The sequence below is a fragment of the Streptomyces justiciae genome, from assembly GCF_015163075.1.
GTDB lineage: Bacteria > Actinomycetota > Actinomycetes > Streptomycetales > Streptomycetaceae > Streptomyces > Streptomyces justiciae.
Window position 1 is genome coordinate 1 of sequence record NZ_JADDXU010000025.1, and the last position, 54,759, is coordinate 54,759.

Here is a 54,759-nt window from a genome sequence, read left to right on the forward strand (position 1 = left end):
GTAGGTTGAATGCGGCCGGCCGTATCGAACGAGCCTCTGCCCCGTAGGCCGCTCGGGCTGCTCGACCTCGTCATCGTGTCTCCTTCGGCGTCGGCGGAATCGTGGCTCGCACCTGCCATCCACCCGCGGCGACGGGTCCGGCGTCGAGCGTGCCGCCGACGCCGACGACTCGCTCGCGCATCCCCGCAAGACCCCGCCGCCCGCCCGGCGAACTCGCCGCCGGGCCCTGGCCGTCGTCGGTGACGACGATCTCCACACCGCGGTCGGTGACCTGGATCGCGACGACCACGTGAGCGGGCCGGGCATGACGGACGACGTTGGTGAGCGACTCCTGCACCACGCGGCCGGCCGTCTCGGCGACCTCAGGGGGCAGTACCGTCAGCAAGTCCGGGCTCGGAAGCCGGAGTTCGGCCGTCACGTCGGCCGGAAGCCGGGCGACGAGGCCGCTCAGGGTGGCTTGGAGGTCGTACGAGTCGGTCAGCAGCCCCAGCACCCGGTCCAGGTCGGACATGGCGCCCCGACCCACCTCCTCGATCCGGCCGAGAGCCTCCCGGACCGGCGGCGCGTCACCGCCCAGGGCCAGCCGGGCCGCTCCCGCGTGGGTCACCATCACCGTCACCGCGTGCCCGACCGCGTCGTGCAACTCCCGTGCCATCCGGGCGCGTTCGGCGGCAACCGCCTGGCGGCTCGCGTGCGCGCGCAGCGCCTCGCCCGTCTCGTACCGGGCTCGCTGCGCCCGCCCCGCCAGCCAGGCCACGGCATGCGCCGCGACCGCCGGCACGAACGCGTCCGAGTCGCCCGCGAGAACGACGCCGACCGCCACGACCGGCAACACGGCCACTTCCGCGGCGGTACGGCCCGGACGGGACTGGACGACGAGGGTGAGCGCGAGGGCACTCGCCAGCGACACGTTGGTGATCTCGACACCGGCCGCCGAGGCCGCCACCGTCGCCGTCGCCCCGGCCCACAGCGCACACGCCGGCGCGAAGCGACGCCCCACGATCGCCGCGAACCACACCACCGCACAGCAGCGTTCGACCACCGGCCCCGCGAACACCGAGGCGGTGTGGCCCGACGGCCCGATCGCGATCACCGCCGACAGATAGGCGACCACCACGTCGAGCAGCACCCACCACGGTCCCCGCTCCACCCGGTGGTCGGACGCCCAACGCTTCCCCAACTCCCCCACAGCCAAAGGCTAGACGCCGCACGAGGAGCGGGCGTCCTCCTGAGAGGTGCATCCCCGTGCGTCCCCGATCCGTCCTGGATGACGGCCCGCCCGCGCCCTTGAACGGAAGACCCCTCAACCGGGTGTCCCCTTGCAGGCGGACCCCGCGTCCCCCCGGGCGCGGACCCGGTCGGTCCGACCGGCGGACGCCACCGGCCGCCCGCCCGGCCGAGCATCACGGCATGACACTGATTCAACCCCTTTCGCACAGCCGCGTTCCCTCGCCGCCGCGCCACAGGGCGGCCCGTCTCCTCGGTCGCGGCCTTCTCGTCGCGTGCGGCGTGCTCCTCGCGCCGATCGCCGCCGTCGCCGCCCTGTGGGCGACCGCCACCGTCACCGCCCACCTCACCCTGATCCTCGGCGCGGGCACGGCCGCGCTCATCACGGTCTGCGCGGCCGGGGTGTACGGCGGTGTGCGCCGGCGGGGCGTCACCGCGCTGGTGACGGCGGCCGTGCTGCTGCTCACCTCGACAGCGGCCGCCCTGACCGTGTTCCGCCCGCTGGACGTGACACCGCCGACCCCGCGCTCACAGCCCACCGGCTACTGGACCCTGCCGACCGGCTCCCGTCTCGCCTACACCCTGCAGCGGGCCCAGGGACAGCCCCGGCCGACCCCGGTGATCGTCGTGCACGGCGGTCCCGGCACCCCCGGCGACGGCCCCAGCCCGGTGGAGACCCTCCTGACCGGCAAGGGCTACGACGTCTACTCCTACGACCAACTGGGCTCCGGCCGCTCCGGACGCCTGGCCGACCCCACCGGCTACACCGTCGCCCGCCAGGTCGCCGACCTCGAAGCCGTCCGCGCCCGCATCGGTGCCGACCGCGTCGTCCTGCTGGGCGCCTCCTGGGGCGCCACGCTGGCCGCCGAGTACCTCGCTGCCCACCCCGACCGGGTCGCCCGCATGGTGCTGACCTCGCCAGGCGTGCTGTGGGCGCCGGCCTGGAAGGACCGCGCCGAGGGCGACATCTGGGACCGGCTCACTCCCTCCCAGCAACGCCGTATCGACGAGTTGGAGGCGAACCCGCGTCTGCTGGCCTGGTCCCTGCTGGCGGAGGCCAACCCGCGGGCCGCCCACGCACTGGTCCCGGACAGCGAACTCGACCCGCTCTTCGCCAAGTTGCTCGACATCGCCGCCCCGGCAGCCACCTGCCACCCCGACCACCCCCTGACCGACCTCCCCGCCTCCGTCCCCGGCTTCTACGCCAACCAACTCACCACCGCCGACCAACTGCACGTCCCCGATCCCCGCCCCGCGCTGCGCCGCGTCCACGTCCCGGTCCTGGTGCTGCGCGGCAGCTGCGACTACAAGAACCCCGGGATCGCCCGCGAGTACGCCGACGTCCTGCCCGAGGCCGACCTGGTCACGGTCTCCGGCGCCGGCCACCTCATCGACGCCGAACAGCCGACGCTCTACCGGCGAGCCGTCACCCGCTTCCTCAACTGACCGACGCCGGGCGGCGTCAGCTGGGCCGAAGCCCGACCGCCAGCGTCAGTTCGAGGACCCGCTGGGGTGATGCGAGATCCGGGAACAGTTCCCGCAGTTGCGACATGCGGTAGCGGACGGTCTGGGGGTGGACGAACAACGCCGCCGCCACCTCCTCCCGTCTGCCCTGGTGCAACAGCCATTCGCGCAACGTCTCCTCCAGCCGCCGTGCGGTCGCGACGGGCAAGGTCCGCAAGGGCGCGAGGGCTCGGGCGCGCAGGTCCGCGTACGCGTCGGCGTCGGCGCTCAGGACCAGCTCGGGCAGGTGGTCCTCGGTGTCGTGGATGTCGGCGGAGAGGGTGCGCGCGCGTACGGCTCGTGCGTACGAGGCGGACGCACGGGTCCATGGTCGGGCCGGGCCGACCACGGCGGTGCGGTCGGTCAGCTGCCGCAGGAGACGTGATCGGTCGGCGTCGGGGACGAGCAGCACACCGGTGGCGTCCGGGAGATCGTCGAGAACCAGGGTGCTCGGGTCGAGCGCGCGGTAGGCGGGCCGGGCCTGGGCGGCGGGCACCAGGACCGCGGTCAGGGAAACCGGTGGCTGCCACCCGGCCCGTTGAGCGGAGACCAGCAGCACGTCCGGGCTCGCGCCGGCGAGGAGCTCGCGGGCCAGGTGCTCCAGGTGGCGTTCGTGGGCGCGGCCCCGGGCGGCCAGTTCGTCGGCGTGGCCCGCGGCGCTCGCGGCGGAGAGCTCGTCGATGTAGGCGAAGGTCAGCTCGGCGAACTTGGCGACCTCGGCGGCAGGCAGACCCGCGGGTACCGCGCCCGCTGCCAGGCATCGCCAGGCCACGCGGGCGCCGACGCGGTAGGCGCTGAGCAGGGCGTCCATCGAACGGCCGTCGCGCACCTCGCCACGGCCCAGCTCGTAGGCCGCGTCACTGGCGTCACCGCCGGTGGCGTTGCCGCTCGCGAGGTCCAGGTAGTGCCCCAGGGCGGTGCGGACGGCCCGGCGGATGGTGCCGCCCATGCTGCCCGACAGGGCGTTGGCGTACGGAGGGACCTCGTCGATGATCGCCTGGACGACCTCGTCGGCGGTGGTCTTCAGCTCGGCCCGAAGCGCGGTGACGGTCTTCTCATCCAGGGCCAGTTCGCTGGCCCTCCGGACTGCATGACTCACGTTTTATTCCCTGCGAACAATTCAACCGGCCAGATTCACATCCTGCGGTCAGGACTTTACGCCTTGAGGCACAGCAAGCTGGAGTCATGACGAGTGCAGCCCTCCGCAGCAGGGCGTGGAAACTGCTGGAGATGGTCACGACGCCGCTGCTGCCGTCGGACTACCTCGACCTGGTCAGCCCGCTGCGTGCGGGCGCTGACCTGCGGGGCCGCATCGAGGCCGTGCACCCCGAGACGGGTGACGCCGCGACCATCGTGATCAGACCGGGACGGGGCTGGCGTGGCCACACGGCCGGCCAGTACGTGCGGATCGGGGTCGACGTCGACGGCGTACGTCTGTGGCGTGCCTACTCCCTCACCTCGCCGACCAACCGCCCGGACGGCCGCGTCACGATCACCGTGAAGGCGATCCCGGACGGCAAGGTCAGCAACCACCTGGTCCGCAGGGCGAAACCGGGCACCCTGATCCACCTCGACCAGGCGACCGGCGACTTCGTGCTGCCGCAGGCGAAGCCCGCCAAGGTGCTCTACCTGACGGCCGGCAGCGGCATCACGCCCGTGATGGGCATGCTGCGCAACAACGACTTCGACGACGTCGTCATGGTCCACAGCGCGCCACAGCCGCAGGACGTGATCTTCCGCGGCGAACTGCACGACCTGGTCGCGGCCGAGAAGCTGCGGCTCACCGAGGTGCACACCGACACACACGGCATGCTCGACATCACCCGTCTCGACGAACTCGTGCCCGACTGGGCCGAGCGCGAGACCTGGGCGTGCGGGCCCGCGGGCCTGCTCGACGCCGCCGAGAAGCACTGGAGCGAGCACGGCGTACCGGAGCGCCTGCACACCGAACGCTTCCGCCCCACCATCGTCGCCGCCGGTGACGGCGGCGAGGTCACGTTCAGCACCACCGGCAAGACCGTCGACGCGGACGGCGCCACACCGTTGCTGGACGTCGGCGAGGAGGCGGGCGTGCTCATGCCCTCCGGGTGCCGCATGGGCATCTGCTTCGGCTGCGTCTCACCGCTCAAGGCGGGCGCCGTCCGCGACCTGCGCACCGGCGAGATCACCGAGGCCGAGCCGGGCGTCCTCATCCAGACCTGCGTGTCCGCCGCCGCGGGCCCCTGCGACATCGAGCGTTAGGAACACCTTGACCGCCATCGACCCCACCGCCCATCTGACCGCGGAGCAGATCGAGGAGCTCGGCCGCGAGCTGGACGCGATCCGCGACGAGGTGATCGCCAGCCGCGGGGAGAAGGACGCCGCCTACATCCGTAAGGTCATCGCGGCGCAGCGCAAGCTCGAGCTGGTCAGCCGGGGCGTACTGCTGTTCTCGATGTTCCCGCCCGCGTGGGTGCTCGGCACCGCCGGTCTGTCCGTGGCGAAGATCATGGACAACATGGAGATCGGGCACAACATCCTGCACGGCCAGTGGGACTGGATGCGCGACCCGAAGATCCACTCCACCACGTGGGAGTGGGATCACGTCTCGCCGTCCGACCAGTGGAAGCACTCGCACAACGAGCTGCACCACACGTACACCAACGTGATCGGCAAGGACAACGACCTCGGCTACGGCATCATGCGCGTCGACGAGGACCAGAAGTGGCACCCCTTCCACCTCGGCCAGCCGCTGTGGAACTTCATCAACGCCTGCTTCTTCGAGTACGGCATCGCCGCGTACGACCTGGAGCTCGGCAAGAACCTGCACAAGCGGCGCCGCAAGAACCCGGAGTTCCGTGAGCGGGCCAAGGCCGTGGGCCGCAAGATCCGCAAGCAGGTGCTCAAGGACTACGTGATCCACCCGCTGCTGTCGGGCCCGTCGTTCCTCCCCACGCTCGCCGCCACGTTCACCGCGAACGTGGTCCGCAACCTCTGGTCCCACTCGGTGATCATGTGCGGGCACTTCCCCGAGGGCGTCCAGGTCTTCGAGCGCCGGTCGATCAACGGCGAGACGCGCGGCCAGTGGTACCTGCGCCAGATGATGGGCTCGGCAAACATCAGCGGCAGCAAGGCGATGCACTTCATGACCGGCAACCTCTCGCACCAGATCGAGCACCACCTGTTCCCGGACCTGCCGAGCAACCGGTACGCCGAGGTCGCGGTGAAGGTCCGCGCGCTCTTCGAGAAGTACGAGCTGGAGTACGTCACCGGCCCGCTGCCCAAGCAGGTGTTCTCGGCCTGGCGCAAGGTCGTCCGCCTCTCACTGCCGAACAAGAAGGCGCCCGTGGTGAAGACGCCGGAACCCGAGAAGGAACTCGTCGCGGCCTGACCGACCTCGGTGGGGGAACCGGGTCGGCCGTTCACCACGTTCCGGGTGTCACCCGATGTCGAAACGGGCCGCGGCGCGCAGCAGGGCCGGGGACACGCGGCCCAGGAAGCGGGCGGCCCTCGCCTCGGGGGTGACCGGGACAACGGCCTTGTCCTTGCGGACGGCGCGCAGGATCTGGCGGGCGACCTTGTCCGGGGTGAAGTTGCGCTTGGCGTAGAGGCCGGAGACGCGGTCGCGGGTCGTGGCGAGCTGATCGGCGCTCTGGCCGGAGAACGTGGTGGTGCGGGTGATGTTGGTGTTGACGATGCCGGGGCAGATGGTGCTGACGCCGATGCCGGCGGGGGCGAGTTCGGCGCGCAGGCAGTCGGAGAGCATGAAGACGGCGGCCTTGCTGGTGGCGTAGGCGGCGAGGATCTTGCTGGGCAGATACGCGGCGGCCGAGGCGAGGTTCACGATGTGGCCGCCCTCGCCGCGGTCCGCCATGAGGGTGCCGAAGGCACGGCAGCCGTGGATGACGCCCCAGAGGTTGACGTCCAGGACGCGGCGCCATTCCTTCTCGGTGGTCTGCAGGAAGGTGCCGCTGTGGCCGACGCCCGCGTTGTTGACCACGATGTCCGGGACGCCGTGAGCGGCGGCCACCTCGGCGGCGAAGGCGTCGACGGCCGCTCCGTCGGCGACGTCGACGCGGTAGGCGTGGGCCTTGGCGCCGAGAAAGCGGGCGAGTTCGGCGGTGCGTTCGGCGGCGTCGAGGTCGAGATCGCAGACCACGATGTCGGCACCCTGTTCGGCGAAGGCCAGGGCGGTGGCCCGGCCGATGCCGCTGCCGCCACCGGTGACGACGGACAGCTTTCCGGCGAAGGTGCCCCGCCGCGCTCGGGCCGCCCTCTCCTGTGCCTGGGTGGCCGGCACGCCATCCGCGTGTGCGGCAAGGTCCTTGATCATTTGTGCCACGGTGGGGCCTTTCTCCAAGAGCGCGGACCAGTGTCCGGCGGTGAGGGTGCGCCGCCACAGGCGCGGTGCCCAGCGGTCGAGGTCGTCGCTCAGGGCGGGGCTGACGTAGTGGTCCTCGGTGAGGGTGACCAGTTGCACCGGTACGGTGGTCGGCCGCTGCCGTGGGCGAAGCAGGCGGGGCAGCATGTTGGCGCGGTACAGGGCGATGCCGCGTACGGCGTCCGCGGTGAGGGTCGGCTGCGGGTGCCCGGCCCGTGGGGTGACCCCTTCGACGTACGACAGTACGCGGCCCCACTGCCCTGCCAGGCCCAGTCGCCAGGCGGCCGGGGCGAGCACGGGGGCGTGGAAGAGGACGATGTACCAGGAGTGCGCGGCCTGGCCGAGGAGCTGGCCGAGGTGACGGGGGCTGGGGCGGGCGAGGCGGCGGCGGGCCCAGTGGCCGACGTGGTCCAGACAGGGGCCGGACAGGGTGGTGTAGGAGGCGATGCGGGCCGCCGCCTGGGGTGAGGTGACGGCTTCCCAGGACTGGATGGAGCCCCAGTCGTGCGCGGCGAGGTGCACCGGCTTGTCGGGGCTGACCGCGTCGGCCACCGCGAACAGGTCGTCCGCGAGCTGCCGCAGCCGGTAGCCGCGCAGGCCCGAGGGTGTTCCGGAGGCTCCGGCGCCGCGCACGTCGTACCGGACGACGTGGTAGCCGTCGGTGGTGAGGGCGGCGGCGACGTCGTCCCAGACGTGGTGCGTGTCGGGGTAGCCGTGCACGAGCACGACGGTGGGGCCGGTGGGGTCGCCCTGTTCGTACACGGCCAGGGGTACGCCACCGGAGACGACCGTGCGGCGGTTCATCGGGCGCTCGCCTCGGCCCAGCGGCGGACGTGGGGCAGGTCGTCGTCGAGCCAGTAGGCGTCGTCCTCGGTGACCACCAGCAGTTCCTCGAACTTCAGGCCCACGTTGTGGAATCCGATGTGCGGCTCGACCGCCCACAGTCCCGGTGTGGGCGCGTGCCGCGAGGACCGGCCGTCCGCCCACAGCGGCGAACGGCCGTGCAGGCGCTCGCTGATGAGTTCGCGGCCCAGGGTCTGCAGGGTGCGGACGCCGAAACCGAAGACGTTCACTCCGGCGGGCCCGCGGGCGGTCATGCGGGTGACCTGGTGGCCGATGACCCGGCCCGGGTAGACCTTGTGCCGGTTGTCGTAGCCGTGGTGGGCGATGAGTGCGTCCACGGCGGTGTAGATCTCGTTGAGCGGCTTGCGCTGCCGCACCTCGCGGACGATCAGCTCGCGGTATTCACGCAGGTCGGCGGCGATCTTGTCCCACAGCGGGTTGTCGCCGATCTTGCCGGCGTAGCCGATGTCGGCGGTGTAGCCGTCGACGACGGGGGCGCAGTCGAGGATGTACGGCATGCCCTCCTCCAGCTTCCGGCGGCCCGCGAAGAACTGCAGCGGTGTCTTGAAGTGCCGGAAGGCGGTGCGGTCGCCGAACCAGGCGAAGGGCACGTGGAAGAAGTCCTCCACGCCCTCGGCGACCAGCTCCCGGCGGAGCCGGGCGGCGGCCTGACGCTCCGTCACCCCTGGTTCGAGCCAGGCGGCGACGCGCTCGGCGCAGCGGTAGGCGAGCTGTTGCAGTTCGCGGAAGCGGTCGATGTCGGTCGCGTCGTAGGGGAAGGCAGGGGCGAGTCGGGCCTGTGTGGTCATGGGTGGGGCCTTCTGTTCATGGGTGCGGGGGCGGGTCACAGATCCAGGACGAGGCGTTCGCCCTCCGGGGCGCGGGAGACGCAGACGAGCATCTCGCCGGCCGTGCGCTCCGCGTCGGTGAGCCGGCGGTCGCGGTGTTCGACCGGTCCGGCGAGGACCCGCTGGCGGCAGACCCCGCAGAAGCCCTGCCGGCAGGAGTACGCGGCGGCGGGGACGGCCTCGCTCAGCACGTCGAGCGCCGAGCGGTCGGCGGGGACGGTCAACGTCCGGCCGCTGCGGGCCAGTTGGAGTTCGAAGGGGCGGCCGTCGCGGATCGGGGCCGGGGCGAAGCGCTCGAAGTGCAGGCCTGCGGCGGGGCTGTCGTCGAAGGCCGCCCGGACGCCGTCGAGCATGGGCCCGGGGCCGCAGGCGTAGACGGCGGCCCCGGCCTGGGCGCGGCTGAGCAGGTCGCTGGCGTCGGGGATGCCGTGTTCGTCGTCGGCCAGGATCTCGACCGGGCCGCGCAGTTGCCGCAGTTCGTCGGTGAACGGCAGGGTGGCGCGGCTGCGGCCGGTGTGCACGAGCCGCCAGTCCAGGCCGAGCCGGGCGGCCTCGCGGGCCATCGGCAGGAGGGGCGTGATGCCGATGCCGCCGGCGATGAGCAGCACGCGGGGCTCGGCGGCGAACGGGAAGGCGTTGCGGGGCCCCTTCACGGTGAGCCGGGTGCCTTCGGGCAGGTCGTCGTGCACCTCCACCGAGCCGCCACCGCCTGTCTCGATGCGGCGGACGGCGATCCGGTAGGCCGTGCGGTCGGCGGGGTCGCCGCACAGGGAGTACTGGCGTCGGCGGCCGGAGGGCAGCTGGAGGTCTAGGTGGGCGCCGGGCTGCCAGGCGGGCAGGCGCGTACCGTCCGGTGCGGCGAGGCGCAGGGAGACGACGCCGTCGGCTTCTGTGCGGCGGGCGGCGACCACCAGGTTCAGCGGGGGTGTGGTCCGGGCGGCGGGGGTGCGGCGGCGGCACGGCCGGGTGGAGAAGGGGATGTAGGTGTCGCCGAAGGCAGTCAGTGCCCGCATGAAGCGGTCGGCGCGGGGTCTGCCGTACAGGTCGAGCGGCGGCGAGCTCATGAGCGGGGGTCCTGTTCGTTCGGTCAGTGGGCGGCGCGGGCGGCCGGGGACGTGGCGAGGTAGGCGATCGCCTGCCGGGTCGAGCCCTCCTGGGTGGGGTGGTAGCCGCGCTTGAGGTACCGCGTCGCGGAGCGCAGGCCGGTACCCAGTCCCGGCACGAGCCCGCGCCGGGACGCCGCGAGGTATCCACGCCAGGTCGCCTTGCGCTGCCGCCCGGCGGGCTGCGGGTCGGCGCCCATCAGGAAACGCGCGCCGCGGACCCACAGCCCGAGCAGGACGGGGAGGGCGATGCCCAGGGCGCGGATCCGCCGTACATAGCCCGGGTCGAGATGGGTCAGCAGGTCGTACGCCACGCTGCGGTGCTCGACCTCTTCCGCGCCGTGCCAGCGCAGCAGATCCAGCATCACCGGGTCGCTGCCGGCCTCGTCCAGGGCGTGGGCGTTGAGCACCCAGTCACCGAGGAAGGCGGTGAAGTGCTCGATCGCCGCGATGACCGCCACGCGTTCGACGACGTGCTGCCGGGCCCGCTCCTCGGAGAACTCCGGGCGGTCCCCCAGCACCCGGTGGAACAGCCACTCGACCTGTCGGAGGTACGGCCCCGGGTCCAGCCCCTTGGCCAGCAGGTGATCGACCACGCCTTGGTGGGCCTCGGCGTGGATGGCCTCCTGACCGATGAACCCGAGGACGTCCTCCCGCAGCCGGTAGTCGGTGATCAGCGGGAGGGCCTGCTTGAAGACGCGGACGAACCAGCGTTCGCCCTCGGGCAGCAGCAGGTGCAGGACGTTGATGGTGTGGGTGGCCATGGGCTCGCCCGGTATCCAGTGCATCGGAAGCCGCGACCAGTCGAACTGGACGTCGCGCGGCTCCAGGACGAGGTTGTCGTGCTCGCGATCCGGGAACCCGGCGGCGGGCTGGGCAGGGGACATGGAAGCGCTCCTCCGTCACGTAGAGGGGGCTGGAGGGGGTGAGGGCACGCGCCGGATCCGGCTCAGGACGGCGAGCCCTTATTGAGGATTACTCAACAGTACGCACTATTGAGTTTCCGTCAATAGGATGGGCGCATGGCTCCTTCCTCCACGCCCCGCGGCTCCCGGCTGCTTCCTTCCGAGCGGCGCGACCAGATCCTGGCCGTCGCCCGTCAGACCCTGGAGAAGCAGACGATCGACGACATCACGGTCGAGTCCGTGGCCGGCGAAGCGGGAGTCTCGCCCGGGCTGCTCTTCCACTACTTCGGATCACAGCGCAAGTTCCGGCACGCCATCCTCCAGGCCGCCTCGGACGAACTCCTCACCCATCTGCGCCCCGACCCGTCCCTCAGCCCCGTCGAGCAGCTGCGCACCGGCATCGAGACCTTCGTCGCGTACGTGGCCCGGCACCCCGCGGTCTACCGCGCCGTGACCCGGCTCAACACCGGCGGCACCGTGCGCACGCTGCACAGCTCGGTCCGGGCCACGCTCGCGGGGTGGATCACCGAGGCCTTCGTCGCGGCCGATGCGCCCGCCAGCCCCGCTCTCGGTATGTCCGTGGCCGGCTGGCTGGCGTACATGGAGGAGGTCGTCCTGGCCTGGCTCGACAAGCCGGACATCGAGCAGGACGAGCTCATCGACCTGTGCGAGCGCGTGTTCTATCAGATCGTCATGGTCACGCTGGACGACACGGAGCAGTACGAGCAGCTGCTGAGCCGTATGCAGGAGCGTGCCTGACGGGCGTGCGGTGATCGCAGCCCGCTCACCCGGACTGCGGCTTCGCGCCTGTCACAGTGACGCCCCGGCGCACTGGACGATCTGCTGGCCGGTGATCGCGCCGCCCTCCGGTCCGAGGAGGAAGGCCGTGAGGCCCGCGACCTCGTCGGGCGAGACGAGCCGGCCGAGCGGTGGGAGAACCGGGGGCGTGCCGGCGCGGCCGGGGTCGGACAGCATCGGGGTGTCGGTCGGGCCGGGGGCGATGACGTTGACGGTGATGGCCCGGTCGGCCAGTTCGGCGGCCCACGCGCGGGCGAGTGCGGGCAGCGCCGCCTTGGTCGCGGCGTACTGGCTCTTGCCGGGCACGCCGGTCGCGGTGCGGCTGCCGAGGAGGATCACGCGGGCCCCGTCGGGCAGCCGGGCGGCGAGGGTGTCGAGGAGGACCGTGGCGGCCTGGACGTGGACGCGCCACATCAGTTCGCCGTCCTCGGCGGAGAGCGCACCCAGCCGCGCGGAGCGCTGAATTCCGGCCGCGTGCACGACCGCGTCGGGAGCCGACACTCCCTCAAGGGCCCGGACCAGCGCCGCGGATTCGGTCACGTCCGCCTCGAGCCAGGTCAGCCCGTCCGCGGGCGTCGGGGGACGGCGGCTGATGCCGGTGACCCGCCATCCGTCCCGCAGCAGGCGGTGGCTGATCGCCGCTCCGATCCCCGAACTGACCCCGGTGACCAGGGCATGCCGTGTACCTTCCTGGACGGCCATCAGGCGGGCTCCTGGTGTTCCGGCTCCGCGGGCGGGGGCACCTCCGCCAGGACCACCTCGACCTCGCGCCCGCGCAGTTCGGCCACGATCGCCGGGTCCGCGCCGTCGTCGGTGATCAGGGTCCAGCCTGCGGGCAGGGCCGCCCAGGCGTGGAAGGGGCGACGGCCGAGCTTGGCCGCGTGGGCGAGCACGTACACGTGGTCGGCGCGGCGGGCCATCAGTTCCTTCAGCCGGGTCTGGCGCAGGTCGGCCTCGCAGATGCCGTGCTCGGGCGAGATGCCGTCGGTGCCGAGGAAGACGCGGTCGAAGGTCAGACGTTCCAGCGCGGCCTCGGTCAGCGGGCCGACGAAACCCTGGCTGAGCGGCCGTAGCGTGCCGCCGAGGCATTCGACGTGCACCGTCTCGACATCGGCGAGTTCCTGAAGGGCCGTCAATCCCGTGGTGGCGACCGTGAGTTCCTTCGCCGAGCGCAGCTCGTGGGCGAGGGCGCCCACGGTCGATCCGGCGTCCAGGAGGACCGTCTCCCCCGCGCGCACCTCCGCTGCGGCCCGGCGCGCGATGGCCCGCTTCGCCTCGAACGCCTCGCCGGTACGCTGCCGCAGCGATGCCTCGGGATGCGCGGTCAGCGCCATGGCGCCGCCGTAGGTGCGGGCGAGCCGGCCGTCGGCGGTCAGCTTGGCGAGGTCGCGGCGGATCGTGGACGCGGTGACGCCGAAGCGCTGGGACAGTTCCTCGACGCTGGTCAGGCCGGTCGTGGTGGCCAGGTGCAGGATCCGGTCGCGCCGGGCCTGGGAGCCGTTGGGAGACATCTGTCGTGAGGTCCTTCGCTGCGTGGGCTGCTGGGCGGCGGTCTCAGGGGCCGGTCGCCGGCCCGGTCACCGCGCCGGTCAGGGGGCCGGTACGGACGACATCTCGGCTGCCTGGCGCAGAGCCTCGACCATGCTACCGGCCTCGGCGACGCCCTTCCCGGCGATGTCGAAGGCCGTTCCGTGGTCGACGGAGGTGCGGATGACGGGCAGGCCCACGGTCATGTTGACGCCCGCCTCGATGCCCAACACCTTGACCGGGCCGTGCCCTTGGTCGTGGTACATGGCGACGATCAGGTCGTAGTCGCCGCGCCCGGCGAGGAAGAAGGCAGTGTCGGCGGGGAGCGGGCCGCGCGCGTCGATGCCGTCCGCGCGCAGCACCTCTAGGGCGGGGACGATCTTCTCCTCCTCCTCGCCGTAGCCGAAGAGGCCGTTCTCACCGGCGTGCGGGTTGATGCCGCACACTCCGATGACCGGCTTCGCGACGCCCGCCCGGACCATCGCCTCGTGACCGCGGCGTACGGTGCGTTCGACGAGGCCGGGCTCGATGCGGTTCACGGCGTCGATCAGGCCGATGTGGGTGGTGACGTGAATGACCTTCACCTTGGGCGTCGACAGCATCATCGACACCTCGTCCACGCCTGTGAGGTGGGCCAGCAGCTCGGTGTGGCCGGGGTAGACGTGTCCGGCGGCGTGCAGGGCCTCCTTGTTGAGGGGGGCGGTGCAGATGCCGTGGACGGCGCCCTTCATCGCGAGGTCGGCGGCCACCCGCACGTACTGGTAGGCGCCCTCGCCGGCGACCGGGGACAGTTCGCCCCAGGGCAGGTCGGCGGGCAGCAGGCCGAGGTCGACGACGTTGATGCGGCCCGGCGTGAACTCGGCCTCGTCCGGGCTCTCCACGGGCACGATGTCGCAGTCGACGCCCAGGATCGCGGCGGCCTGCCGCAGCCGTTCGGCGTCGCCGATGACGACGGGACGGCAGCGGGCGAGGGTGTCTGGGTGCAGCAGCGCCGGGACGATCACCTCGGGGCCGATGCCCGCGCCGTCTCCCATGGTTACCGCGATGAGGGGCAGTGTGCTGCGGTCGTCGGCGGTGGGGGTGGCGTTCACCAGGGGGTCTCCTTGCGGTGAGGGGTGGAGCGGTGAGCGGTGGGAGAAATCCAGGTCGTGCGGTGCTCGGTGGAAGAGGTCCAGGTCGTGCGGTGCTCGGTGGAAGGGGTCCGGGTCGTGCGGTGCGACGTGGAAGAGGTCCGGCTTGAGCGCCGCGGCGATGCGCAGCAGCGAGTCGGTGTCGCCGAAGCTGCCGGGCCGGGTGACGACATGGCGGCCGTCCGGTGTTTCGGCGCGGACGGCGCCGTGGTGGATCTGGCCGAGGGCTGTCAGGTGCCGTACGTCCAGGGCGTCGAGCACCCGGCGGGCTGTCTCGCCGCCGGTCAGGACGAGGTCGGCGTCGCGCGCGTGGTCGGCTGCGAGGCGCGCGAGTGTGAGCACCGCTCGCAGGGCCGAACCGGGCTGGATGCCCCGGGTGTTGTCGATGCTGAGGACGGTCACGTCCGACGTGCCGTCGAGGGAAGGTCGTACGTCCGACAGCGGCTGGTCGAGCGGTACGGCGATGTGTCGCGCACCGCGCGCGGTGAGTTGCGCGATCTGCGCAACCGCGGTGGGTTCGGCGGTGCCCACGACGACCAGCAGGGGCCGCCGCCCGCGTCGTACCGATGGCGCAGCGGTCGCCGGTGCGGGTGCCGTCAGGCGCCCGACGGCCGCGGCGAGCCCGCCCGTGCCCATCAGCCGGACACCGGGCCCGCAGGCGAGGGCCGTCTCGGCGATCAGGTCCAGGTCGGCGTCGGTCTCGGCGTCGCAGAGCGGAAGGCGTCCGGTGGCGATCGTCTCCCGCAGCGCACGGGGCAACGAGCCGCCCCGTACCGCGTCCAGCGAGATGACCGTCGTACGGCTGTCCCCGAGCGCCTCGGCGACCGACCTCGGCGGTGCGGCGGCCTCCGCTCTCCAGGCGCCCGTGGTGTGCAGGGGAAAGCCGTCCAGGTGGACCACGCCCCCGCGGACCGTGCGGCCCAGGGCCGGCAGGGCGGTGGCGACGACGACGGCCTCGGCGCCGGTCGCGAAGGCGGACGTCTCGGCGGCGAGGTTGCCCCGCAGCAGGGAGTCGACCTTCTTCAGGACCAGGGTGTCCGTGGGTACGTCGGTCAGGGCCTCGCGCACGCGCCGGGCCGCGTCGGCCGCGGGCAGGCTGCGGGTGTCGAGGTCGACCACGACGGGCTCGCCGTTGCCCGGCGCGGACCACGGCGCGGGGCCGAGCACGATGCGGCCGCCGGGGACACCGAGCGCGACGGCGGTCTCCGCCGCCCCGGACAGGTCGTCGGCGAGGGCGAGGAGGTGGCGAGGCGCCGGGGTGCCGTGCAGCGGGATGGGCATGTCCGCCTCCTGGGTCCTCGGTCGAAGGGAGGCGCACGGGGCGCCTCGGCGGCTCGATGATGACACATGCTGCGCGATCTGCGCGAGACCTCTTGCGCGATCCGCGCAAGCATGGAACGGTTTTCGCCGCGACAGAAACCGGTGGCGTCCCGAGGAACCTGGCCGCCGCCCCGAGCCGGTCGCCGCACCAGAACCCCCGAGAGGTCGACGATGACCCGAACTCCCCCGAGTGAGACGCTGAGCCGTCGCACCCTGCTGCGCTGGGGCGCCGCGGGCGGCACCGGCCTTGCCCTCTCCCCGCTGGCCGCCTGCGCCGGACCGACCGGCGCCCCCGGCCCCGGCACGCTCACCCTCGGGCTGAACCGCTCGCTGGTCAGCCTGGACAACAAGCTCAACCAGTTCGACGCCGCGGTGACCGTGCAGCGGGCCGTGCGCCAGGCCCTCACCGCGATCGGGCCGGGCATGAAGCCCACGCCGGTCCTCGCCGACCGGTTCGAGATGACCGCGCCGACCACCTGGAGCGTCCGGCTGCGCGAAGGCATCCGCTACTCCGACGGCCGTCCGGTGACCGTCGAGGACGTGGCGACCGCCGTGCGGATGTACGGCGAGGTCGCCGGCTCCTTCATCCTCGGTCTGTTCCCCGAACTGCCCAGCGTCGAGGCAACCGGTGAGCGCACGTTCCGGCTCCACACGCGTAAGCCGGTGCCCGTCCTGGACCGGCTGATGGCCAACATCCTCATCACCCCGGCCAAGGACAACCGGCCCGAGGAGCTGCGCTCCGGTGTCGGCACCGGCCCCTACCGCGTCGTCAGCGCCAACAGCGGGGCCGGCGAGTACACCCTGGCCCGCGTCCCCGACTACTGGGGCAGGCGGCCGCCTGTCGAGCGGGTCCGCGTGCGTTTCGTGCCGGAGGAGTCGAGCCGGGTCGTCGCCCTGCGCAGTGGCGAACTCGACGTCATCGACACCATCACCCCCGACTCGGCGGAACAGCTCACCGGCCTGCCCGGCGTGCACCTGGAGAAGACGTCCGGGGTGCGGATATGCCAGCTCTTCTACAACTTCCGCAAGCCGAAGAGCCATCCGCTGTCCGACCCCCGGGTGCGCCAGGCGCTGACGTACGCCATCGACGGCGAGTCCCTCGTACGGGACGTGCTCACCGACTCGGCGGAGCAGGCCGAGGGCGTCGTCCCGCTCTCCCTCCAGGGCGCCGAACGCACCGGCCGCTTCGTCCACGACCCCGGCCGCGCACGGCAGTTGCTCAAGTCGCTGGGCGCCGACGACCTGAAGATCCGGATCATGTGGGAGTCGGGCGAGTTCGCCGCGGACACCTCCGTCATGGAGGCGGTCGCCGAGATGCTCAAGGACGTCGGCGTGCGCACTTCCCTGCTCCAGTTCGAGCCCGGCGGCGACATTCTCAAGTGGCGCCAGGGCAAGGGCGGCGACTGGGACGTCATCGGCAACGGTTTCCCGGGCCCCACCGGCCAGGCGGTCACCATGCTCCAGGCGATGTACGCGGGGACCGCCGAGGACGAGCGCACCGGCGACGCGTTCATGGGCTACGTCAACCCGGCCATCGCCCGGCAGATCTCCGACGCCGCCACCGAGACCGACACCACCACCCGGGACCGCAAGCTCGCCGCCGCCCAGCACGCCGTGTGGGACACCTGGCCCTGCATGTGGGCGTTCGTCCCCAAGACCCTGCTCGCCCGCCGCACCCGCGTCGAGGGCATCGGGCTGCTGCCGGTCAACTCCTACGACCTGACCGCCGTACGGCTGGAGGGCTGAGCCGTGTCGAAATACCTCGCCCGCCGCCTGGGCCAGAGTCTGCTCACCGTCTTCCTGACCATCTCCACCGTGTTCGTGCTGGTCCGGCTCGCCCCCGGCGACCCTGCCTCCGCGTACGCGGGCCCGACCGCCACCAGCGACGACCTGGCCCGCATCCGCGAGCAGTTCGGCCTCGACCAGCCCCTGATCACCCAGTACGGCATCTTCCTGCGCGACCTGCTGACCGGCGATCTCGGCACCAGCTACTCCTTCCACTCCTCCGCGCTCGACGTCGTCCTCGACCGCATGCCGTACACGATCACGCTGTCCATCGCGGCGATCGCCGTCACCGTGGCCGTCGCCGTCCCGCTGGGCGTGTGGATGGCGCGCCGCGCGGACACCTCGCGCGAACTCGGCGCCAACGTGCTCACCATCGCCGGACAGTCCATGCCGGACTTCTGGACCGGCGTGATGCTGCTGACCGTCTTCGCCGTGCTGCTGCCGGTGCTGCCCGCGTCCGGGTTCACGTCCTGGAGCGGCCTGATCCTGCCCACGGTCACCATCGCGATCCTCCAACTCGCCCTGATCTCACGGCTGGTACGGCGCGAGATGACCACCGCGCTCGCCTCGCCGTACATCACCGTGGCCCGCTCGCGCGGTGTCTCCGAGCGGGCCCTGACCTGGCGCTACGCCCTCGCCAACTCCGCTGTCCCGCTGGTCACCGCGGTCGGCACCCGCTTCGCGGCGCTGCTCAACGGCGTGGTCGTGGTCGAGGTCGTCTTCGGCTGGCCCGGCGTCGGCTCCCTCGTCGTACGGGCGTTGGAGACCCGCGACTACCCGCTCATCCAGGCGACCGTCCTGGTCACGGCGACCCTCGCCATCCTCGTCCAACTCCTCGTCGACCTCGCCTACCCGCTGCTCGACCCGCGGGTACGACTCGGAAAGGCGGCCTGAGCCATGACCACCACCGTGGCCACTGCGGAGCGGCCCAGCGCCGTCACCGACCGGCATCTCGCCGGCTCCACCGCCGCCCGCCAACAGCGCAGCGCCCGCATCAAGTTGTGGGCCGGCGCCGTCTGCACCGCCCTGGTCGCCCTGCCGGTGGCCCTGGCGAGCATGCTGCCGCTGCCCGACCCGAACGCCCAGGACCTCTCGCGGCGCCGGCTGGCCCCGTTCACCGACGGGCATCTGTTCGGCACCGACCAGCTCGGCCGCGATCTGCTGTCCCGGCTGCTGCACGGCGGTCAGGTGTCGCTGACGGTGGGCGTTCTCGCGGTCCTCGTCTCCGGGCTCATCGGGATCGCGGCGGGCTCGGCGGCCGGCTACTTCGGCGGCTGGGTCGACGCGGTCGTCAGCCGCTTCCTCGAGGCCCAACTGGCGCTGCCCCTGCTGATGATGCTGCTGCTCGTGGTCGCGCTCTTCGGATCGTCGGTCACCGTCATCACCTGCGTGATCGCCATCGCCCAGTGGCCCGAGGTGGCCCGCCTGACGCGCTCCCTGGTCCTCGTCGAACGCGAGAAGCCGTACGTGGCCGCCGCCCGGCTGCTCGGCATGCGCAGCTGGTCCGTGCTGGCCCGGCACATCGTCCCCAACATCGTGCGCCCCGCCAGCCTGGTGGTCCTGCTGCTGCTCGCCCAGGCGGTGCTCCTGGAGAGCGCGCTGAGCTTCCTGGGCGCCGGACCGCAGCGGCCGTTCGCCACCTGGGGGCGCATCATCTCCGACGGCCAGGACTACATCACCACCTCCTGGTGGCTGGTCACCCTCCCCGGCCTGGTCATCGCCCTCCTCGTGGTCGGCGTCAACCTGCTCGGCGACGGCCTGCGCGACCGGGTCCGTACGAAGAAGGGAGCCTGAGCCATGGCCTCTCCGGCTCACGACCCGCTGCTGGAGGTCGAGGACCTCCAGATCGAACTGGTCACCCAGCGCGGTGTGGTCCGCGCCGTCGACGGCGTGAGCTTCACCGTCGGGCACGGCGAGACCGTCACGCTCATCGGCGAGTCCGGTTCCGGCAAGTCCACCACCGCTATGGGCGTGCTGCGGCTGCTGCCCGAGGGGCTCGCCGTGCTGTCGGGCGCCGCCCGCATCGGCGGCGAGGACGTCGTCGCCGACCCCGACGCGGCCCGGCGGGCGCGCGGCCGCACCGTGTCCCTGATCCCCCAGGACCCGATGACGGCGCTCAGCCCCGTCCACACCGTGGGGCGGCAGCTCGGCGACGCCCTGCGGCTGCGCCACCCCGGCCTGTCCCGCGCCGAGGCCCGCGAACGCGGCACCGACCTGATGGACCAGGTACGGATCAGCAAGCCCGAGACGCGCTGGAAGGCGTACCCGCACCAGTTCTCCGGCGGCATGCTGCAACGCATCCTCATCGCCATCGCGCTGGCCGCCGAACCGCAGCTGCTGGTCGCCGACGAACCGACCTCCGCCCTCGACGCCACCGTCCAGGCAGGCGTCCTCGACCTGCTCATGGACCTCCAGGAACGCACCGGCGTCGGCATGCTGATGATCACGCACGACCTCGGTGTCGCACGTCTGGTGTCCGACCGCATCCATGTCATGCAGGAGGGCAGGTTCGTCGAATCGGGGCCGGCCGAGCAGATCGTCGAACGGCCCGAGCACGCGTACACCCGCAGGCTGCTCGCGGCCGTTCCCGGCCTCGGGCCGTGGGACGAGGACGGGCTCGCCGACGACAACACCCCACTGGGAGCCGCACGATGAGCCAGCCGACCGCAGCGCACCAGGACGCGTTCCTCACCGTCGAGGGCCTCGTCGTCGACTACCCCACCCCGGCCGGCCCGGTGCGCGCCGTCGACCACGTCGCCTTCAGCGTGCCGCGCGGCGGCTCGCTCGCCGTCGTCGGCGAGTCGGGCTGCGGCAAGTCGACCCTCGCCCGCGCGATCGTACGGCTGCTCAAGCCCGCCTCCGGACGGATCGTGCTGGACGGCACCGACCTCGCCACGCTGACCGAGCGGCGGCTGCGGCCGCTGCGGCGCCGCGTGCAGATGGTCTTCCAGGACCCCTACGGTTCCCTCGACCCCCATCTGACCGCCGAGGAGATCGTGGCCGAACCGCTGCGCCTCGCGGGGGTGAAGGACAAGGCCGAGCGGCACCGCCGGGCCGGCGAACTCCTCGACCGGGTAGGACTGCCGAGCTCGGCACTGCACCGGCGGCCGGCCGAGTTCTCCGGCGGACAGCGCCAGCGCATCGGCATCGCGCGCGCCCTGGCCTCGGAACCGGACCTGCTGGTGTGCGACGAGGCCACCTCCGCCCTCGACGTGTCCGTGCAGGCCCAAGTACTCGACCTGCTCCGGGAGTTGCAGACGGAGACCGGCATCACCTACATCGTCATCGCCCACCATCTCGGCGTGGTGCGCGAGATCAGCACCGACATCGTCGTCCTCAAGGCCGGACGCGTCGTCGAGAGCGGTCCCACCGCGGCCGTACTCGCCTCGCCCACCGATCCCTACACCCGCGCGCTGCGGCGCGCCGCCCTGGACCCCACGGCGATCCGGGGCCTCAAACCCCGCGCGGCGGCGGCCCCGACCGCGGCGGCCCTCTCATCGGAAGGAACCGGCACGTGACCACCGGCATCGAACTGCCGAACGCACCCCTGCCCCTGTCCCGTCTCGTCCTGGGCACCATGACGTTCGGCGACACCGTCGACCGGGCGGGCGCCGCCGACATGCTCGCGGCGGCGCTGGACGCCGGCATCACCGGGGTGGACACCGCCAACGGCTACGCGGGCGGGGAGAGCGAACGCATCCTCGCCGAGCTGCTGCCCGCCCACCGCGACCGGATCGTGCTGGCCACCAAGGCCGGCATCCCGCACCCCGACCAGGGCGACCACGCTCCCCTGTCCGCCGCGGGACTGCGGGCCGCCCTGGAGGGCAGCCTCAAGCGCCTGGGCACCGACCACGTCGACCTGTTCTATCTGCACCAGCCCGACCGGGCCACGCCCCTCGCCGAAACCCTCGCCACGGTCGCCGAGTTCGTCGCCGAGGGCAAGATCCGCGCCCTCGGCGTCTCCAACTTCGCCGCCTGGCAGATCGCCGAACTCGTGCGCGTCGCCGACGAGGTGGGCGCCCCGCGTCCGGTCGTCGCCCAGCAGCTGCACAACCTGCTCGCGCGCCGGATCGAGGAGGAATACGTCGAGTACGCCGCCGTCACCGGGCTGCGCACCATGGTCTACAACCCGCTCGGCGGCGGCCTCCTCACCGGCCGCCACCACTACGAACAGGCCCCCGACTCCGGGCGGTTCGCCGACTCCCGGCTCGCGGAGATGTACCGGGCCCGCTACTGGGACCCGCGCCTGTTCGAAGCGGTCGCCGAACTCACCCGTATCGCCGCGGAAGCCGGTGTCCCGCTCACCGAACTGGCCCTGCGCTGGCTGCTGGACCGGGACTCGACCGACGCCCTGCTGCTCGGCGGTTCCCGCACCGAGCACCTGCGCGCCAACATCGCCGCCGCCCAGGCCGGTCCCCTGCCGGCCGACGTGACCGCCGCCTGCGACGCGGTCGGCGCCGCGCTGCGCGGCCCCATGCCCGCCTACAACCGCTGAGCCCTCGACGCGAAGGAATCCCCATGACCCCGGCAGAGTTCACCGCCGCCCTCCGCGCCCGCGAGCAACTCCTCGGCTACTGGTGCCTGTTGGACGCGCCCGTGGCCACCGAACGCATCGCCCGGCTCGGTTACGACTACGTCGCCCTGGACGCCCAGCACGGCCTGTTCGGCTACTCCGGCATGCTCAACAACCTCCTCGCCGTCGACTGCCAGGGCTCGACCGCGGTCGGCATGGTCCGGGTGGAGGCCAACGACCCCGCGCCGATCGGCCGGGCCCTGGACGCCGGGGCGACCGGGGTGATCGTGCCCCTGGTCGACACGGCCGCGCAGGCCGCCGACGCCGTCGCCGCCGTCCGCTACCCGCCGCACGGACGCCGCTCCTACGGCCCGATGCGCTCGGCGCTGCGGATCGGCCCCAACCCTGCCGACACCCACGACGCCACCGTCGTCCTCGCCATGATCGAGACGGCGGAAGGGCTCGCCAACGTCGCGGAGATCTGCGCCACCCCGGGCCTCGACGGCATCTACGTCGGCCCCTCCGACCTGCGGATCGCCCTCGGCGGTGCCACCTCCACCGACCCCGCCCTGGCCGACACCTTCGAGGCCGCGCTCGTCACCGTCCGCGAGGCGGCCGCCGCCGCGGGCGTCGCTGCCGGCATCCACAACCCCGACGGCTCCAGCGCCGCCAAACGCCTCGCCGAGGGCTTCACCTTCGCGACCGTCGCCTGCGACCTGGTCCACCTCGAACAGACCGCACGCCAACACCTGACCTCGGCCCGCACCCCTGGAGCCACGCTGTGACGACCGCACTCCTCGACGCCTACACCCGTACCGACACCACCCTGCCCGCGCCGACCGTGCAGAGCCACGCCGCGAACCTCACGGTGCTGCCCGGCGGGGACCTCGGCTGCGTCTGGTTCGGCGGCACGCAGGAAGGCATGGCCGACATCGCCGTATGGTTCGCACGCCTCGCCCCCGGCAGCACAGTCTGGACCGAGCCGGTCCGGCTCTCGGAAGACCCGACCCGTTCCGAGCAGAACCCCATCCTCTTCCCCGCGCCGTCCGGTGCCTTGTGGCTGCTGCACACCGCCCAGCGCGGTGGCGACCAGGACACCGCGGAGGTACGGCTGCGCGTCAGCCATGACGGCGGTGCCACGTGGGACGCGACCCGAACTCTCTTCCCCGCCACGCCCGGTGAGGGCGGGGTCTTCGTCCGCCAGCCACCGGTCGTCCTGCCCACCGGCCGACTGCTGCTGCCGATCTTCCGCTGTGTGGTCATCCCCGGCGAGAAGTGGTCCGGCGATCTCGACACCAGCGCCGTGATGGTCAGCGACGACGAGGGCCGCAGCTGGCGCGAACAGCCCGTGCCCGGCTCGACGGGCCTGGTCCACATGAACGTCCACCGCCTGCACGACGGCACGCTGCTCGCCCTCTACCGCAGCCGCCGCGCCGACCACGTCCACCGCTCCTTGTCGTCGGACGACGGCGACACCTGGAGCGAGCCCGAGCCGCTCGAGGTGCCGAACAACAACTCGTCGATCCAGTACGTCCCGCTGTCCGACGGCCGCCTGGCCCTCGTCTACAACCACAGCAGCGCCGCCGACGCCACGGACCGCCGGGTCTCCCTCTACGACGAGATCGACGACGCGGGCGGACTCACCGACGGCGCCTCGACGACCACCGCGGTGCGCCAGGCCCCCTCGGCCGCGTTCTGGGGCGCGCCGCGCGCTCCGCTCAGCCTCGCGGTGTCTTCCGACGGCGGGCACACGTGGCCCCTGCGCGCCGACCTCGTGACCGGCGACGGTTACTGCCTGACCAACAACTCCCGGGACGGCCTCAACCGCGAGCTGTCGTATCCGTCCGTGACGCAGGCCCCGAACGGTGACCTGCACATCGCGTACACCCACCACCGCAAAGAAATCCGCCACATACAGCTCACGCCGCGGGTCCGGTGACGAACGGCGCCCTGACTACGGATGCAGCTTCTCGCCCTGCGCCAGCATCGCTACGAACTTCTCGATCCGGCGCGCCCGGGTCTCGGCCCTCTTGGCGTCCTGGACGCGGTACAGGATCGCGTAGCGGTTCTGCCCGTCCAGCGTCTCGAAGAACTTCGCCGCGGCTGGGTTCGCGGCCAGGGCTGCCGCGAGATCCTCCGGCACGGTGGCGGTCTTCGCGCCGTCGTAGGCAGCCTCCCAGCGGCCGTCCGCCTTGGCGCGGTCGATCTCGGCCTGTCCCGGCGGCCGCATCCGCCCCTGCTCGATGAGGGCGGTCACCTTGTCCCGGTTGTTCTTGGACCACTTGCTGTTCGGCTTGCGCGGGGTGAACCGCTGCAGCCACCACTGGTCGTCGAACCCGGCCTTCTGGCCGTCGATCCAGCCATAGCAGAGAGCCACGTCGAGCGCCTGGGCGTAATCCAGCGCGACGATCCCCGGGGCCTTCTTGCGCAGCTTGAGCCAGACGCCGGGCGAGACGGCGTGGTTCTCACCGAGCCACGCTTCGAATGCCTCGGCGGATTCGAACGCGACGATCTCCAAGTCCTGAGCCACCCCAGCAGCCAACCACACCCGGCGCGTGGTCCCACCCCCATCGTCAACCGGATAAGTCATCCGCTTATGCTGCATTCAAATGGATACGTTATCCGCTTCAGTGTGACGCCGTACCGCTTCAGCACGCCTCTGCCCGCCACCCGTGCGTCACCAGGAAAGGCCCCGCCATGTCCTTCACCGTCACCGAGGTCCCCGGTCTGCCCGCCGGGTTCACCGACACCTTCACCAGCCGCACCGTCACCACCGACGACGGCCTGACCCTGCACGCCGTCGTCGGCGGCAGCGGCCCCGCCCTGCTGCTCCTGCCCGCCTGGCCCCAGTTCTGGTACAACTGGCGCCTCGTCATGCCCGCCCTGGCCGAGCACTTCACCGTCGTCGCCGCCGACGTCCGCGGCACCGGCGCCAGCGACAAGCCCGCCACCGGCTACGACGGCGCCACCGCCGCCGACGACATGGCCGCCCTCATGACCGGCCTCGGCTTCGACCGCTTCGCCGTCGCCGGCTACGACCACGGCCTCCTCGTCGGCCACGCCCTCGCCTCCAAGCACCGCGACCGCGTCACCCGTCTCGTGGTCGGCGAGGCGATCCTGCCGGGCTTCTCTCCGTCGCCGCCGCTGATGATGGACGCGGCCACCAACGAGTTCCTGTGGCACTTCGCCTTCAACAGCCTCGCCGAGATCAACGACCGCATGGTCGCCGGCCGCGAGGAGATCTACTACGGGCACCAGTTCACCTCCAAGGCCGCCCGCCCCGACGCCATCCCCCAGGACGCCATCGACGTCTACGTCGACGCGCTGCGCGACCCCGGCGCCCGACACGCCAGCTTCGAGGTCTACCGCCAACTCGGCGAGACCGCCGAGCAGTTCCAGCGCTGGCACAAGGAGGACGGCCCGCTGACCGTCCCGGTCCTGGCCATCGGCGGCGAGTACAGCACCGGCACCGCCCCGGCGGAGGACATGCGCAAGGTCGCCACCGACGTCACCGGCATCGTCATACCCGACTCCGGCCACTTCCTCGCCGAAGAAGTCCCCGAGCCCCTCACCAAGGCCCTGCTGGACTTCCTCCGCTGACCCCAACGAGCGGTGGCCGCTCGCACATACGCAAGCGGCCACCGCACCGTCGCTCTAACCCCTACTCGGCGTTCACGACAGTGACGCCGTGAGAGTTGTTGTCGCCGACGAGACCTCACGTCAGCAGCGAAGCAAGCTTGCTCCAGGCCTCCCGCGGAAGGGTCTCTTGTGTTGGTGTGCTGCCGTCCACGATGTGGAGGGCCACGTGGTCCGCGCCCGCGGCGATGTACTCGTCGATGCGGGCACGAATCCGGGTTTCGTCGCCCCAGGCGTAGACCGCGTCGATGAGGCGGTCGCTGCCGCCGTTCGCCAGGTCGTCCTCCGTGAAGCCGTTGCGCAGGAAGTTGTTGGTGTAGTTGGGGAGGGTCAGGTAGATGGCGAGGTAGTCGCGCGCCAGGGCACGGGCTCGGGCCGGATCGGACTCCAGGACCACCTTCAACTCCGGGGCCAGCAGCGGGGTTTCGCCCAGGCGCTCGCGGGACGCGGCCGCGTGGTCGGCGGTGACCAGGTACGGGATGGAGCCGGCGGCGCGGTCCCGGGCGAGGTCGATGGTCTTCGGACCGAGGGCCGCGAGGAGGCGCCGGTCGGCGGAATGGCCCGCCTCGTCCAAGGCGTCCAGGTAGGACACCAAGGCCGAGTAGGGCCGCCGGTACTGCTCCGCGAACCCGGCGTGGCTGACGCCGAGGCCCAGGGCGAAGCGGCCCGGGTGGGCGGAGTCCAGTTCGGCGAAGCTCGCGGCGGAGGCGGCGGGCTCGTGCTCCCAGATGCTCTGGATGCTGGTGCCGACCACGATCCGGGACGTCGCCTCGACCAGCGGGACGGCGTCGCGGGCGGAGGTGTTGCCGCCGAGCCAGAGCGCCCCGTAGCCCAGTTCCTCCAACTCCGCGGCCACCTCCGCCAGTTCACCGTTGCGGGACGGGTCCGAGTAGCGCAGGCCGCTGCTCCAGATGCCGTACCGTCCGACGGTTTCCTTGAGGCTGTCGGTCATGAGTGGCGTTTCCCTCCGGTCGGTGTGCGCTACGGCCGTACACCGACGACAACCGGAGGGTGCCGCCGGATCTTCCCACCCCTGCGCGGGACGGCGTATGCCTGCCCTGTTCACCAGGTGTCCCAGTGGAGCACCTCCTCCCTCGGGATGCGGCGGGCGGGGCGGAAGTCGGTGCCGAGGGTGAACGCCACGGGGATGAACGCCGCCTGCATGACGTCGTCGTAAGGAATCCCGAGGACGCGGGCCGACTCCTTCTCGTGGACGAGGTTGCCAGTGGTCCAGCAACTGCCGAGGCCGCGGGCCCGGGCGGCGAGCATGAAGCTCCACACAGCCGGGAGGATGGAGCCCCATGTCCCGGCCTGCTTCAGGACGGACGCGTCGTCGGTGCGGCCTTCCACACAGGGCACGACGATCGCCGGGACCTCGTGGATGTGCTGGTAGAGATGGACGGCGCCGGAGTAGACCCGCTCCATGTGCGCCACGTCGGCTCGGCGTACGTCCCGTTCGGGGACGGGGTCGGAGACGCCCGGCGTGCGCACGCCGTCTCGCCACACCTCGGCCAGCGCGGCCCGCCGCTCGGGGTCGGTGACGATCACGAAGTGCCAGCGCTGGCGGTTGCGGCCGGTCGGAGCCTGGACCGCCAAGTCCACGCATTCCTCGAGCAGTTGGCGCGGCACGGGCCGGGTGAGGTCAAGGCGGTGCCGGACCGCCCGGGTGGTGGAGAGGAGCTCATCGGAAGACAGGTCGAGAGTCATGCGTTGACCTTCGCGGAGTGCGCGGTGCGGCGACAACGCCGGACTTTCACTGGATGAAAACGCGGGGTGCGAAGTGACCGAGAGCGTTGCCGGGCGGGTCTTCTCGGTGCTGGACGCGTTCGTGGGGGCGCCGGCCACACTACGGCTGACGGAGATCGCCCGCCGGACCGGGCTGCCGGTGCCGACGGCACTGCGGATGGTGCGAGAGCTGGTCGCGTGGGGCGGGCTGGAGCGGGCGACCGACGGCTCGTATCGCCTGGGCACCCGGATTCGCGCCATCGGCGCCGCGGCCCCGTGCCCGCGCGGCCTGCTCGACATCTCGCTCCCCGCCCTCCGAACACTCACAGCCCGCACCGGCGGCCACGCAGACATCGCCGTCCCCTCCGACGGCACGGCCCTGTGTCTGATCAGCGGCCAACGCCTGCCCCTGCACGCCACGTCGGCCGGCAAGATCCTCCTCGCCCACGGCCACGGCCCGCCGACGGAGGTACAGCGTCACACCCGTCACACGGTGACCACCCCGGGCACCCTCGCCACCCAGCTGATCCGCATCAGAGAGACCGGCCTGGCCACGGCCCACGAAGAGTACGCACTGGGTGAACTCTCCTTCGCGGCACCGGTATTGCGGAACGACGAGGCCGTGGCGGCGGTCTTCGTCACCCTGCCCACCAGCGCCCCGCACGTCCGCGTCGACAGCGCCCTCCGCGAGGCGGCCCACACCATCGGCCGAGGACTCGACGCCCCAGCGCGATAGCCGACACTGGAACTCCATGCCGGGAAACGGGCCAGGTCCGCGAGAACGCAGGGGGAGGACGGGCGACCCAGGCTTGGAAGCATCCGGAGCATCCAGACGAAGGTGCGGCCGGCTGCCCAGTCCAGGAGCGGACGGGTCTTCCAGTGCAGTCCGTCCCTCCGGTGGTCGTCGGTGGCGTCCGGCGAGTTCACGACGGGCAGTTTCGGCAGGCCGAGCCAGGGTGCGATGCAGTCGCTACATCAGGCTGCCCCGACACACGTGAGCAATGTCGATGGGCTCTCTGTTCGACGAGTTGGAGTCATGGAAACCGGTACTCGGCGCGATCCCTCGATCAGGAGCCTCATTCCCGAGGCCCAGCGGTAGCGTGATCAGCATGACGGCTGAGGGCGGTACGGCAGAGGGTGAAGTCCTGGTCGGTGGCATGGTGAACGTGGGCGCGGTCGTCCGCCACGGTGCCCTGGTGGAACGCCCGGCGCCGCGCACCGCGCGCGCCCTCCATGCCCACCTCCTCGCGCTCAGGGCGCAGGGGTTCGACGCGGCTCCTAAGCCGATCCGTCTCAGCGACGACGGCCGCGAGCAGCTGTCCTTCGTCCCCGGCGACGTCCCTCTCCCCCCGTTTCCGCGCTGGGCGATGACCGAGGCCGCGTTGAGATCGGTGGGCAGCCTGTTGCGGCGTCTGCACGACGCGAGTGCGGCTATCGCGGTTGACGTATCCGCCGAGTGGCCGCGGTCTCTGTCCGACCCGGAGGGAGGGACGATGCTGTGCCACAACGACGTGTGCCCGGAGAACGTCGTCTTCCGCGACGGGCAGGCCACAGCCCTGATCGATTTCGACCTGGCGGCTCCCGGCCGGCCCGTGTGGGACGTCGCCATGACCGCCCGCTACTGGGTTCCCATGCTCGATGCCACATCCGCGGCCGGGTTCTATCCGGCGGGGCTGGACACCCCGGCACGACTGCGGGTCCTCGCCGACGGCTACGGCCTCTCCCCTCAGGAGCGCGCTGAACTGCCCGGCGTCATCGAACAGGCCACCGCATCCTGCCGGGCCTTCGTCGCTGACCGCGTGGCCCACGGTGACCCCGGCTACGTCCAGGCGCTGTCCGAGCGCGGCGGCTGGCGGCGTTGGGACCGCATCCAGGAGTGGCTGGTGGCTCAACGCGAGGTGTTCACGGCTGCCCTGTTGAAATGAGGGGCACGAGAAATGTCCGCCCTCCTTCAGGGATTCTGTGTTCGTTGCGAGCCTCCGTCAGCCGTGCTTGGCTCGCCCGATGAACCTTCTGTTGACGGCGAGCGGCCTGAGTAACGAGACGCTGAGAGATGCCCTGCGGGACATGCTGGGCAGGCCGTTCGGATCGGCGAACGTCGTGTACGTTCCCACCGCATCGCTCGCCGAGCCAGGCGACCACAGCTGGTTCATCGCCGACATGAACCGGCTGCACGGCCTGGGCTGGCGGGAGTTCGACGTCCTGGAGCTCAACGGCCTGCCCCGGCAGACGGTGCTCGACCGGCTGCTCCACGCCGACGTCATCTACGTCGGGGGCGGCAACCACTACCACCTCGCGCGCAGCATCACCGGCAACGGCCTGGCCGACGGCTTCCTCAAGGCGCTGGAGAGCCGGGTCTACGTGGGATTCAGCGCCGGATCAATGATCTTCAGCCGTCATCTCACCGGCCACTCCGCCGACGTCATCGGCGACACCGCGGACCTCCACGTGCTCGGCACTGCGACCGTGGAGCCGCCGTTCGGGCTCTTCGACTGGTATCTCAAGCCTCACCTGTACTCACCGGACTTCCCCGAGCGGGACGACGCCTGGGCCGATCGCATCGCCGCGCGCGCCGACTTCCCGATCTACTTCATCGACGACGCCACGGCCGTGCGTATCAGGGACGGCGAGCTGGATGTCATCTCCGAAGGCCGGTGGCGGTTCCATCCCTGACCGTCCCCGGACGGGCAGCGCGGCATCCCCGTCACGAGGAGAGAAGTGTCACCTGGCGACCACCAGGTGACCGCTGCCCGCCAGGTGCTTCGGCGGTTCCGAGGCGACGATGTGAGAGCGAGCGATTCGCCTCCGACACACCTCGTGAAACTCCCGCCCCGCGCCGGAAGGACAGGCCATGACCGCCACCGCACCCAAGGCACCCACCGCACCAGGAGTGCGGTCCTGGTGGGGAATCCCGTACGCCACCGCAGAGCGATACCGCCGGCCCGTGGTCGCGGGCTTCGATCCGGACCGCCCCTACGACCGCAAGGGCGTCGTCGCCGTCCAGCCCGACAGCGGCGACTGGCTGGAGGCGGACAGCGGGATGGGCGAGGACTGCCTCAACCTGAACGTGTGGGCCCCCGAACAGCCGACTGCGGACGCACTGCCGGTGGCCGTGTACATCCACGGCGGTGGGTTCGAGTACGGCGCGAACACACAGATCACCTCAAACGCTTCCGGTCTCGCCGCGACGGGCCGCGTCGTCGCCGTGTCGATCAACTACCGGCTCGGTGCCCTGGGCGCCGTCTCGCTGTCGCAGTACGGCGGTGCTCTCGCCGAGGCCAGCAACCTCTGTCTGCAGGACGTCATCGCCGCGCTGACCTGGCTCAAGCAGAACATCGCCTACTTCGGTGGCGACCCCGGCAACGTCACCGTCCACGGCCACAGCGCCGGCGCCTTTTCCACCTTCGGGCTGCTCGGCGCCCCCGCCGCCAACGGCCTGTACCGGCGCCTGGCCGGATTCTCCGGAGGCCCCTCGCGTATCCAGCCGGCCTGGTGGGCCGAGGAACACGCGCACCGGTTCGTCACCGAACTCGGTGTCGCGGACAACCCCGAGAAGCTCCTCGGCCTCGACACGGCCGCGCTGGTGGCCGCCCTGCACAAGGTCACCCCGACCGACATCGGTATCCGCGGGGGGATGCTGAGCACGAGCATCGGCGTCGTTCTGGACGCCGGACAGCCCGGGGCGGTCCTGCGCGCCCACCCCATGGACGTCCTGGCCGCCGGTACGCACCGGGACGTTGACATCCTGCTGAGCGCGGCCAGCGACGAGATGGGCTGGTGGGTGGTGAACACCCCCGAGACATTCGACCCGCACACCGTCGAGGCCGTCGTCGACGAGATCGCGGCCTGGCGCATCCCCCGTACCCGGGCCCAGAAGATCGTCGACGCCTACGACCGGGACGGCCGCACCCCGGCCGAAGTCCGCGCCGCCTACCTCACTGACTACGCCTTCGCCGTCTCGGCAGCCCGCGGCGCTTTGGCCCACGCCGCTGCGGGCGGCAACGCCCACCTCCTCCTGATCGGGCCGTCCGAGGGCGCGCCCGCCGTGCACGGCACCGAGATGTACGCCCTCGTCGGCCAGGAACAACCGGGCCGCAGCGCCGAACAGGCCGAGCGTGACACCCGTATCCGCGACATCGTGCTCGACTTCGCCACCGGCGAGCGGAACCGGCTGTGGCCCGCCGTCATCGACCGCCCCACCGCGGAAGGCGTCGGCAACCTCCCCCTTGAGGCCGGCGCGCACTACCAGGCCGTCCTCGACCGGTACGAGGGCATCGACCGCCCCTGACGGCCAACGGCGTGCGAACTCGACAAGGAGCCGACCATGAGCCACCCCGCACCAGCCGACCCCGCCGCACCGGCGACGATGCGTGCCATCGTCATCACCCGGCCCGGCGGCCTTGACGCTCTGGAGATCAAAGAGGTGCCCGTACCCCCGCGCAAGCCCGGCTGGGTACGTATCAAGGTGAGGGCCTTCGGCGTCAACGAGTCCGAAGTCACCACCCGCAAGGGCGAGTCGGACGCGGAGGTCACCTACCCGCGCACCCCCGGCATCGAGGGCGTCGGCGTCGTCGATGAGGCCGATGCGGACAGCGGGCTGCGCCCGGGGCGGCAGGTCGCGACCATGATGGGCGGCATGGGCCGTTCCTACGACGGCGCCTACGCCCAGTACGTGACGGTCCCCGCTGGTCAGGTCATCCCGTTCGAGACCAGCCTGCCGTGGGACGTGGTCGGCGCGCTGCCGGAGATGTTCCAGACCGCCTACGGCTCCCTGACCCGTGGCCTGGACCTCAGGCCCGGGCAGACGCTGCTCATCCGCGGCGGCACTTCCACGGTGGGGCTGAGCGCGGCGACGATGGCCAAGGAACTCGGCGCCAACGTCATCTCCACCACCCGGAACCCCGAGCGCGCCGACGAACTGCGGGAGATGGGCGTCGACCACCCGATCACGGACGACGGGACGATCGCCGAGAAGGTCCGGGACCTCGCACCGGACGGCGTGGACGCCGCGCTGGAACTCGTGGGCTGCACCGTCTGGCCGGACACCTTCCATTGTGTCCGCGTACACGGCACCGTCTGCTTCACCGGCGCCCTGGGAGGCGGCTGGACCGTCCCCGACTTCACCCCGTTCATGATCCCCAGCGGGGTGCGGCTGACCAGTTACGCGGGCGAGGCCGCCGACCTGCCCGCCCAGGTGTTCCAGCAGCAACTCCAGGCCATCGCCGACGGCCGGCTCAACGTCCCGGTCGCGAAGTCCTACCGTGGTCTGGAGCAGGTGCGCGACGCCCAGGCCGACGTCGAGTCCGGGACGAGGCCAGGCAAGCACGTCGTGGTGCTCGACGGCTGAGACGGAGGGCTTGGACGGCGGTCCAACGCCCCCGCCGCCTTCCCCTCATGAGCTGGTGCCTTCGCCGGCCGCGAACGCGGCCGGAGTCAGACCGGTGCGGTCGCGGAAGAAGCGGCCGAAGTTCGCGGGGTCGGTGAAGCCGAGGTGCACGGCCACGTCCCGCACGGCCCAACGGGCGCCGCGCAGCAGACGCCGGGCTTCCAGCAGACGCCGCTCGTCGATGAGTTCCCGTACCCCCTTGCCGGTGGCGGCCCGGGCGGCGCGGCTGAGAGTGCGGACCGAACAGCCCAGCAGCTCGGCGTAGTCCGCCGCCTGGTGCAGTTCGCGGAAGTGCAGCTCCAGGGCGTCCACGAACCGTCCGTACGTGTCACCGCGCCTCCTGTCGGACGTCGTGTCGGGAGGGGCGACGCCGGCGGAGTTGGCGAGGCGGAGCAGCAGCGATTCGAGCAGGCTGCGCCGCAGGGCGTGGTGGACTTCGAGGGGGCGGCGTCCGAGGGCGCGGTGTTCGTCGAGGAGTTGGAGCGCCGTCTGCTGGAGCCAGACGGTGTCGTCGGGGTGCGGACTCAGTACGGCGGGGGCTTCGTGTGAGGTGAGCGGGGCCAGGAGACGAGCGGTGTCGGCGGTCAGCACGTCCGGCTCGAACAGGATGAACGGGCCGCGGGCGGCGCCGGGCGGATGCCAGCACTGCGCGTGTCCGGGGCGTACCCACAGCCACTGGCCGGGTCCGACGGTCCGCGTGACGTGGTCGACGTCGTGCCGCAGTTCACCTTCGGTGACCAGGATCAGGTAGTGGAAGGTGGCGCGCCCCGGAAGGGGCGGGTTCCACGGCCAGTCGTCGTGCTGGGTGAAGAAGTCCTCGATGAGGCTGACTTCAAGGCCGTACGGAGTGCCGACCGGGGGCTGGAAACCGTACAACGGAACCTCGGCCGATCCGGCCTGTCCGCTCGGGCTGGGGTGTCTCTTGCCGACCATCACATGTCCGCAGCCTACCCCCCTCTTCGTCGGCTTCGAGGGAAGGATGGGACGTGCCGCCAGGACCGCGCGACGTGCACTCCGCGTCCTTGATGCCGCAATCCCGATCCCACCCGAGGAGGGCCCACCCCCATGGACGGACCGACCCTGCACAAGACCGCTGCCGACTGCGCGGAAGAACTTCCCGGGGCCCAGCTGGAGCACCCTTTCGGCCCCGACTGGGAGGTGTTCAAGGTACGCGGCAAGGTGTTCATGCTGATGACAGACGTCCCCGGCCGACCTGTCGTGATCCTCAAGGCGGACCCTGGTGAGGCCCTCGCTCTGCGGGAACACAACAGCCACATCACTCCCGGTTATCACATGAACAAGAAGCACTGGATCACGCTGGAGGGCGGAGACGGCGTCGGCAAGGAACTCGTCCGGGAACTCGTCACCGACTCCTACCTGCTCGTCGTCGATCACCTGCCCAAGGCCCACCAACCCGTCGACCCGCACACCTATGGCAAAGGCACACAGGTGTCCCGGTGAGCGCGACCGTGACAGGCTCCTCCCCTGGACCACATCACCAGGAGGAACCAGTGCCATCCGCGCAGCCACTCACCCCCGAGGAGAAACTTGCCGACGCGAAGCGGCAGTTGGGCCTCCCCCGTATCGTCGTGATCTGCGGCTCCACCCGTTTCATGACCGAGATGGCCGAGGCGGATCTGCGGGAGACCACAGCCGGAAGGATTGTCGTCAAGCCGGGTTGCGACCTGAAGTCGCCGCACGAGCTCTGGTCCGATCCGGTCGAGGCCGAGGCGCTGAAGGTCCGACTCGACGATCTGCACCGGGCGAAGATCCGGCTCGCTGATGAGGTGCTCGTGATCGGCGACTACATCGGAGACAGCACCCGAGCCGAAATCGCCTACGCCCGGTCGCTGGGCAGGCCCGTGCGGTTCACGCACCCCGAAGTCGACCCTGTTTCACACAAGTCGGACGACGGCAGGCGCGACACCTGACGTGCGCGCCTGCCGCGTTGCGGCCTGTCAGTCCTTCGGTGCGACGCGGATACGGTTCCCGTCAGGATCGGCCGCTACGAAGGTCAGCCCGAACCCCGCGTCATGAGGCTCGCGCAGGATCGTGACCCCCTTGGACTTCCACTGCTCGAAGATCGCGTCGATCTCGTCGGGTCCACCGTCGACGGCCAGGCACACCTCACCGGTGCGCGGGACGTCCGGTGACAGGTCCTCGAACTGGCCGGACCACAGACCGAGGTCTGCGCCTGGTCCGAGGTCGAAGGTGATGTATCCGGGAGTCTCGAACGAGGGGCTCATGCCGAGGAGGTCGCCGTAGAAACGCGCTGCGGCGGGGGCGTCGTTCACGTAGACGATGGACACGACGGATGTGGTCATGGTTGGTCCTTCTCGCAGGTCGGAGGTACGCGTTCACCAGCCTGACCGGGATATGCGCCGCATCCTGTCGCAATTCCCTGAAAAAATCGGTGGGTGACCCCAGACCGCTTCTTCAGCCTGATGGTGCTCCTCACATCGAGGGAGGCCGTGACCACTCAGGAACTCGCCTCGGCGCTCGGGGTGTCCCTTCGCACCATCACCCGGGACCTGAACTGGCTCCGCGACGCCGGTCTGCCGGTCACCGCACACCGCGGCCGCCTCGGCGGCGTGACCATGCTGCCCGGCTCCGGACTCGACCTCACGCGACTCACACCGGTCGAGCGGGATCACCTGTCGCTCACCGGGCTGGACGAGAAGCAACGGGCGGAACTCAACGCATCGGCCGAGACCCGGCGCGCGCTCTCCAAGCTCGCAGCCGCACAGACGCGTCGAGTCGACGAGCTCCTGCCACTCACCGACGTAGTGCACGTGGACAGCCGCCCGTGGCGTCGGACACGACCTTCCGGCACGACTCCGGCTTCGCTGATCGGCGCAGTGCGTCGAGGTCACCGGCTACGGATCGAGTACGCCAGCCCACGCGCGTCATGCCCACGCGACCTGGTCGTTGATCCCTACGGGCTGTTCGCCAAGGCCGGCATCTGGTACCTCGTCGCCGACTGCGCCCGAGAGCCACGGATGTACCGACTTGAACGGATCAGGACGTGGCAGGAAGTGGACCAGCCACGACGGATCCGCGAGAACGAGACCCTGGCCGCCGTCGCCGCGGCGCTCGTCGATCAGTGGGACCACAACCACGTGATAGAGGTCAGCGCCACCATCGACCAGTCCCAGATCGAACGAGCGCAACGGATCTTCGGCCTACGACTCGTCCGGGACGACGATGACGCATCCACCACCGGCCACAAGGTGACGATCCGCTTCCCGCATCTGGAGGACGTGCGAGCACTGCTGCCGTTCGGGAGCACCATCACCGTGCACGGCCCCACCGAAGCCAGGGCTCACCTCCGCGACCTCGCCACCGATCTCGCCCACCACTATGCGCCGTCACCAACGTCCTGACCGCAACACCTAGTTGTCGCAGGGAGTGGTGGGGTCGGAGCGATATTGCCTGGCGGGCCGGTGTGACGTCGGGCAGGGTGCCGGGGGATGAATGATGAGGACGAGATGTTCTACGCCCACCACGACTGTGTCGAGGGCCTGCTGCAACGAGGTCGCGGCCTCGGCGCGATACGCGCGCTCCAAGTACCCGAGGAATCCGCCGAGTTCGTCTATGACGCGATCCGCCGGGACTGGCGCTGGCACGCGGCCGACGACCGATCCGTCTACCTGGCGCGGCTGGTCCAGGAGTTGGAACTGTCCCTCTCCCCCATCCTGAGTCAGCTGGCGGCGGACGAGGAGGCCTGTCTGCGGGCCTGCGAGGTGCTGGAACTCCTGGCTCTCACCGGCTCGGAGGAGGCCCGGGAGGGCCTGCGGGCGTATGGCCGGGAGGGGCGGTACTGGCACCGTGTGATGGAGTCGGTGGTGCCGGGCTGTACGCCTGTTCCGCGGCCCTCCCTGGACCAGCTCAGCACCGCGGAGCTTCTCGGCCTGCTGGCCGACGACCGCGGACAAGTGGAGACGAAGTGCGATGCCTTGCGCGCGCTCATCAGCCGGCAGCCGACCGAGGAACTGATCCCGCTGGTCCCCTCGTTGGGCACCCCGGACGGGCACCGGATGCTGACCCTGATCACGCACGCTGTGGAGCGCCTCGGCGCCGCTGCCGTACCCGCAGCCAAGGGCTGGGTCCGGGACAAGCGCCCCTGGCTGGCCCAGTTGGGGGCGCAGGTCCTGGCCGACCACCCCAGCCCTGAGGCGCTGCCGGAACTCGTGCAGGAGCTTGCCGGGCAGTGGGCGACGCGGACTTGGTGCGGTCCCGACCGCACGGCCCGGCGGCTGGCCCGGTTCGGGCCCGACGCCGCCGCGGCAGCCCCCTACCTGCGACGCTTCTGGCTGCGCACCCCGCACTCCTACGAGCGAGCCGCCTATCTCCAGGCCCTCGTCGCCATCGATCCGCACGGCCTCGACTACGCCCTCACCGAATCCCTGTGGGACTGCGAAGAGCCCGCCCGGCTCCTCGCGATCACCTCAGCGCCCGCCAGCATGGAAGCCCTGGCACGCATCGCGATCCTGCGCGACGACCCGGCAGAGACTGCCGAGGTACGCGCCGCAGCACGCGCACGCCTGGCCTCACCCACCGGCTCGGGTCAGCCCTAGCTGCGGCGGGCGGCCCAGTGCGCTGTCCCCACGTCCGCAGGCAGCAGCCCCAGCAACACATGAATCAACACTCATATGGACATGGATTTCATTTCTATCTACGGTGGGAGGGCACCGACTCGGCGAGCGCTCAGGGGGTGATGTGCCATGGGCGGCCGGCCCACCCGGCAGCGGAAGGCGGTGTCGCACGCGCTCACGCAGTACGAGGACTTCGTGTCCGCCCAGGAGTTGCACGGCCTGCTGGTCGAGGACGGCCACGGCATCGGCCTGACCACGGTCTACCGCGCCCTGCGGGACCTGGAGGCGGAGGGCGGCGTGGACGTCGTACGGGATGAGGCGGGCGGGCGTCGGTACCGGCGGCGGCCGACCGACGGGCACCGCCACTACCTGCTGTGCCGCGACTGCGGACAGAGCCGGCCGGTCGACTCCGAGGTCGTGGAGGAGTGGGCGGCCGGCATCGCCGCCGCCACCGGCTACGCCGCCGTCGAGCACACCGTCGAACTCACCGGCATCTGCACCGACTGCCGACCCGCCGGGGACGAAGGAGCACCGACATGCCATGGCAACCCCTGGGAGCGCGACCCGGACGTCCCGGGCCCAGCACGCAGCTTCGCGCACTGAAGGACACCGTGCGCGTCCTGCTCGACCTCGACGACGACACCGCCGTCATGATCCGTCAACTCACCTGCACCGAACCGGGCTGCCCGCCGGTGGAGACCGTCGTCGCCGTGCTGCCCATGCAAGGCGAGGCACGCCGCTGGACGCTCCACCGGCCCGCCGACGAGATCACCGAGGACGACCTGCGAGCCGTCCTGCTCACCGACCCACCGCACTGACCGATCGCACTGACCGATCGCACTGACTGCCTACACCCACTCATCGCACCGACAGGAGCCAGCCTTGCCCCGCACCGACCCCACCTCACCGCGTGACGAACGCGTACCCGTCACCGTCCTCACCGGCTTCCTCGGCTCCGGCAAGACCACCCTTCTCAACCGCATCCTCACCGAGCAGCACGGCCTGAAGATCGCCGTCATCGAGAACGAGTTCGGCGAGGTCGGCATCGACGACGCGCTCGTGCTCGACGCCGAGGAGGAGATCTTCGAGATGAACAACGGGTGCATCTGCTGCACCGTGCGCGGCGATCTCATCCGTATCCTGGGCGCGTTGATGCGCCGACGGGAGAAGTTCGACCACATCCTCATCGAGACCACCGGCCTCGCCGACCCGGCGCCCGTCGCGCAGACCTTCTTCATGGACGACGAGATCGCCGCCCAGCTGCGCCTGGACGCGATCGTCACCCTCGTCGACGCGGCCCATGTCCTCCAGCACCTGGACGAGGTCAAGCCCGAGGGCGTGGAGAACGAGGCGGTCGAACAGATCGCGTTCGCCGACCGGATCGTGCTCAACAAGACCGACCTCGCCGACGAGAGGACGATCGCCGAGGTCGAGCAGCGCGTACGGGCCATTAACGCGCCGGTGCAGATCCTGCGCGCCCGGCATGCCGCGATCGACCTCCACCAGGTCCTGGACGTCGGCGCGTTCGACCTGGAGCGGGTGCTCGGCGACGACCCGTCCTTCCTCACCGAGACCGAGCACCAGCACGACACCACCGTTACCTCGGTCGGCATCGAGATCGACGGCGAGCTCGACGAGAGCCGCCTCAACGCCTGGCTCGGCAACCTGCTGCGCACCAAGGGCGTCGACCTCTTCCGCTCCAAGGGCATCCTCGCCCTCGCCGGCGCGCCGAAGCAGTACGTCTTCCAGGGCGTTCACATGCTGTTGGACGGCAGTTTCGGGCGGGACTGGCGGGATGGCGAAGTGCGCCGCAACCGGCTGGTGTTCATCGGTCGGAACCTCGACCGTGAGGCACTGGAGCGCGGTTTCGCCGACTGCCTGGCCACGGCGGGAGCGGTCGCGTGAGTACGGCTGTGCAGGCGCCGCCCGCCTGGGACGTCGCCGTCGACGACGCGCCGGTCGCGATCAGCGCGCGCGGTGACCTCGTGGCGGTTGCCGGGGCGGAGGGGACGGTGAAGGTCCTGGACGCGGCATTGGGCGCCGAGATCGGTGCGCTGGAGCTGCCCGGCGGCGCGCTGCGGGTCGAACTGGCCCCGGACGCACGGCACTTGGTGGCCACTGGTCCGATGGGGTATGCGCTGTGGCGGCGCACCGACGGCCGTACGACGGTGCGGGAGTCCGGCGCCTGGTCGGCGGCCGCCGCGTGGGCGGGCCCGGCGCGGATGGCCGTGGCCGTGGGCCGACGCGCGCTCGTACTCGACGCGGACGGGGGCGAGTTGTGGCGCACCGAGCCCGCCGCGTCCACCGTCACCGACCTCGCCTGGCTGCGTCAGGGACGGCGTCTGGCCGTCGCCGCGTACGGAGCCGTGCTCGGTCATGAACGGCACACCGGGCAACCGGTGGTGACCTACCCCTACGTCGGCTCGCATCTGGCGCTCGCGGTCGCACCGACGGGAAAGTGGATCTGCAGTGGCAATCAGGACGCCTCCATCCACATCTGGCGCACCCGCGACGGCAGCGAACTGACCATGTCCGGCTATCCGGAGAAGGTCTCCCGCCTCGCCTTCGACGACACCGGCTTCTGGCTCGCCGCTGACGGGGCACCGGATGTGACGGTGTGGGACTTCTCCGGCCAGGGCCCGGCGGGCACTGCTCCGCGCTCGCTGCGCTGCCACGAGACCGTCACCGCATTGGCCTGGCGGCCGGGCGCGGCCGGGCAGTTGGCCAGCGGCGGCGCGGACGGGACCGTAGCCCTGTGGCACGCCACCGCCGGGCGGCCGCAGCAACTCCTGCGTCCTGCCCGGGAGTTGGAAGGGAACGGTTCGCCGGTCGCCGCGCTCGCCTGGGCCGGGCCGCATCTGCTGTCCGTCGCCTGGCGTGACGGCCGGGTACGGACGTACGGGGTGCCGTCCCGGACCGAGCTGTGAACCGTTCGGTGATCCGGGCGGCCGCGCCCCGGCCCTGCACGCTCGTCGTGTGCCGGGGCTGTTGCTGTGGCAACCCGCGCAAGTACCCAGCGACCGATCACGCCTGGCAGCTCGACCGATTGCGGGCCGGCGCGGCCGAGCATGGCTTCGCCGTCCGTACGACGGACTGCCTCGGCCCCTGCGACCAGGCCAACGTCATCGTCGTCCAGCCCTCCACCGCCGGCCGGCGGGCGGGAGGCCGTGCCGTGTGGATCGGCTTCGCGATGGACGACGACTGCCCGGATGATCTGCTCGACTGGGCGGCGGGCGGCCCCGGTGTGGCCGAGCCGCCGGCCACGCTGACGCTGCAGTTCATCCGCCCGCCGCGCGAGGCCCGCACGCGTGCACGCCGGTGACCACGGCGAGGGCGGCCGCGACATCCTCGCGGCCGCCCGGCTCGACGCGGCCATCGCCGCCTCCGTCACCGCCACACTCCAGGCGCTGGCCACACCGTCGCGGCCGCTGATCCTCACCGCGCTGCGCCACCGCGCGCCTGGTCGGCGAACTGGCCGCCGCCGTCGGCATGGAGCAGTCCGCCGTGCCCCATCAGCTGCGCCTGCTGCGCGCTCTCGGTCTGGTCATCGGCCGCCGCGACGGCCGGCCGCCCCAGTCAACAATTGGCAACGATTTTCAATAGAGGCCCCTCTGGGCGCACTATTGGAAACGATTTTCATCTAGCGTGTGCCGGGACAGCACCCCCACCACCCCATCCGGAGAACTCCCATGCCCATGCCCCCGTCCCGGCGCCTCGCCCTGATCACCGGCGCTTCCCTGGCCCTCCTGACTGGTTGCGGCAGTTCGTCGGACTCGGCGAGCGACACGCAGACCCCCGCCGCCGCGACCACGATCCCGGTCGTGGCCTCGACCAACGTCTACGGCGACATCGCCCGCCAGATAGGCGCCGGCAAGGTCGACGTCACCTCGATCATCAACGACCCGAGCCAGGACCCGCACTCCTACGAGGCCAACACCCAGAACCAACTCGCCCTGTCCAAGGCCAAGGTCGTCATCGAGAACGGCGGCGGCTACGACGACTTCATCGACAAGATGCTGGACAGCGGCGGCAACTCCTCCGCCGAACTCATCAACGCCGTCAAGATCTCCGGCAAGACCGCCCCCAAGGGCGGCGAACTCAACGAGCACGTCTGGTACGACTTCCCGACGGCCGCGAAGATCGCCGACAGCATCGCCGCCGCCCTCGCCAAGGCCGACCCCGCGAACGCCGCCACCTTCACCAAGAACGCCGCGGCCTTCAAAAGCCGGCTCCAGCCGCTGGAGGCGAAGGAGGCGCAGATCAAGAAGGCGCACGGCGGAGAGGCGATCGCCATCACCGAGCCCGTACCGCTGTACATGATCGAGGCGAGCGGACTGGTCAACAGGACTCCGCAGGAGTTCAGCGAGGCCATCGAGGAGAGCGACGATGTCTCCCCCAAGACACTTCAGTCCACGCTGGCACTGTTCACCGGCAAGCAGGTCAAGGCACTCGTCTACAACGAGCAGACCTCCGGCCCCCAGACCGAGAAGGTCGAGCAGGCGTCGAAGACGGCCGGCATCCCCGTCGTCCCCGTCACCGAGACCCTGCCCAAGGGCAAGGACTACCTCGGCTGGATGACCGACAACGTCGACGCGCTCGCGAACGCGCTGGACAAGTGAGGCCACGCACCATGCCCCCGCTCCCCCGGCCCCGAACACCCGACACACCGGTGATCAGCCTGCGCGACGCCGCCCTGTCGTACGGCGACCGCACGGTGTGGCGCGGTGTCGAACTCGACGTACGGCCCGGGGAGTTCCTCGCCGTGCTGGGCCCGAACGGAGCGGGCAAGACCAGCTTCGTGCGGGCCCTGCTGGGTCAACAGCCGCTGTCCGCCGGGACCTTGACCGTCCTCGGCCGACCGGCCCGCGAGGCGAGCCGGCACATCGGATACGTTCCCCAGCAGGCCGCCCTCTCCGCCCAGGCGATGCTGCGCGCCCGCGACCTCGTCCGCTTCGGCATCGACGGCCACCACTTCGGGCCACGCCTGCGAACGGCCGCCGTCCACCGCCGAGTCGACGAGATTCTCGCCGCGGTCGGCGCCTCGGCCTACGCGGACGTCCCCCTCGGCCTGCTGTCCGGCGGTGAGCGCCAGCGCGTACGCATCGGCCAGGCCCTGGCGACCGACCCCCGCATCCTGCTGTGCGACGAGCCACTGCTCTCCCTGGACCTGCACCACCAACGGGCCGTGACCGAACTCGTCGACGCCCGGCGCCGCTCCCACGACACGGCGGTCGTCTTCGTGACCCACGAGATCAACCCTGTGCTCGACCTGGTGGACCGCGTGCTGTACCTGGCACGCGGCGGCCATCGCATCGGCACACCGCAGGAGGTCCTCACCTCCGAATCGCTGTCCCGGCTGTACGGCACCCGGGTCGACGTCGTCCGCGTGCACGGCCGGGTGGTGGTCGTCGGCGTACCCGACGAACCCCTCGCCCCCGCCCCACCGCACCACGCCCCCGTCCGGGACGGAGTCCGCCTGTGACGACGCTCGCCGACGGCATCTGGCAGCAGATGTTCAACTTCGACCACTACGGCGAACTCCTGGCGCTGGTCCGCAACTCCCTCGTCGTCGGCGCCGCACTCGGCCTGGTCGGCGGCCTGGCCGGGGTCTTCGTCATGATGCGCGACCTGCCGTTCGCGGTGCACGGCATCAGTGAACTGTCCTTCGCGGGCGCCTCGGCGGCGCTGCTGCTGGGGACGAACATCGTGGCGGGCTCGATCACCGGCTCGCTCCTCGCGTCGGCCGCGATCGGTGTCCTGGGGACACGTGCCCGGGACCGCAACTCGGTCATCGGCATCATCATGCCGTTCGGCCTGGGCCTCGGCGTGCTCTTCCTGGCCCTCTACAAAGGCCGCGCGGCCAACAAGTTCGGGCTGCTCACCGGCCAGATCGTGGCCGTCGACACCCCGCAGACGACATGGCTGCTCGCCACCTCCGCCGTCGTCCTCGCGGCCCTGGCCGTCATGTGGCGACCGCTGACCTTCGCCAGCACCGACCCGGACGTCGCCGCGGCCCGCGGAGTGCCGGTGCGCGCGCTGTCCCTCGCCTTCATGCTCGTCCTCGGCCTCGCCGTCGCCCTGTCCGTCCAGATCGTCGGCGCCCTGCTGGTCCTCTCCCTGGTGGTCACACCGGCCGCCGCCGCGGCCCGGGTCACCGCGTCACCGGTCCTGTTGCCGCTGCTCAGCGTGGTCTTCGCGGTGGCGTCGATCGAGGGCGGCATCCTGCTCGCCCTGGGCAGCAGCATTCCCATCAGCCCCTACGTCACGACGATCTCGTTCCTCCTGTACGTCGTCTGCCGGTTGGCGGGCCGGCGCCGTTCGCGGAGATGGGGAGTGCGGGCCACGGGCGCCCAACCTGCCTAACCCTGCGGCCGCGTCGGCGGTGATGGCCGGTCAGCTTCAGGAATTGCGGCACCCGACCCGGATCCGCTCCGATGTCGCACACCTGCTTGTACGGCGCGTCGGGGAAGCCAGCCGTAGCACAGCGCAACGGGTGTGCCGTCGATCTCCCGCACGCCGACCGTGGTCTCGTACACGGCCGCGAGCACAGCCCGCGACATGATGCCGCCAACCGCCGCGTCGGCGACCACCCGGCCGGCGCGCAGACCTTTCCGGTGAGTCTCCAACAGGTCGCGGGCGGCGGGATCGAGGAGGGCGTACCGCGCGGAATTGCGCTGCCTGTACGGCAACAGGCCGAAGTCGGCGCTCGGGGTGCGGGCGAGGGCGAAGAGGTGGTCGCGTTCGCCGTAGCTCAGGCATAGGGCGCGGGTGACGGCCGTGAGCACGGCCTCGGAGACGTGCTGCAGTCCGGCGGTATCCCGGGTGAGGTGGTTCCGATGGGAGCCCAGGAAGTCGCCGAGGTCGCTGTCGTGCTCCGTTTCTCCAGTATCAGAGGGTGTGGTGGGGTGAGGCGCGAAGGTGGCCCAGCTGGACCCAGGTTCGGAAATCTCCGGCGACGGGCCGGTTCAGGTGTGCAGCCCGCGAAGCATGACGCCCAGGTAACGGCGGCCGGTTTCGAGACGGGTCTCCTGGTCGTCGGTGTGGATCTGGGCCGCGGTGGCGATCCCGCACATGAGAGGCCTCAGGTCCTCCCAGCTGACGACGGAGCGGACGGCGCCCGCCGCGTGTGCGCGCTCGAGCAGTCGGCCGGCCAAGGAGTCCATCTCATCGGTGAGCTCAGTGGTGCGCGGCAGGACACGATCCGGCGCCGAACGCACGACGGTGACGGAGGGGTCCGTCAGCTGCACTTCCAGCGTGGCGTTGAGGAAGTCCACGAATGCCTGCCAGGGATCGTCCCGGGTGAGTGCCTGCTCGGCGTGGGCGACCAGCATTTCCAGGCCTGGCGTCGCCACGGTCTCCATCAGCGCTTCCGGGTTCGGGAAATGCCGGTAGACGGTGGCCACTCCCACCCCGGCCAGGCGGGCGACGTCGTTGAGCTGCAGCGGCACTCCGTCGTCCACGAGCTGCCGCCCCACGTCGACGATGCGCTGCCAGTTGCGGGCAGCGTCCCTGCGCATCGGTGTTGTGGTCATACGCACAGGATAACCGGATAGCTCATCCGCCTAGTGCACGACCAAAGGCAATGACGTGATCGCCACGCCCCCCGGAACCATGCCCCATCCGTGTGGAATTGCTCCGTTCGGATTTCGTCCGGGGTATAGTCGGCCGGGCGTGGCGTACGAAACCGTATCGTTCACCTGGGTGATATCGAACGGCACCTGAAAGGCAGCGACCATGAGCACCACCAGCAAGGGCGGACTGCGGGTGCGGATCCGTACCAAGGACGGCTGGGCCGTCCCGCACGCCGTGCTGACCGTCACCGACATGACGGGCCGCCAGGCTCTGCGTCAGGAAGCATCGCAGGACGGCCTCGTGACCACCGACGCCCTGACCCCCGGAACGTACACGGCGATCGTCACCGCCGTCGGCTACGCCCCCGTCGCCGCCACCGCCGTCGTGACCGCCTCCGGCGGTGCCGACCTCGGCTCGCTCGTGCTGGCCAGGGCCGCAGGCGTGGAGCTGCCGCCGCCTGGTCCGTGGACGATCGACCCGGCGCATTCCTCGGTGCGGGCGGTCGCCCAGCACCTCGGACTGACCAGTGTGCACGGCCAGTTCAAGGAGTTCGGGGGGCGGATCACGGTGGCGGACAATCCACTGTGGTCGAGCGTGGAGGCGGTGATCGAGGCCGCCTCGATCGACACGGGCAACGCGATGCGCGACGGTCATCTGCGCTCCGCCGACTTCCTCGACACGGACGTGCACCCCAAGATCACCTTTCGTAGCACGGGCATCACCCCGGCGGGCGAGGCGCGTTGGACCATCCACGGCGAACTCGGCCTGCACGGCGTGACCCGCGCCGTCGATCTCGACCTCTCCTACCTCGGTACCGGCCCGGACCCGTGGGGCGGAGTGCGGGCGTCGTTCCACGCGAGCACCGAACTGCGGCGCGAGGACTTCGCCATGAACTACAACCAGGTCATCCAGGCGGGCATCGCGGCCGTCGGCGCGACCCTGCGCGTGGAGCTCGACATCCAGGCCGTCCAGGGCGAGCAACTTCCGCCCGCCGCCTGACAGTTCGGCGCTCGGCACAGCAGCGTCCGCCGCCCGGGATGTCCGGGCGGCGGACGCAACAGGCATGCGGGGTGTCCTTCAGCGACGGACACCCCGTCAACTGCCGGACCTGACCGCGGCCTTACTCCGTCTCCTTGTGCCCCAGCTGGATGTCGACGCCCTCGTGACTGCCGTTCAGCGTGACGTGGGTGGCCACCGGCGGATATCCACTGGCGATCACGGTGTACTGCTCGCTGGAGAGGTCGGTGAAGATGTAGCTCCCGTGGACGTCGGTGTTGCGCGTACCGATGACGTTGCCGGCGGCGTCGAGCACCGTCACCCGGGCATCCTCCAGCGCACGTCCGTCATGGGTCTGCACCGTGCCCCGCAACGTGGCCGCGACGGAGAGCTGGATGTCGGCGCGGACGATCTCGGCGGAGACGGAGACCGGCACCGCGGCGGGGCGATGGCCGGACGCGCTGGCGCTGAGCGTGTAGTCGCCGGGCATCAGGTCGCCGATCCGGTAGTCGCCGTCCATTCCGGTGGTGGCGGAGGCCGCCACATCACCCTGCTGGTGGGTGAGCACCACCAGCGCGCCGGGCAGTTCCTCGCCGGCTCCGCCGCGCACCGTGCCGGCCAGGCCACCCGGGGTGGGCAGCACCACCAGGTCGTGGGAGACGGGGGCACCGTTCAGCGTCAGCGTCGCCACCTGCGGCTGGTATCCGGACGCCGAACCGATGAGGACGAGGCTGCCGTGCTCGGTGGTCTTCACCGCGTACGAACCGTCCGCACGGGACGTGGCACGGGCCAGCTGTCGGCCCGAACCGTCCAGCAGGGTGATGGCGGCGTGGGCCACGGGTGCGCCGGCGCCGCTCCTCACCTGGCCGTGGATGACGGCCCCGTCGCCCAAGGTGTCGACCAGCGCGGGCACGGCGGGTGCGCCGGGTGTGGTCTCGGCTGGCGCCTCCGAGTCCTCCGCGGGCGTGCCGGCCCGCTGCTTCGTACGGAACAGCAGCGCCGTGACGACCACGGCGAAGGCGAAGAACCCGGCCGACCACCAGTAGGCGACCTCGTAGCTGTGCAGCGCCGCGTTCGCCTTGACCAGCGGGTCGGACAGATGGTCCTTGGCGTAGTTCGTGGCGGCCGTCGCGGCGAGGGTGTTGAGCAGCGCCGTACTGATCGAACCGCCCACCTGCTGGGTCGTGTTGAGGGCCGCCGAGGCCACGCCCTGATCGCTGGCCTGCACCCCGAGCGTCGCGTAGCTCATCGCGGCGGGCATCGACATGCCCAGCCCACCGCCGAGCAGCAGCAGCGGGCCCAGCACATGCGCGGCGTAACCGCTGTGCAGGTCCAGGCGGGTCAGCCAGACCATGCCTCCCACCGCCAGCAGCATGCCGATCGGTACGACGATCTTCGGGCCGATCCTCGGCACCAGCCAGTTGGTGGACAGCTGCGCCATCACCATCAGCGCGGCCACCATCGGCAGGAACGCCACACCGTTCTTGACCGGTGAATAGCCCAGCGTCCCCTGGAGGTAGTAGGTCAGGAAGAGGAAGACGCCGAACATCCCGGCGGAGGAGATGAGGATGGTCGACAGGGCGGCGGCGCGGTCGCGGTCGGCCAGGACGCGCAGCGGCAGCACGGGGTGCTTCGCCCGGGTCTGCCAGAGGAAGAACGCCACCAGCAGCACGGCTCCCGCGGTGAGGAAGCCCCAGGTCATCCAGTTGTCCCAGTCGTGCGTCTCCGCGTTGGCGAAGCCGTAGACGACGCCGAAGAGTCCGCCGGAGACCAGGACGACACCGAGGACGTCGAGCTTCGGGCGTTCGGTGGGGACGGAGCGGCCGAGGAAGACGACCGCGCCGATCAGCGCCGGAACCGCGATGACGTCGTTGACGTACAGCGTCCAGCGCCAGTCCAGGTACTCGGTGAGCAGACCGCCGAGGACCAGGCCGACGGCCGCGCCGGAGCCGGCGATCGCGCCGAAGATGCCGAAGGCCCTGGCGCGTTCCTTGGCCTCGGTGAACGTCGTGGTCAGCAGCGAGAGCGCGGCCGGTGCGAGCAGCGCGCCGAACAGCCCCTGCACCGCGCGCGCGACGACCAGCATGGTGAAGCCGTTCGCCGCGCCGCCGAGCGCGGAGGCCGCGGCGAAGCCGATGATGCCGACGATGAAGGTCGTCTTGCGGCCGAAGAGGTCGGCCAGCCGCCCGCCGAGCAGCAGCAGACTGCCGAAGGCCAGGGAGTAGGCGGTGACGATCCACTGCCGGCCGTTGTTGTCGAAGCCCAGGTCCTGTTGGGCGGACGGCAGCGCGATGTTCACGATGGTGGCGTCGAGTACGACCATGAGCTGGGCGAGACCGATCACGGCCAGCGCCCACCAACGGTGCTTCGACGCTTGGGTGTGGCCGGGAGGCCCGGCCTGGACGGCGGGGGCCGGGATGGCTTCCACGATGACGCTCCCTAGTGGTGCTGGGACTGCTCGGACCTTATCGATCCGAAACCGTTTCGTACGCCAACGTAGGCAGGTGAGCTGCGAAACTCAAACGTTTCGATAGGACGTCACGCGAAGTGTGGGGTGGCTCACAGGCAAGGCTCAAATGCCCGTACATTTCCCGCACATACTTCGCAAAAACCGACGTCGGCTGCCGCGCTCATTCCGGCGGCTCCAGACCCCAGGTCGCCGCCCGCCCGGCGGCCGCCGCCCTGTTGGGGACGTCGAGCTTGGCCAGGATGTGCTCGATGTGCGTGGCGACGGTGCGTACCGTCACGAAGAGGCGCTCGGCGATCTCGCGGTTGGTGCGGCCGGCGGTGAGTTCGGCCAGCACCTGTAGCTCGCGTGACGTGAGTCCGCCGGGTTGGCTCGCGGCGCCGCGCTCGACGGCGGTCGCGGTCCCCTCGGGCGGGTCCACGGCGGCCGCGAGGCAGTCGTCGAGCAGGTCGAGCACTTGTGCGCTCCCCGGACGGGTGGCGCGCCGCCGTTCCATGCTGAGGTTCAGCACTCCGACGTAGCGGCCGTCCTGGGCGAACAGGCAGCGGGTCAGGCCGTCCTCGAAACCGGACGGCTCGATCACCTCGCGGACGGTGGTGGAGAGGGCGCGCAGCCCGGGCGGCACATCGTGCAGCCACAGCGCGCCGCCGGGCCTGCGTACGCGGGCGAACAGCGGGTCCTCGTGGAGACGGACGCTCAGATGCTCCCGCGCGGCGGGCGTGTAGTCGTCGGCGAGGACGACGTGGCGGCGCAGCCGCGGGTCCCACCGGGCCAGCGACGCACGGTCGTGGTCGACGACCCCGGACAGCGCGCGGAGCACGTCGTGGGCGGGCCCGGTCCCCCGGGCGACGCGGCGCGCGGCCTCACGCACCCGCAGGGCTGCTTCCAGCACCGCCTCGGTGGACCCGGGACCGGCTATGTCGCCGTCATTCGTCGCGTGCGTCATGCACCACCTCCCCACCGAGGACGGTGAGCATAACCGGCATGTCCGGGATGGCGTGCGGGTCGACGGTGAGGAGATCTCCCGCCAGGACGCACAGGTCCGCGACCTTGCCGACCTCGAGAGAGCCCTTCCACTGCTCGGCGAAGTCCTGCCAGGCGGCGTCGATCGTGTACGTGCGCACGGCCTCGGCGAGCGCGATGCGCTGCCCCGGTCCGCTGACCCGGCCACTGGCCTTGGACTCGCGCAGCAGCATCGTGGCGATCCCCTGGCGCCAGTCGGGGAAGGTGACCGGTGCGTCGGAGCTGCTCGTCACCCTGACCCCGGCGTCGAGGGCGTCCCGGTACGGCCACTCGTAAGCGGCCCGCTCCGGACCGACGAACTCCTCCTCCAGGTCCGCGATGGTCCACTTGATGGTGGGGTTCATGTTGACGCCGAAGCCGTGCTCGGCGAGCGTCTTCATGCTGCGCGCGGTGAGGAAGTCGCCGTGGATGACGTAGTGCCGGGCATCGGGACGCGGCCGCGCGGCGGTCGCTGCGGCGAAGGCGTCGACGACGGTGTCGATGCCCCGGTCCCCGGTGACGTGCACGCCGACCTGGTGTCCGGCGTCGTGCGCGTGCCGGACCATCTCCGCGATCTCGGCCACCCGGTCCTCGTCGGTGGCGCCGCCCACGCACAGCGCGCCGCAGCCGCCGCCGAGGTAGGCCTCGTGCATCCAGGCCGTCCTGTTCGGCGGGATGCCGTCGGCGAAGATCTTGACCCCGATCACGTTGAGCCGTCGCGGGTCCTCGCTGTCCGGCACGTCGATCCCGTCCAGGGCGCGGGCGAAGCCGGACGCCGTGCTGGACATGCCGCTCGGCAGCAGCAGCACGCTCACACGGGCCGTCAGCTCGCCGTCGGCCAGCAGCCGACGGTAGACGTCGAGGGTCTCCCCCGACAGCGCCCCGCCCATCATGCGGTCACCGCCGGGGCCGAGACCCGGTTCGGTGTAACTGGTGATGCCCAGGCCACGCAGCTTGGCCAGGGTGGAGCGGATCGCCACGGCCCGAACCTCCGGAGTGAGCGGCGGCAGCGCCTGCTGGACCAGCACCTGGCCGCCCTCCTGGAACAGGCCGGTGGGCTCGCCCCGGTTGGTGACGACGACCCCGCCGGGCGGCGCCACGCTGTCCCGATCGACGCCGGCGACTGCCAGGGCCGCGGAGTTGACCCAGGTGGCGTGTCCGGAGAAGTCCAGCAGCAGCACCGGGTGGTCAGGGCTGACGGCGTCGAGGTCGTACCGGTCGGGCAGACGCGTGGGGTCCGCGGCGCACTCGGCCAGATAGCCCGGGTCCCAGCCGACACCGGTGATCCACTGCCCCACAGGGGTCCGCTCGGCCGCCAGGCGCACCGCCTCAGCCACGTCGGCGATGGACCGTACGGCCGGATGTCCGAGGTCGAGCGCCAGCGGCGGCGAACTGATCCCCCAAGCACACCCGTGCAGATGGGAGTCGTTGATACCGGGCAGCAGCGTGCCACCGTCCAGATCGACGACCCTGGTGTCCGGCCCGACGAGATCCTCCACGTCCGCACGGGCCCCTACGGCCGCGATGACGCCGTCGGTGACCGCCAGCGCGTGGGCCACCGTGAAGTCGGGATCGACGGTGAGCACGGAGCCGTTCACGAAGACCAGATCGGCGAAGCCGGACATGAAGTCCTCCCTGGGCGTACGCGGGTGCTGCGGCACGTCGCCTGCCGAAGGACACACCCGGAACTGCGCAAACTCTGCGCCTTCGCCGGGTGAGCGCGCATCGGTCATCCGACCGATACGTCAGCGCCGCTTACCGGCCTCCGAGGAGCCCATGCCCTGGCTGGCGCGGCGCATCGCCTCGTACAGCGCGGCGTCCTCCGGCGGGTCCGGAAGCGGTCCACGGGCCGGCGCCTGGAAGGACTGGATCATCCACGCCACCAGGCGACGCCAGGCGTCCGGGGCGGAATCGCCGATGGCACTGAGGACGCCGACGTTGGCCATCAGGAGCAGGACGAGATCGCGGCTGGTGAAGTCCTCGCGCAGGTGCCCGCTGTCCTTGGCGCGGTCGATGAGTTCGAGGAAGCCCTGGTACGCCTGGGCACGCAGCGCTTCCAGGGCCTCGGCGCCGGGGAAGCTCATGGTCATCATGTCGGCGAAGCCCCGGTCGGCGGCCTGCATCGCACAGACCTCCTCGATGTAACCCGTGAAGGCGTCCCACGGGTCCGGTTTGGCCAAGGCCTCGGCGGTGGCCTTTGCGTACGCCTCCATGCGGTCCGCGAAGACCGCGGCGACCAGCTCCTCCTTGGCGGGGAAGTGCCGGAAGATGGTGGCGATCCCCACCCCTGCCTCCCGTGCGACCGAGGCCATCGACGCGTGCAGTCCGTCGCGCCCGAAGACAGTGCGCGCGGCGGCGATGATCCGCCCGCGGTTGCGCTCGGCGTCGCTGCGCATGGGCTGGCCTGCGGAGTCCGTCGCGCCGCCGGTGCCGTGGACGTTCTGGTTCCGGGAGGTCATGGCCGCAACCCTACCAAACCGGAAAGCACGATCCGGTTACCGTGATCAGCTCGGGTCCTGAGCAGCCGCCCCCGCCTCCCGGTGATCGCGGATGACGGCGTCGAGGGTTCGCACCTCGTCGGGACGGAGAGACAGCCGGGCGGCGGCGGCCGAGTCAGTCGCCGTCTCCGGACGTCCGGCGCCACTGATCGGCAGGAGGACGGGGGAACGATGCAGCAGCCACGCGAGGAGCAGTCGCTGCGGCGAGACGCCGCGGTCGGCCGCGAGGGCCAGGAGGCGAGGTGAGGCCGTGGCCGCGTCCCAGCCCCGCAGCGGCGAGTACGCCATGAACGGAATGCCGTGGCGCTCGCATTCACGAAGGAGTTCGTCATCGCCGCCGTCGCATGCGGAGTACGGATTCTGTACGGCGTCGATCGCGGTGACCGTGCGCGCGGCGGCGAGGAGGGACAGGTCGACGTTGGATACACCGACGGCTCGGAGCTTTCCTTCCGCGCGCAACTCACCGAGGGCGCCGACGCTTTCGGCGAAGGGCACCTCCGCGTCGGGCCAGTGCAGGAAGTACAGATCGACCGTCTCCCGCCTCAGTGCCCGCAGGCTCCTCTCGACGTCCGCTCTCAGCGCGGCAGGACGGGCGTCGTTCCTCCATTCCGCCGACCCGGCTCGGAAATGACCTCCCTTGGTCGCCACCATCACGGAGCTCCCGTCCTGGCGGGCGGCGAGCACATCGCCGATGAGCCGCTCGTTGTGCGCCTCCTCATCGGCGGTCGTGTAGGCGCGAGCGGTGTCGATGAGGTTCACTCCGCCGTCGATCGCCGCGTTGATCGTCGCGGCCGCCGTCTCCCGGCTGAGGTCCGGCCGAAGCGACAGCGCGGCTCCGCCGAGGGCGACCGGCCAGACTCGACGCCCCGCCACTTCCCGTACCGCCGACTGGACTTGACCGTCCGATCGTCCCGCTCGGTCCATCACACGCTTCCTTCCGCACCCGTTGCACTCTAAGCAGATAACCCTATCCATTTTCCGTGGTAGCGTGAAGAGTGAACCGGAATGGCCTATCCGAATCAAGAACGGATAGGCCACTCCATCCTTCCGACGAAAGGCTTGACATGACCCGCATGTCGTTCGCCGACGCGGCACGCGTGTGCCTCACGGCCAAATACGCCACGTTCTCCGGTCGCGCACGACGCGCGGAGTACTGGTGGTTCTCACTGGTCTACGTCATCGCCACCGGCGCCGTCGCCGGAATCATCTTCGTGACGGAGACCCCGCTGCTGGGCGTCCTCCTCCTGCCGTTCATCGTGCCCATGCTGAGCGTCTCCGTACGCCGCTTGCACGACACCGGCAAGTCAGGCCGGAGGATGCTCATCGCGCTGATCCCCATAGCCGGCCCGGTCATGTACCTCGTGGGCATGACCGCGGACAGCGTCCCGACCACCAACGAGTACGGCCCCTCCCCCAAGGCTGTCGGCCACCTCGTCGGCTGAGCCGGCGCTCACTACCGGAGGCGCCGACGGGTTCAGCGAGGACATGAGGACGGCGGAAGCCTTGCGACCGTCCATGGGTTCACCGGCACCACGGACCGCGGCGCCCGCTGGCGCCCCTTCAACGTGCGATGCCCGGTCGGGCGCCGAAGCCTCTGACGTAGCGCTGGGTGGTGGCCGCGGCGGCGTTGACCACGGAGGTGGGCGAGGGCAGGGGCATCGCCCGCATGTGGTGCTCGCCCACGCCGAAGGAGTAGACGCCGAGTTCGAAGGTCATCGCGGATTCCTGGCTTCAGTTGCTGATCGCGGGCATGGCCCGCCGGTAGCGGGCGTCGGTGAGCTGGGAGACCAGGAACGCGGCGATGTCGGCGCGGCTCATGGCGGAGCCGATCCTGTCGTGGCCGAGGAAGCCCGAGCGGATGCGTCCGGTGGCGGGCTTGTTCGTGGGGACGGTGATGCGGGCGATGGTGTAGTCGAGGTCCGAGTCGGTGACGGCCGCGGTCATGCCCTTCAGTTCTGCCAGCGCGTTGGGGAACATCAGCCCCGCCATGACGGGTAGCACCTTGTGCTTCCAGTGCGGTCGGTCCTGGGGGTCCGCAAGCGAGGGCGTGGCGAGGCCGATGAAGCGGGTGACCTGCTCCGTCTCCATGGCCTTCACGACAGCGCGGGTTCCGTCGGTCACCTCGCGGCCGGTCGTGGACCGTTTCATCGACGGGCCGAGCGCGCTGATCACCGCGTCGGTGCCGCTCACGGCTCGCTCGACGGCATCGCGGTCCGACAACTGCCCGGTGACGACCGTGAGATGGGTGTGCGTGAGGGCGAGTTTGGCGGGGCTGCGGACCAGGGCCGTGACCTCGTGGCCGTAGTCGAGGAGCTGTTGGACAACGAGGCGCCCGATGGCGCCACTCGCACCGAGGACGGTGACGCGCATGAGAGGGGTTCCTTGCGATGAGGGGCAGTTGGGGATCAGAAGCTGTACGGGCCGAATCGGCCCCAGGCCACCAGGGCGGCCAGGGCGAGCAGGACGGCGTTGAAGGCGATCGCGCTCGGTTCCTTGCGGCGGGCGTGGGTGAGCGCGGCCAGCACCATCACCACGCCCAGACCGGTTGCGGCCAGCGGGGTCAGCACGGGGGCGATGTCGGTGGCCGCCGGCAGGATCAGGCCGAGCGCCGCCGCGAACTCGACGATGCCGATGAGGCGGACGGTGTTCTGCGAGAAGTCGGCCGTCCAGGGCAGCCGGCCGACGAGCTTCTCCTTCGGCTGGGTGGACTTCATGACGCCGGCCATGGCGAACATGGCGGCCAGCACGGCCTGGACTATCCACAAGAAGACGTTCATGCACGGGTTCCTTGGCAGAGGGGGACGGGCGGGGAGGCAGCGGACGCGCCTCCCCGTGAGCGGAGTGGGTGGCTCGATCAGGCGGTGAAGACGGCCTCGGAGCGGGCGCGGTCTTCGTGAAGCTGCCAGTACAGGGGGGCGATGTCCTCGGCCTCCGCGGTCGGGAAGCCTTCCGGGCCGCCCCCGCCGATCCAGACGCCGATCGCCACGTGCGCGGCGTGCACGCCGCTGCCGGCCAGCTCC

The 54,759-nt window shown here is 71.1% G+C and carries 57 protein-coding genes and 2 pseudogenes (1 of these 59 only partly in view); 33 read left to right on the top strand and 26 right to left on the bottom strand.

The window, feature by feature from the left end:
- Positions 1–70 precede the first annotated feature (70 nt).
- Positions 71–1,189, bottom strand: coding sequence for a sensor histidine kinase (locus IQ210_RS41915; RefSeq protein ID WP_194084507.1), 1,119 nt, complete (start codon positions 1,187–1,189; stop codon positions 71–73).
- Positions 1,190–1,410: 221 nt separating this feature from the next.
- Here IQ210_RS41915 and IQ210_RS41920 point away from each other — a divergent pair, with 221 nt between their 5' ends.
- Entirely contained in the window at positions 1,411–2,673 is a 1,263-nt protein-coding gene (locus IQ210_RS41920) for an alpha/beta fold hydrolase (protein ID WP_194084508.1), read from the top strand.
- A 16-nt stretch (positions 2,674–2,689) separates the two neighbouring features.
- Here IQ210_RS41920 and IQ210_RS41925 read toward each other — a convergent pair whose 3' ends face one another.
- Positions 2,690–3,829 (bottom strand): PucR family transcriptional regulator, encoded by a 1,140-nt coding sequence (locus IQ210_RS41925; protein ID WP_194084509.1) that lies wholly within the window; start codon positions 3,827–3,829, stop codon positions 2,690–2,692.
- Between the two features lie 86 nt (positions 3,830–3,915).
- Between IQ210_RS41925 and IQ210_RS41930 the strand changes: the two genes are divergently transcribed.
- Together IQ210_RS41930 and IQ210_RS41935 are read left to right on the top strand one after the other, a co-directional pair.
- A complete protein-coding gene (locus IQ210_RS41930) occupies positions 3,916–4,971 on the top strand; it encodes a ferredoxin reductase (RefSeq protein ID WP_194084510.1) in 1,056 nt (351 codons plus the stop codon).
- 7 nt (positions 4,972–4,978) lie between these two features.
- The gene (locus IQ210_RS41935) at positions 4,979–6,100 is read left to right on the top strand and encodes a fatty acid desaturase family protein (RefSeq protein ID WP_194084511.1); all 1,122 of its coding nucleotides are present in this window, start codon (positions 4,979–4,981) and stop codon (positions 6,098–6,100) included.
- A 48-nt stretch (positions 6,101–6,148) separates the two neighbouring features.
- Here the strand turns inward: IQ210_RS41935 and IQ210_RS41940 are convergent, their stop codons facing one another.
- The 4 genes from IQ210_RS41940 to IQ210_RS41955 are packed head-to-tail and all read right to left on the bottom strand — an operon-like array spanning position 6,149 to position 10,771.
- Complete coding sequence (locus tag IQ210_RS41940) at positions 6,149–7,894, bottom strand: SDR family oxidoreductase (RefSeq protein ID WP_194084512.1); 1,746 nt, start codon at positions 7,892–7,894, stop codon at positions 6,149–6,151.
- Positions 7,891–8,742 carry a M24 family metallopeptidase gene (locus IQ210_RS41945; RefSeq protein WP_194084513.1) on the bottom strand — a complete coding sequence of 284 codons (852 nt, stop codon included), beginning with the start codon at positions 8,740–8,742 and terminating at the stop codon, positions 7,891–7,893. Before IQ210_RS41945 ends, IQ210_RS41940 begins: the two co-directional genes overlap by 4 nt.
- Before the next feature lie 35 nt (positions 8,743–8,777).
- Complete coding sequence (locus tag IQ210_RS41950; RefSeq protein WP_194084514.1) at positions 8,778–9,845, bottom strand: PDR/VanB family oxidoreductase; 1,068 nt, start codon at positions 9,843–9,845, stop codon at positions 8,778–8,780.
- A 23-nt stretch (positions 9,846–9,868) separates the two neighbouring features.
- On the bottom strand, positions 9,869–10,771 hold the full coding sequence (locus tag IQ210_RS41955) for a metal-dependent hydrolase (protein WP_194084515.1): 903 nt from the start codon (positions 10,769–10,771) through the stop codon (positions 9,869–9,871).
- A 135-nt stretch (positions 10,772–10,906) separates the two neighbouring features.
- On the opposite strand from IQ210_RS41955, the gene IQ210_RS41960 reads away from it, so the two are divergent.
- Positions 10,907–11,548 (top strand): TetR/AcrR family transcriptional regulator, encoded by a 642-nt coding sequence (locus IQ210_RS41960; protein WP_194084516.1) that lies wholly within the window; start codon positions 10,907–10,909, stop codon positions 11,546–11,548.
- 51 nt (positions 11,549–11,599) lie between these two features.
- Here the strand turns inward: IQ210_RS41960 and IQ210_RS41965 are convergent, their stop codons facing one another.
- The 3 genes from IQ210_RS41965 to pdxA form a co-directional block, all read right to left on the bottom strand.
- Complete coding sequence (locus IQ210_RS41965) at positions 11,600–12,289, bottom strand: SDR family NAD(P)-dependent oxidoreductase (RefSeq protein WP_194084517.1); 690 nt, start codon at positions 12,287–12,289, stop codon at positions 11,600–11,602.
- Entirely contained in the window at positions 12,289–13,098 is an 810-nt protein-coding gene (locus IQ210_RS41970) for a DeoR/GlpR family DNA-binding transcription regulator (RefSeq protein ID WP_194084518.1), read from the bottom strand. Before IQ210_RS41970 ends, IQ210_RS41965 begins: the two co-directional genes overlap by 1 nt.
- A gap of 78 nt (positions 13,099–13,176) precedes the next feature.
- Positions 13,177–15,525 carry a 4-hydroxythreonine-4-phosphate dehydrogenase PdxA gene (gene pdxA, locus IQ210_RS41975; protein ID WP_194084519.1) on the bottom strand — a complete coding sequence of 783 codons (2,349 nt, stop codon included), beginning with the start codon at positions 15,523–15,525 and terminating at the stop codon, positions 13,177–13,179.
- Between the two features lie 210 nt (positions 15,526–15,735).
- Here pdxA and IQ210_RS41980 point away from each other — a divergent pair, with 210 nt between their 5' ends.
- Genes IQ210_RS41980 through IQ210_RS42015 form a run of 8 tightly spaced genes read left to right on the top strand, consistent with a single transcriptional unit; the run spans position 15,736 to position 23,801 of the window.
- Positions 15,736–17,310, top strand: coding sequence for an ABC transporter substrate-binding protein (locus IQ210_RS41980; RefSeq protein ID WP_194084520.1), 1,575 nt, complete (start codon positions 15,736–15,738; stop codon positions 17,308–17,310).
- A gap of 3 nt (positions 17,311–17,313) precedes the next feature.
- Positions 17,314–18,243: an ABC transporter permease gene (locus IQ210_RS41985; RefSeq protein ID WP_194084521.1), complete on the top strand. Its 930-nt coding sequence runs from the start codon at positions 17,314–17,316 to the stop codon at positions 18,241–18,243.
- A 3-nt stretch (positions 18,244–18,246) separates the two neighbouring features.
- On the top strand, positions 18,247–19,143 hold the full coding sequence (locus IQ210_RS41990) for an ABC transporter permease (protein ID WP_194084522.1): 897 nt from the start codon (positions 18,247–18,249) through the stop codon (positions 19,141–19,143).
- A 3-nt stretch (positions 19,144–19,146) separates the two neighbouring features.
- The gene (locus IQ210_RS41995) at positions 19,147–20,004 is read left to right on the top strand and encodes an ABC transporter ATP-binding protein (protein ID WP_194084523.1); all 858 of its coding nucleotides are present in this window, start codon (positions 19,147–19,149) and stop codon (positions 20,002–20,004) included.
- Positions 20,001–20,867: an ATP-binding cassette domain-containing protein gene (locus tag IQ210_RS42000; protein WP_194084524.1), complete on the top strand. Its 867-nt coding sequence runs from the start codon at positions 20,001–20,003 to the stop codon at positions 20,865–20,867. The genes IQ210_RS41995 and IQ210_RS42000 overlap by 4 nt, the downstream gene beginning before the upstream one ends.
- Positions 20,864–21,844, top strand: a complete 981-nt coding sequence (locus IQ210_RS42005) for an aldo/keto reductase (RefSeq protein ID WP_322658112.1) — start codon at positions 20,864–20,866, stop codon at positions 21,842–21,844. The genes IQ210_RS42000 and IQ210_RS42005 overlap by 4 nt, the downstream gene beginning before the upstream one ends.
- 23 nt (positions 21,845–21,867) lie before the next feature.
- Positions 21,868–22,647 (top strand): HpcH/HpaI aldolase family protein, encoded by a 780-nt coding sequence (locus tag IQ210_RS42010; RefSeq protein ID WP_194084525.1) that lies wholly within the window; start codon positions 21,868–21,870, stop codon positions 22,645–22,647.
- The gene (locus tag IQ210_RS42015) at positions 22,644–23,801 is read left to right on the top strand and encodes a sialidase family protein (RefSeq protein WP_194084526.1); all 1,158 of its coding nucleotides are present in this window, start codon (positions 22,644–22,646) and stop codon (positions 23,799–23,801) included. The genes IQ210_RS42010 and IQ210_RS42015 overlap by 4 nt, the downstream gene beginning before the upstream one ends.
- A 15-nt stretch (positions 23,802–23,816) precedes the next feature.
- Here IQ210_RS42015 and IQ210_RS42020 read toward each other — a convergent pair whose 3' ends face one another.
- Positions 23,817–24,410: a YdeI/OmpD-associated family protein gene (locus IQ210_RS42020; protein ID WP_322658130.1), complete on the bottom strand. Its 594-nt coding sequence runs from the start codon at positions 24,408–24,410 to the stop codon at positions 23,817–23,819.
- A gap of 149 nt (positions 24,411–24,559) precedes the next feature.
- Between IQ210_RS42020 and IQ210_RS42025 the strand changes: the two genes are divergently transcribed.
- Entirely contained in the window at positions 24,560–25,462 is a 903-nt protein-coding gene (locus IQ210_RS42025) for an alpha/beta fold hydrolase (protein WP_194084528.1), read from the top strand.
- A gap of 115 nt (positions 25,463–25,577) precedes the next feature.
- Here the strand turns inward: IQ210_RS42025 and IQ210_RS42030 are convergent, their stop codons facing one another.
- Both IQ210_RS42030 and IQ210_RS42035 read right to left on the bottom strand, forming a co-directional pair.
- On the bottom strand, positions 25,578–26,450 hold the full coding sequence (locus IQ210_RS42030; protein ID WP_194084529.1) for an LLM class F420-dependent oxidoreductase: 873 nt from the start codon (positions 26,448–26,450) through the stop codon (positions 25,578–25,580).
- Between the two features lie 110 nt (positions 26,451–26,560).
- Complete coding sequence (locus IQ210_RS42035) at positions 26,561–27,205, bottom strand: nitroreductase family protein (protein WP_194084530.1); 645 nt, start codon at positions 27,203–27,205, stop codon at positions 26,561–26,563.
- Positions 27,206–27,278: 73 nt separating this feature from the next.
- Between IQ210_RS42035 and IQ210_RS42040 the strand changes: the two genes are divergently transcribed.
- The 5 genes from IQ210_RS42040 to IQ210_RS42060 all read left to right on the top strand — a co-directional run bounded on the left by IQ210_RS42040 (position 27,279) and on the right by IQ210_RS42060 (position 32,570).
- Positions 27,279–27,959, top strand: a complete 681-nt coding sequence (locus IQ210_RS42040) for an IclR family transcriptional regulator (protein ID WP_194084531.1) — start codon at positions 27,279–27,281, stop codon at positions 27,957–27,959.
- A 373-nt stretch (positions 27,960–28,332) separates the two neighbouring features.
- Positions 28,333–29,148, top strand: a complete 816-nt coding sequence (locus IQ210_RS42045) for a phosphotransferase (RefSeq protein WP_194084532.1) — start codon at positions 28,333–28,335, stop codon at positions 29,146–29,148.
- 79 nt (positions 29,149–29,227) lie between these two features.
- On the top strand, positions 29,228–29,896 hold the full coding sequence (locus IQ210_RS42050; RefSeq protein WP_194084533.1) for a Type 1 glutamine amidotransferase-like domain-containing protein: 669 nt from the start codon (positions 29,228–29,230) through the stop codon (positions 29,894–29,896).
- Between the two features lie 178 nt (positions 29,897–30,074).
- Complete coding sequence (locus IQ210_RS42055) at positions 30,075–31,511, top strand: carboxylesterase family protein (protein ID WP_194084534.1); 1,437 nt, start codon at positions 30,075–30,077, stop codon at positions 31,509–31,511.
- A gap of 36 nt (positions 31,512–31,547) precedes the next feature.
- A complete protein-coding gene (locus IQ210_RS42060; RefSeq protein ID WP_407699745.1) occupies positions 31,548–32,570 on the top strand; it encodes a zinc-binding dehydrogenase in 1,023 nt (340 codons plus the stop codon).
- Positions 32,571–32,615: 45 nt separating this feature from the next.
- Here IQ210_RS42060 and IQ210_RS42065 read toward each other — a convergent pair whose 3' ends face one another.
- Positions 32,616–33,545 carry a helix-turn-helix domain-containing protein gene (locus tag IQ210_RS42065; RefSeq protein ID WP_322658113.1) on the bottom strand — a complete coding sequence of 310 codons (930 nt, stop codon included), beginning with the start codon at positions 33,543–33,545 and terminating at the stop codon, positions 32,616–32,618.
- 129 nt (positions 33,546–33,674) lie between these two features.
- Between IQ210_RS42065 and IQ210_RS42070 the strand changes: the two genes are divergently transcribed.
- Together IQ210_RS42070 and IQ210_RS42075 are read left to right on the top strand one after the other, a co-directional pair.
- Positions 33,675–34,070 carry an MmcQ/YjbR family DNA-binding protein gene (locus IQ210_RS42070; RefSeq protein WP_194084536.1) on the top strand — a complete coding sequence of 132 codons (396 nt, stop codon included), beginning with the start codon at positions 33,675–33,677 and terminating at the stop codon, positions 34,068–34,070.
- Between the two features lie 50 nt (positions 34,071–34,120).
- Entirely contained in the window at positions 34,121–34,540 is a 420-nt protein-coding gene (locus tag IQ210_RS42075) for a hypothetical protein (RefSeq protein ID WP_194084613.1), read from the top strand.
- 27 nt (positions 34,541–34,567) lie between these two features.
- Here IQ210_RS42075 and IQ210_RS42080 read toward each other — a convergent pair whose 3' ends face one another.
- Positions 34,568–34,933 (bottom strand): VOC family protein, encoded by a 366-nt coding sequence (locus IQ210_RS42080; RefSeq protein WP_194084537.1) that lies wholly within the window; start codon positions 34,931–34,933, stop codon positions 34,568–34,570.
- A 93-nt stretch (positions 34,934–35,026) separates the two neighbouring features.
- On the opposite strand from IQ210_RS42080, the gene IQ210_RS42085 reads away from it, so the two are divergent.
- The 11 genes and pseudogenes from IQ210_RS42085 to IQ210_RS42135 all read left to right on the top strand — a co-directional run bounded on the left by IQ210_RS42085 (position 35,027) and on the right by IQ210_RS42135 (position 43,567).
- On the top strand, positions 35,027–35,992 hold the full coding sequence (locus IQ210_RS42085; protein WP_194084538.1) for a helix-turn-helix transcriptional regulator: 966 nt from the start codon (positions 35,027–35,029) through the stop codon (positions 35,990–35,992).
- Positions 35,993–36,079: 87 nt separating this feature from the next.
- On the top strand, positions 36,080–37,186 hold the full coding sequence (locus IQ210_RS42090) for a hypothetical protein (protein ID WP_194084539.1): 1,107 nt from the start codon (positions 36,080–36,082) through the stop codon (positions 37,184–37,186).
- 147 nt (positions 37,187–37,333) lie between these two features.
- A complete protein-coding gene (locus IQ210_RS42095; protein ID WP_194084540.1) occupies positions 37,334–37,807 on the top strand; it encodes a Fur family transcriptional regulator in 474 nt (157 codons plus the stop codon).
- Positions 37,808–37,815: 8 nt separating this feature from the next.
- Positions 37,816–38,022, top strand: coding sequence for a hypothetical protein (locus IQ210_RS42100; protein ID WP_228049477.1), 207 nt, complete (start codon positions 37,816–37,818; stop codon positions 38,020–38,022).
- Positions 38,023–38,086: 64 nt separating this feature from the next.
- Entirely contained in the window at positions 38,087–39,109 is a 1,023-nt protein-coding gene (locus IQ210_RS42105) for a CobW family GTP-binding protein (RefSeq protein ID WP_194084542.1), read from the top strand.
- Positions 39,106–40,131 carry a WD40 repeat domain-containing protein gene (locus tag IQ210_RS42110; protein WP_194084543.1) on the top strand — a complete coding sequence of 342 codons (1,026 nt, stop codon included), beginning with the start codon at positions 39,106–39,108 and terminating at the stop codon, positions 40,129–40,131. Before IQ210_RS42105 ends, IQ210_RS42110 begins: the two co-directional genes overlap by 4 nt.
- Positions 40,128–40,526: a (2Fe-2S) ferredoxin domain-containing protein gene (locus IQ210_RS42115; protein ID WP_322658114.1), complete on the top strand. Its 399-nt coding sequence runs from the start codon at positions 40,128–40,130 to the stop codon at positions 40,524–40,526. The genes IQ210_RS42110 and IQ210_RS42115 overlap by 4 nt, the downstream gene beginning before the upstream one ends.
- A pseudogene (locus IQ210_RS42120) lies at positions 40,513–40,771 on the top strand (ArsR/SmtB family transcription factor); the annotation flags it as partial. The gene IQ210_RS42115 and the pseudogene IQ210_RS42120, both read left to right, overlap by 14 nt.
- A gap of 122 nt (positions 40,772–40,893) precedes the next feature.
- On the top strand, positions 40,894–41,823 hold the full coding sequence (locus IQ210_RS42125; protein ID WP_194084544.1) for a metal ABC transporter solute-binding protein, Zn/Mn family: 930 nt from the start codon (positions 40,894–40,896) through the stop codon (positions 41,821–41,823).
- Between the two features lie 11 nt (positions 41,824–41,834).
- Positions 41,835–42,686 (top strand): metal ABC transporter ATP-binding protein, encoded by an 852-nt coding sequence (locus IQ210_RS42130; protein ID WP_194084545.1) that lies wholly within the window; start codon positions 41,835–41,837, stop codon positions 42,684–42,686.
- Positions 42,687–42,715: 29 nt separating this feature from the next.
- Entirely contained in the window at positions 42,716–43,567 is an 852-nt protein-coding gene (locus IQ210_RS42135) for a metal ABC transporter permease (RefSeq protein WP_194084615.1), read from the top strand.
- Here IQ210_RS42135 and IQ210_RS42140 read toward each other — a convergent pair.
- Positions 43,564–43,989: a hypothetical protein gene (locus IQ210_RS42140; RefSeq protein WP_194084546.1), complete on the bottom strand. Its 426-nt coding sequence runs from the start codon at positions 43,987–43,989 to the stop codon at positions 43,564–43,566. The genes IQ210_RS42135 and IQ210_RS42140 overlap by 4 nt on opposite strands.
- A gap of 180 nt (positions 43,990–44,169) precedes the next feature.
- The gene (locus IQ210_RS42145) at positions 44,170–44,736 is read right to left on the bottom strand and encodes a TetR/AcrR family transcriptional regulator (RefSeq protein WP_194084547.1); all 567 of its coding nucleotides are present in this window, start codon (positions 44,734–44,736) and stop codon (positions 44,170–44,172) included.
- A 202-nt stretch (positions 44,737–44,938) separates the two neighbouring features.
- Here IQ210_RS42145 and IQ210_RS42150 point away from each other — a divergent pair, with 202 nt between their 5' ends.
- Complete coding sequence (locus IQ210_RS42150) at positions 44,939–45,775, top strand: YceI family protein (protein WP_194084548.1); 837 nt, start codon at positions 44,939–44,941, stop codon at positions 45,773–45,775.
- Positions 45,776–45,896: 121 nt separating this feature from the next.
- On the opposite strand, the gene IQ210_RS48570 is transcribed toward IQ210_RS42150, so the two are convergent.
- The 6 genes and pseudogenes from IQ210_RS48570 to IQ210_RS42175 all read right to left on the bottom strand — a co-directional run bounded on the left by IQ210_RS48570 (position 45,897) and on the right by IQ210_RS42175 (position 52,663).
- A complete protein-coding gene (locus tag IQ210_RS48570) occupies positions 45,897–46,685 on the bottom strand; it encodes an MSCRAMM family protein (RefSeq protein WP_407699746.1) in 789 nt (262 codons plus the stop codon).
- A 30-nt stretch (positions 46,686–46,715) separates the two neighbouring features.
- A pseudogene (locus IQ210_RS48575) lies at positions 46,716–48,200 on the bottom strand (MFS transporter); the annotation flags it as partial.
- 202 nt (positions 48,201–48,402) lie between these two features.
- Complete coding sequence (locus IQ210_RS42160) at positions 48,403–49,185, bottom strand: helix-turn-helix transcriptional regulator (RefSeq protein WP_228049445.1); 783 nt, start codon at positions 49,183–49,185, stop codon at positions 48,403–48,405.
- The gene (locus IQ210_RS42165; RefSeq protein ID WP_194084549.1) at positions 49,166–50,866 is read right to left on the bottom strand and encodes an amidohydrolase; all 1,701 of its coding nucleotides are present in this window, start codon (positions 50,864–50,866) and stop codon (positions 49,166–49,168) included. Before IQ210_RS42165 ends, IQ210_RS42160 begins: the two co-directional genes overlap by 20 nt.
- 120 nt (positions 50,867–50,986) lie before the next feature.
- Positions 50,987–51,700 (bottom strand): TetR/AcrR family transcriptional regulator, encoded by a 714-nt coding sequence (locus IQ210_RS42170; RefSeq protein ID WP_194084550.1) that lies wholly within the window; start codon positions 51,698–51,700, stop codon positions 50,987–50,989.
- A gap of 45 nt (positions 51,701–51,745) precedes the next feature.
- Positions 51,746–52,663: an aldo/keto reductase gene (locus IQ210_RS42175; protein WP_194084551.1), complete on the bottom strand. Its 918-nt coding sequence runs from the start codon at positions 52,661–52,663 to the stop codon at positions 51,746–51,748.
- 140 nt (positions 52,664–52,803) lie between these two features.
- Between IQ210_RS42175 and IQ210_RS42180 the strand changes: the two genes are divergently transcribed.
- Positions 52,804–53,181 (top strand): DUF805 domain-containing protein, encoded by a 378-nt coding sequence (locus tag IQ210_RS42180; RefSeq protein ID WP_228049446.1) that lies wholly within the window; start codon positions 52,804–52,806, stop codon positions 53,179–53,181.
- Positions 53,182–53,299: 118 nt separating this feature from the next.
- On the opposite strand, the gene IQ210_RS42185 is transcribed toward IQ210_RS42180, so the two are convergent.
- From IQ210_RS42185 to IQ210_RS42200, 4 genes are all read right to left on the bottom strand, one after another.
- Complete coding sequence (locus IQ210_RS42185; RefSeq protein ID WP_194084628.1) at positions 53,300–53,455, bottom strand: hypothetical protein; 156 nt, start codon at positions 53,453–53,455, stop codon at positions 53,300–53,302.
- A 15-nt stretch (positions 53,456–53,470) separates the two neighbouring features.
- Positions 53,471–54,109, bottom strand: coding sequence for an NAD(P)-dependent oxidoreductase (locus tag IQ210_RS42190; RefSeq protein ID WP_194084552.1), 639 nt, complete (start codon positions 54,107–54,109; stop codon positions 53,471–53,473).
- 35 nt (positions 54,110–54,144) lie between these two features.
- Positions 54,145–54,516, bottom strand: a complete 372-nt coding sequence (locus IQ210_RS42195) for a DoxX family protein (RefSeq protein WP_194084553.1) — start codon at positions 54,514–54,516, stop codon at positions 54,145–54,147.
- Between the two features lie 77 nt (positions 54,517–54,593).
- Positions 54,594–54,759: the 3' portion of an SDR family NAD(P)-dependent oxidoreductase gene (locus IQ210_RS42200; RefSeq protein WP_194084554.1), read on the bottom strand. 515 nt of this gene lie beyond the right edge of the window; 166 of the gene's 681 nt are visible here — the last part of the coding sequence; its start codon lies beyond the right edge, outside the window; it ends in the stop codon at positions 54,594–54,596.

What these genes read in the sequence shown, in the direction of transcription:
- IQ210_RS42045 (WP_194084532.1), top strand. Translation starts at nt 28,333, where the DNA reads ATGACGGCTGAGGGCGGTACGGCAGAGGGTGAAGTCCTGGTCGGTGGC.
- IQ210_RS41980 (WP_194084520.1), top strand. Translation starts at nt 15,736, where the DNA reads ATGACCCGAACTCCCCCGAGTGAGACGCTGAGCCGTCGCACCCTGCTG.
- IQ210_RS41945 (WP_194084513.1), bottom strand. Translation starts at nt 8,742, where the DNA reads ATGACCACACAGGCCCGACTCGCCCCTGCCTTCCCCTACGACGCGACC.
- IQ210_RS41930 (WP_194084510.1), top strand. Translation starts at nt 3,916, where the DNA reads ATGACGAGTGCAGCCCTCCGCAGCAGGGCGTGGAAACTGCTGGAGATG.
- IQ210_RS42150 (WP_194084548.1), top strand. Translation starts at nt 44,939, where the DNA reads ATGAGCACCACCAGCAAGGGCGGACTGCGGGTGCGGATCCGTACCAAG.
- IQ210_RS41950 (WP_194084514.1), bottom strand. Translation starts at nt 9,845, where the DNA reads ATGAGCTCGCCGCCGCTCGACCTGTACGGCAGACCCCGCGCCGACCGC.
- IQ210_RS41955 (WP_194084515.1), bottom strand. Translation starts at nt 10,771, where the DNA reads ATGTCCCCTGCCCAGCCCGCCGCCGGGTTCCCGGATCGCGAGCACGAC.
- IQ210_RS42050 (WP_194084533.1), top strand. Translation starts at nt 29,228, where the DNA reads ATGAACCTTCTGTTGACGGCGAGCGGCCTGAGTAACGAGACGCTGAGA.
- IQ210_RS42055 (WP_194084534.1), top strand. Translation starts at nt 30,075, where the DNA reads ATGACCGCCACCGCACCCAAGGCACCCACCGCACCAGGAGTGCGGTCC.
- IQ210_RS41970 (WP_194084518.1), bottom strand. Translation starts at nt 13,098, where the DNA reads ATGTCTCCCAACGGCTCCCAGGCCCGGCGCGACCGGATCCTGCACCTG.
- IQ210_RS42195 (WP_194084553.1), bottom strand. Translation starts at nt 54,516, where the DNA reads ATGAACGTCTTCTTGTGGATAGTCCAGGCCGTGCTGGCCGCCATGTTC.
- IQ210_RS41995 (WP_194084523.1), top strand. Translation starts at nt 19,147, where the DNA reads ATGGCCTCTCCGGCTCACGACCCGCTGCTGGAGGTCGAGGACCTCCAG.
- IQ210_RS41990 (WP_194084522.1), top strand. Translation starts at nt 18,247, where the DNA reads ATGACCACCACCGTGGCCACTGCGGAGCGGCCCAGCGCCGTCACCGAC.
- IQ210_RS42010 (WP_194084525.1), top strand. Translation starts at nt 21,868, where the DNA reads ATGACCCCGGCAGAGTTCACCGCCGCCCTCCGCGCCCGCGAGCAACTC.
- IQ210_RS41965 (WP_194084517.1), bottom strand. Translation starts at nt 12,289, where the DNA reads ATGGCCGTCCAGGAAGGTACACGGCATGCCCTGGTCACCGGGGTCAGT.
- pdxA (WP_194084519.1), bottom strand. Translation starts at nt 15,525, where the DNA reads ATGCCCATCCCGCTGCACGGCACCCCGGCGCCTCGCCACCTCCTCGCC.
- IQ210_RS42070 (WP_194084536.1), top strand. Translation starts at nt 33,675, where the DNA reads ATGGACGGACCGACCCTGCACAAGACCGCTGCCGACTGCGCGGAAGAA.
- IQ210_RS42165 (WP_194084549.1), bottom strand. Translation starts at nt 50,866, where the DNA reads ATGTCCGGCTTCGCCGATCTGGTCTTCGTGAACGGCTCCGTGCTCACC.
- IQ210_RS41940 (WP_194084512.1), bottom strand. Translation starts at nt 7,894, where the DNA reads ATGAACCGCCGCACGGTCGTCTCCGGTGGCGTACCCCTGGCCGTGTAC.
- IQ210_RS42025 (WP_194084528.1), top strand. Translation starts at nt 24,560, where the DNA reads ATGTCCTTCACCGTCACCGAGGTCCCCGGTCTGCCCGCCGGGTTCACC.
- IQ210_RS42125 (WP_194084544.1), top strand. Translation starts at nt 40,894, where the DNA reads ATGCCCATGCCCCCGTCCCGGCGCCTCGCCCTGATCACCGGCGCTTCC.
- IQ210_RS42170 (WP_194084550.1), bottom strand. Translation starts at nt 51,700, where the DNA reads ATGACCTCCCGGAACCAGAACGTCCACGGCACCGGCGGCGCGACGGAC.
- IQ210_RS42060 (WP_407699745.1), top strand. Translation starts at nt 31,548, where the DNA reads ATGAGCCACCCCGCACCAGCCGACCCCGCCGCACCGGCGACGATGCGT.
- IQ210_RS42130 (WP_194084545.1), top strand. Translation starts at nt 41,835, where the DNA reads ATGCCCCCGCTCCCCCGGCCCCGAACACCCGACACACCGGTGATCAGC.
- IQ210_RS42090 (WP_194084539.1), top strand. Translation starts at nt 36,080, where the DNA reads ATGAATGATGAGGACGAGATGTTCTACGCCCACCACGACTGTGTCGAG.
- IQ210_RS42095 (WP_194084540.1), top strand. Translation starts at nt 37,334, where the DNA reads ATGGGCGGCCGGCCCACCCGGCAGCGGAAGGCGGTGTCGCACGCGCTC.
- IQ210_RS42035 (WP_194084530.1), bottom strand. Translation starts at nt 27,205, where the DNA reads ATGACTCTCGACCTGTCTTCCGATGAGCTCCTCTCCACCACCCGGGCG.
- IQ210_RS41960 (WP_194084516.1), top strand. Translation starts at nt 10,907, where the DNA reads ATGGCTCCTTCCTCCACGCCCCGCGGCTCCCGGCTGCTTCCTTCCGAG.
- IQ210_RS42080 (WP_194084537.1), bottom strand. Translation starts at nt 34,933, where the DNA reads ATGACCACATCCGTCGTGTCCATCGTCTACGTGAACGACGCCCCCGCC.
- IQ210_RS42000 (WP_194084524.1), top strand. Translation starts at nt 20,001, where the DNA reads ATGAGCCAGCCGACCGCAGCGCACCAGGACGCGTTCCTCACCGTCGAG.
- IQ210_RS42135 (WP_194084615.1), top strand. Translation starts at nt 42,716, where the DNA reads ATGTTCAACTTCGACCACTACGGCGAACTCCTGGCGCTGGTCCGCAAC.
- IQ210_RS42175 (WP_194084551.1), bottom strand. Translation starts at nt 52,663, where the DNA reads ATGGACCGAGCGGGACGATCGGACGGTCAAGTCCAGTCGGCGGTACGG.
- IQ210_RS41920 (WP_194084508.1), top strand. Translation starts at nt 1,411, where the DNA reads ATGACACTGATTCAACCCCTTTCGCACAGCCGCGTTCCCTCGCCGCCG.
- IQ210_RS42185 (WP_194084628.1), bottom strand. Translation starts at nt 53,455, where the DNA reads ATGACCTTCGAACTCGGCGTCTACTCCTTCGGCGTGGGCGAGCACCAC.
- IQ210_RS42145 (WP_194084547.1), bottom strand. Translation starts at nt 44,736, where the DNA reads ATGACCACAACACCGATGCGCAGGGACGCTGCCCGCAACTGGCAGCGC.
- IQ210_RS42030 (WP_194084529.1), bottom strand. Translation starts at nt 26,450, where the DNA reads ATGACCGACAGCCTCAAGGAAACCGTCGGACGGTACGGCATCTGGAGC.
- IQ210_RS42160 (WP_228049445.1), bottom strand. Translation starts at nt 49,185, where the DNA reads ATGACGCACGCGACGAATGACGGCGACATAGCCGGTCCCGGGTCCACC.
- IQ210_RS42180 (WP_228049446.1), top strand. Translation starts at nt 52,804, where the DNA reads ATGACCCGCATGTCGTTCGCCGACGCGGCACGCGTGTGCCTCACGGCC.
- IQ210_RS42190 (WP_194084552.1), bottom strand. Translation starts at nt 54,109, where the DNA reads ATGCGCGTCACCGTCCTCGGTGCGAGTGGCGCCATCGGGCGCCTCGTT.